This window comes from Alteromonas sp. MmMcT2-2 (assembly GCF_022348305.1).
In the GTDB taxonomy this organism is placed as follows: Bacteria; Pseudomonadota; Gammaproteobacteria; order Enterobacterales; family Alteromonadaceae; genus Alteromonas; species Alteromonas macleodii.
In genome coordinates, this window is the sequence record NZ_JAKRFA010000016.1 from 1 (window position 1) to 57671 (window position 57671).

At 44.4% G+C, this 57671-nt stretch carries 45 protein-coding genes and 1 pseudogene (1 of these 46 running past the window's edge); 22 read left to right on the top strand and 24 right to left on the bottom strand.

Translation table 11 applies throughout. From position 1 onward, the window contains the following. Positions 1-379: 379 nt before the first annotated feature. Positions 380-2257: an acyltransferase family protein gene (locus tag MHM99_RS11075; protein ID WP_239219328.1), complete on the bottom strand. Its 1878-nt coding sequence runs from the start codon at positions 2255-2257 to the stop codon at positions 380-382. Between the two features lie 240 nt (positions 2258-2497). On the opposite strand from MHM99_RS11075, the gene pheS reads away from it, so the two are divergent. The 5 genes from pheS to MHM99_RS11100 all read left to right on the top strand — a co-directional run bounded on the left by pheS (position 2498) and on the right by MHM99_RS11100 (position 7920). Next, entirely contained in the window at positions 2498-3478 is a 981-nt protein-coding gene (gene pheS / locus MHM99_RS11080; RefSeq protein ID WP_015066912.1) for a phenylalanine--tRNA ligase subunit alpha, read from the top strand. Positions 3479-3492: 14 nt separating this feature from the next. Further along, entirely contained in the window at positions 3493-5880 is a 2388-nt protein-coding gene (gene pheT, locus MHM99_RS11085) for a phenylalanine--tRNA ligase subunit beta (RefSeq protein WP_239219330.1), read from the top strand. Between the two features lie 3 nt (positions 5881-5883). Next, on the top strand, positions 5884-6183 hold the full coding sequence (gene ihfA / locus MHM99_RS11090) for an integration host factor subunit alpha (protein ID WP_012518129.1): 300 nt from the start codon (positions 5884-5886) through the stop codon (positions 6181-6183). A gap of 114 nt (positions 6184-6297) precedes the next feature. Next, entirely contained in the window at positions 6298-6843 is a 546-nt protein-coding gene (locus tag MHM99_RS11095; protein WP_239219332.1) for a hypothetical protein, read from the top strand. A 483-nt stretch (positions 6844-7326) separates the two neighbouring features. After that, positions 7327-7920, top strand: a complete 594-nt coding sequence (locus tag MHM99_RS11100; RefSeq protein WP_239219334.1) for a hypothetical protein — start codon at positions 7327-7329, stop codon at positions 7918-7920. Positions 7921-7980: 60 nt separating this feature from the next. On the opposite strand, the gene ybaK is transcribed toward MHM99_RS11100, so the two are convergent. Both ybaK and MHM99_RS11110 read right to left on the bottom strand, forming a co-directional pair. Continuing rightward, positions 7981-8451, bottom strand: coding sequence for a Cys-tRNA(Pro) deacylase (gene ybaK, locus MHM99_RS11105; RefSeq protein WP_049586485.1), 471 nt, complete (start codon positions 8449-8451; stop codon positions 7981-7983). Beyond that, a complete protein-coding gene (locus MHM99_RS11110; protein ID WP_239219336.1) occupies positions 8448-10850 on the bottom strand; it encodes a penicillin acylase family protein in 2403 nt (800 codons plus the stop codon). Before MHM99_RS11110 ends, ybaK begins: the two co-directional genes overlap by 4 nt. 98 nt (positions 10851-10948) lie before the next feature. On the opposite strand from MHM99_RS11110, the gene nagZ reads away from it, so the two are divergent. After that, entirely contained in the window at positions 10949-11959 is a 1011-nt protein-coding gene (nagZ, locus tag MHM99_RS11115) for a beta-N-acetylhexosaminidase (RefSeq protein WP_239219380.1), read from the top strand. Positions 11960-12006: 47 nt separating this feature from the next. Here nagZ and MHM99_RS11120 read toward each other — a convergent pair whose 3' ends face one another. From MHM99_RS11120 to MHM99_RS11135, 4 genes are all read right to left on the bottom strand, one after another. Further along, entirely contained in the window at positions 12007-12522 is a 516-nt protein-coding gene (locus tag MHM99_RS11120) for a cob(I)yrinic acid a,c-diamide adenosyltransferase (RefSeq protein WP_239219338.1), read from the bottom strand. 83 nt (positions 12523-12605) lie between these two features. Continuing rightward, positions 12606-14357: a CsiV family protein gene (locus MHM99_RS11125; protein ID WP_239219340.1), complete on the bottom strand. Its 1752-nt coding sequence runs from the start codon at positions 14355-14357 to the stop codon at positions 12606-12608. A gap of 1 nt (position 14358) precedes the next feature. Beyond that, entirely contained in the window at positions 14359-17856 is a 3498-nt protein-coding gene (gene mfd / locus MHM99_RS11130) for a transcription-repair coupling factor (RefSeq protein ID WP_239219342.1), read from the bottom strand. Between the two features lie 51 nt (positions 17857-17907). Continuing rightward, positions 17908-18516, bottom strand: a complete 609-nt coding sequence (locus tag MHM99_RS11135) for a PilZ domain-containing protein (protein WP_131136225.1) — start codon at positions 18514-18516, stop codon at positions 17908-17910. A 192-nt stretch (positions 18517-18708) separates the two neighbouring features. Between MHM99_RS11135 and MHM99_RS11140 the strand changes: the two genes are divergently transcribed. Together MHM99_RS11140 and MHM99_RS11145 are read left to right on the top strand one after the other, a co-directional pair. Next, the gene (locus MHM99_RS11140; RefSeq protein ID WP_239219344.1) at positions 18709-20019 is read left to right on the top strand and encodes a lipoprotein-releasing ABC transporter permease subunit; all 1311 of its coding nucleotides are present in this window, start codon (positions 18709-18711) and stop codon (positions 20017-20019) included. A 77-nt stretch (positions 20020-20096) separates the two neighbouring features. Further along, positions 20097-20660, top strand: a complete 564-nt coding sequence (locus MHM99_RS11145; RefSeq protein WP_014949139.1) for a phosphoribosyltransferase family protein — start codon at positions 20097-20099, stop codon at positions 20658-20660. 24 nt (positions 20661-20684) lie between these two features. Here MHM99_RS11145 and MHM99_RS21380 read toward each other — a convergent pair. From MHM99_RS21380 to MHM99_RS11170, 5 genes and pseudogenes are all read right to left on the bottom strand, one after another. Next, positions 20685-20858 (bottom strand): annotated as a pseudogene (locus MHM99_RS21380) (ATP-binding protein); the annotation flags it as partial. Beyond that, entirely contained in the window at positions 20849-21226 is a 378-nt protein-coding gene (locus MHM99_RS11155) for a hypothetical protein (protein WP_239219346.1), read from the bottom strand. The pseudogene MHM99_RS21380 and the gene MHM99_RS11155, both read right to left, overlap by 10 nt. A gap of 111 nt (positions 21227-21337) precedes the next feature. Further along, the gene (locus MHM99_RS11160) at positions 21338-21979 is read right to left on the bottom strand and encodes an energy-coupling factor ABC transporter permease (protein ID WP_110287957.1); all 642 of its coding nucleotides are present in this window, start codon (positions 21977-21979) and stop codon (positions 21338-21340) included. Between the two features lie 43 nt (positions 21980-22022). Beyond that, entirely contained in the window at positions 22023-22832 is an 810-nt protein-coding gene (xthA, locus tag MHM99_RS11165; RefSeq protein WP_187446438.1) for an exodeoxyribonuclease III, read from the bottom strand. Between the two features lie 181 nt (positions 22833-23013). Continuing rightward, the gene (locus tag MHM99_RS11170; RefSeq protein WP_061485629.1) at positions 23014-23733 is read right to left on the bottom strand and encodes a hypothetical protein; all 720 of its coding nucleotides are present in this window, start codon (positions 23731-23733) and stop codon (positions 23014-23016) included. Positions 23734-24051: 318 nt separating this feature from the next. On the opposite strand from MHM99_RS11170, the gene MHM99_RS11175 reads away from it, so the two are divergent. Then, positions 24052-24447 (top strand): DUF2750 domain-containing protein, encoded by a 396-nt coding sequence (locus tag MHM99_RS11175; protein ID WP_039227089.1) that lies wholly within the window; start codon positions 24052-24054, stop codon positions 24445-24447. A gap of 16 nt (positions 24448-24463) precedes the next feature. Then, positions 24464-24856 carry a SufE family protein gene (locus tag MHM99_RS11180; RefSeq protein ID WP_239219348.1) on the top strand — a complete coding sequence of 131 codons (393 nt, stop codon included), beginning with the start codon at positions 24464-24466 and terminating at the stop codon, positions 24854-24856. A 21-nt stretch (positions 24857-24877) separates the two neighbouring features. Here MHM99_RS11180 and MHM99_RS11185 read toward each other — a convergent pair whose 3' ends face one another. After that, complete coding sequence (locus tag MHM99_RS11185; protein WP_239219350.1) at positions 24878-26167, bottom strand: glycosyltransferase; 1290 nt, start codon at positions 26165-26167, stop codon at positions 24878-24880. A gap of 489 nt (positions 26168-26656) precedes the next feature. Between MHM99_RS11185 and MHM99_RS11190 the strand changes: the two genes are divergently transcribed. Further along, positions 26657-27502, top strand: a complete 846-nt coding sequence (locus MHM99_RS11190) for an HDOD domain-containing protein (protein ID WP_239219352.1) — start codon at positions 26657-26659, stop codon at positions 27500-27502. A 39-nt stretch (positions 27503-27541) separates the two neighbouring features. Here MHM99_RS11190 and MHM99_RS11195 read toward each other — a convergent pair whose 3' ends face one another. Further along, the gene (locus tag MHM99_RS11195; RefSeq protein WP_239219354.1) at positions 27542-28357 is read right to left on the bottom strand and encodes a thioesterase family protein; all 816 of its coding nucleotides are present in this window, start codon (positions 28355-28357) and stop codon (positions 27542-27544) included. Between the two features lie 169 nt (positions 28358-28526). Here MHM99_RS11195 and MHM99_RS11200 point away from each other — a divergent pair, with 169 nt between their 5' ends. Next, positions 28527-29849, top strand: a complete 1323-nt coding sequence (locus tag MHM99_RS11200; RefSeq protein WP_049586506.1) for an MFS transporter — start codon at positions 28527-28529, stop codon at positions 29847-29849. Positions 29850-29920: 71 nt separating this feature from the next. Then, positions 29921-30733, top strand: coding sequence for an alpha/beta hydrolase (locus MHM99_RS11205; RefSeq protein WP_239219356.1), 813 nt, complete (start codon positions 29921-29923; stop codon positions 30731-30733). 69 nt (positions 30734-30802) lie between these two features. On the opposite strand, the gene glgC is transcribed toward MHM99_RS11205, so the two are convergent. Further along, entirely contained in the window at positions 30803-32089 is a 1287-nt protein-coding gene (gene glgC, locus MHM99_RS11210; RefSeq protein ID WP_014976266.1) for a glucose-1-phosphate adenylyltransferase, read from the bottom strand. An 848-nt stretch (positions 32090-32937) separates the two neighbouring features. On the opposite strand from glgC, the gene MHM99_RS11215 reads away from it, so the two are divergent. Next, positions 32938-33471, top strand: coding sequence for an SRPBCC family protein (locus tag MHM99_RS11215; RefSeq protein WP_014976267.1), 534 nt, complete (start codon positions 32938-32940; stop codon positions 33469-33471). 76 nt (positions 33472-33547) lie between these two features. After that, entirely contained in the window at positions 33548-34702 is a 1155-nt protein-coding gene (locus MHM99_RS11220) for an MFS transporter (protein ID WP_061485637.1), read from the top strand. 6 nt (positions 34703-34708) lie between these two features. Here MHM99_RS11220 and MHM99_RS11225 read toward each other — a convergent pair whose 3' ends face one another. The 7 genes from MHM99_RS11225 to MHM99_RS11255 form a co-directional block, all read right to left on the bottom strand. Further along, entirely contained in the window at positions 34709-35395 is a 687-nt protein-coding gene (locus MHM99_RS11225; RefSeq protein WP_231514273.1) for a hypothetical protein, read from the bottom strand. 613 nt (positions 35396-36008) lie between these two features. Then, positions 36009-36905, bottom strand: a complete 897-nt coding sequence (locus tag MHM99_RS11230; RefSeq protein ID WP_080986391.1) for a hydroxymethylglutaryl-CoA lyase — start codon at positions 36903-36905, stop codon at positions 36009-36011. Positions 36906-36909: 4 nt separating this feature from the next. Continuing rightward, the gene (locus tag MHM99_RS11235; RefSeq protein ID WP_239219358.1) at positions 36910-38928 is read right to left on the bottom strand and encodes an acetyl/propionyl/methylcrotonyl-CoA carboxylase subunit alpha; all 2019 of its coding nucleotides are present in this window, start codon (positions 38926-38928) and stop codon (positions 36910-36912) included. After that, positions 38918-39718 (bottom strand): enoyl-CoA hydratase/isomerase family protein, encoded by an 801-nt coding sequence (locus MHM99_RS11240; RefSeq protein WP_014949158.1) that lies wholly within the window; start codon positions 39716-39718, stop codon positions 38918-38920. Before MHM99_RS11240 ends, MHM99_RS11235 begins: the two co-directional genes overlap by 11 nt. An 11-nt stretch (positions 39719-39729) precedes the next feature. Beyond that, complete coding sequence (locus MHM99_RS11245; RefSeq protein WP_014949159.1) at positions 39730-41337, bottom strand: carboxyl transferase domain-containing protein; 1608 nt, start codon at positions 41335-41337, stop codon at positions 39730-39732. 257 nt (positions 41338-41594) lie between these two features. Beyond that, positions 41595-42764 (bottom strand): isovaleryl-CoA dehydrogenase, encoded by a 1170-nt coding sequence (locus MHM99_RS11250; protein WP_014949160.1) that lies wholly within the window; start codon positions 42762-42764, stop codon positions 41595-41597. Further along, positions 42761-43168 (bottom strand): MerR family DNA-binding transcriptional regulator, encoded by a 408-nt coding sequence (locus tag MHM99_RS11255; RefSeq protein ID WP_014949161.1) that lies wholly within the window; start codon positions 43166-43168, stop codon positions 42761-42763. Before MHM99_RS11255 ends, MHM99_RS11250 begins: the two co-directional genes overlap by 4 nt. A 352-nt stretch (positions 43169-43520) precedes the next feature. Here MHM99_RS11255 and MHM99_RS11260 point away from each other — a divergent pair, with 352 nt between their 5' ends. The 5 genes from MHM99_RS11260 to MHM99_RS11280 all read left to right on the top strand — a co-directional run bounded on the left by MHM99_RS11260 (position 43521) and on the right by MHM99_RS11280 (position 49926). Continuing rightward, a complete protein-coding gene (locus tag MHM99_RS11260) occupies positions 43521-44696 on the top strand; it encodes an acetyl-CoA C-acyltransferase (RefSeq protein ID WP_014949162.1) in 1176 nt (391 codons plus the stop codon). Between the two features lie 101 nt (positions 44697-44797). Next, complete coding sequence (locus MHM99_RS11265; protein WP_156086277.1) at positions 44798-45925, top strand: alpha/beta hydrolase; 1128 nt, start codon at positions 44798-44800, stop codon at positions 45923-45925. Beyond that, the gene (gene kynU, locus MHM99_RS11270) at positions 45915-47150 is read left to right on the top strand and encodes a kynureninase (protein WP_156086278.1); all 1236 of its coding nucleotides are present in this window, start codon (positions 45915-45917) and stop codon (positions 47148-47150) included. Before MHM99_RS11265 ends, kynU begins: the two co-directional genes overlap by 11 nt. A gap of 120 nt (positions 47151-47270) precedes the next feature. Continuing rightward, complete coding sequence (locus MHM99_RS11275; RefSeq protein WP_239219360.1) at positions 47271-48371, top strand: ISAs1 family transposase; 1101 nt, start codon at positions 47271-47273, stop codon at positions 48369-48371. 151 nt (positions 48372-48522) lie between these two features. Then, the gene (locus MHM99_RS11280) at positions 48523-49926 is read left to right on the top strand and encodes a transporter substrate-binding domain-containing protein (RefSeq protein WP_156087332.1); all 1404 of its coding nucleotides are present in this window, start codon (positions 48523-48525) and stop codon (positions 49924-49926) included. 19 nt (positions 49927-49945) lie between these two features. Here the strand turns inward: MHM99_RS11280 and MHM99_RS11285 are convergent, their stop codons facing one another. After that, the gene (locus MHM99_RS11285; protein WP_014976276.1) at positions 49946-51601 is read right to left on the bottom strand and encodes a FapA family protein; all 1656 of its coding nucleotides are present in this window, start codon (positions 51599-51601) and stop codon (positions 49946-49948) included. Between the two features lie 127 nt (positions 51602-51728). Beyond that, positions 51729-53159 (bottom strand): exodeoxyribonuclease I, encoded by a 1431-nt coding sequence (sbcB, locus tag MHM99_RS11290; protein WP_239219362.1) that lies wholly within the window; start codon positions 53157-53159, stop codon positions 51729-51731. A 241-nt stretch (positions 53160-53400) separates the two neighbouring features. On the opposite strand from sbcB, the gene MHM99_RS11295 reads away from it, so the two are divergent. Together MHM99_RS11295 and MHM99_RS11300 are read left to right on the top strand one after the other, a co-directional pair. Continuing rightward, positions 53401-57183 carry an ATP-binding protein gene (locus tag MHM99_RS11295; RefSeq protein ID WP_239219364.1) on the top strand — a complete coding sequence of 1261 codons (3783 nt, stop codon included), beginning with the start codon at positions 53401-53403 and terminating at the stop codon, positions 57181-57183. Between the two features lie 148 nt (positions 57184-57331). After that, positions 57332-57671 carry the beginning of an isoaspartyl peptidase/L-asparaginase gene (locus MHM99_RS11300; RefSeq protein ID WP_239219366.1) on the top strand. 728 nt of this gene lie beyond the right edge of the window, so 340 of the gene's 1068 nt are visible here — the first part of the coding sequence; the start codon lies at positions 57332-57334; its stop codon lies beyond the right edge, outside the window.

Here is a 57671-nt window from a genome sequence, read left to right on the forward strand (position 1 = left end):
ATTTTTGATCGGATAACTCCGAAATAGGCGATCGGATTAGACCGAAATCAGTGATCGGATTGAACCGAAATGGGTGATCGGAATGGGCCGGAACATGCACGAATACTATGGAGTTGCTAGCTCATTAGTTCAAATTATTATTCAACGGAAGGACGGAAAGCTGCGTTTAAAAATTATCATGAAAAGGGATAAGTCACCGCTCATAAGACTAAATAAATTTTTCAATCACTTATTTCGCATCAAAGCTCAGTCTTTTAGATGGGAAGAGTGAATTGCTAATTGGCCGAGAGATAAGGTTACATTGCATTTATTTAAGCGGTATAAAAACGACCTTGATGAATAGTTTGATTTATTGACGCTAAGAGTAAGCAACTGCCTCTTAAATCTTTAATAAATATAGCGAGCCTTCGAACGTCAAATGACCATAGTCGAACTGAATCGGCACATTTTTAGCGAGCGTTTTGCATTGAGATGCATTAGTGCAGATACTTTTTAAAATTGATATATATTTTGCATTTCTACCCCTAAGCTCATTCTCAAACGCTGAATCAATCCTTGCGATAAATTCATATTTTCTCGTACGCACTAGCTTTTCTTCAAAATTAATATGAGCCAATATGCGTGGAAGGGGTTGCGTGTATTCAATAATTGGTCCAAGTATGACAACTTCCGTGTTAGTTGTAGCCAATCCGTCCAGTGTTTTCAGTAGCCAGGATAAGTCGTCGATTTTCCATCTAGCAGAAATTATGATCTTTTCATATTTTCCAGCCGGAATTATCTCCTCAAACGCAATGCGCATTAGCTGAGCACATCGCTTTTCACCCTGGTAGCTTATTGTAGGCTTACATCCACTAGCTGTTATTTGACTTATTGTTTGATTAGGCTTTTTATTCGCTTCTAAACCGGCATACCAGTGCGCTGCATGGCTATCACCTACCAATAGAATATTTTCTTTTTCTTCTTGAGCAATTAAGCAAGTGTCTTTTTTGAAGTAGGAAATATCAGAATATTTACTTGTTAAAAAGCATACGCCAGGCCTGAAGTAAGACGCATCATGATTGTCCATGAATTCCTCATAGCCTAATTGCTGTTCGTTGAAGCGCATGGGCAATACATAAGTTAAACCATAAACTACGGCGCATAGGATTGCGCTAGAAAAGGCAACTTGAATGTATGCTTTTTGTGCAACTCCTTTGCTATTTTTTGATTTTCTAAAACGTTGCTCAACAAAGTAATATGAAAGCACACCCAGTAAAATTGAACACACTAATACAATAACTTTATCTAGTGCTTTTAACTCTGTTTCAAAGTGAAGTTGATAGAAGATTATAACAGGCCAATGCCATAGGTAGAGAGAATACGAAATATTACCTATAAATTCTGCAGGCTTGATTGATAATAATCGGTAGATGAATAAACCCTTTCTTGAGAAGGTAAGCACGGCAACTGTAGCTAATGTAGGAATAACAGCTTTTATTCCAGGAAACTCATCGTGAGTAAGAAAAAAGCAGCTTGCGAGAAGGGTAATTACACCAATAGTTGTCAATAATTCGCAAAGAGTACGATGGTTTTTCAAGTGTAAGCCATAAATAGCTATAGCACCTCCTAAAATAAATTGCCAAAATCTCGTAAATGATGCGAAAAACGCAAGGCTAACATCACTATGAGTTAAATAAACACAGCCAATAAAACTTAATGCGCCAATGGTACTTAATATAGCAATAGAAAACCTTCTACATACCCCATACGCAAGTATCATAATTACTGGCATGAATGCATAAAACTGTTCTTCGACCGATAGCGACCAAGTATGTAGCAGAGGGGAACCTTGTAGTTCGCTATCGAAATACCCTGACTTCGTATAAAAGTAGAAATTTGAAACATAAAGACAAGAAGAAATTAAACTCCACGCATATTTACTGAATTCACCGGGAAGGAAGTACAAAAAAGCGAAGAAAGAAGATACTGAAACTGTCGCAAAAAAAGCGGGAAATAAGCGTTTAAAGCGTTTTACGTAAAAGTCTGAAATAGAAAACGCGTTTTGCTGAATTTTATTGTATATCTGCCCCATGATGAGATAACCAGATATAACGAAGAAAATATCTACGCCTATGAAGCCTCCAGGTAAATGGTGAGGGCTGATATGATATATGACTACACTCAATACAGCTAATGCTCGCAAGCCTTGAATGTCTTCCCTGAATGTCATTTTTTGTTTTACCTGTTGTGAGAATTTATTTTTCTTAATTTTATACACATAAAGGCTAGTGATGAACAGCCTTACAGTAATATTTAGGGATATTCACTATGCTAAGTTCAAAGAGTAGTAGCTTTAAAAGGGTACGCTCTTAGAAATTTCGCCATTATCAGCTATATAGGGTAGCGGTAATGTCTGTCACTCGTGTAAACTACCGCTTTTATTTCAGGCAAGCCTTAGCGCACAGAAAAATTCTTCCTATGCTTTGGCCATGCAGTCATCATGTAAATTGAGGAAAACATGGAGCTTGACGCTATTATCAATCAGGCACAAAGCCAGATTGACGCTGCACAAGATGCAGCCACATTAGACCAAGTTAGGGTCGAATTCATGGGTAAGAAAGGTAAACTTACCGACTTACTTAAAGGGCTTGGAAAGTTATCGAACGAAGAACGCCCAGCCGCAGGCCAAAAGATTAACCAAGCTAAGCAAGTTATTCAGCAAGCTATTTCTGCAAAAGGTGAGTTTTTACGCACTGAAGAGCTTAACAAAAAGCTAGCCGAAGAAGCCATTGATGTAACTTTACCTGGTCGTACTGAAAAGCCAGGTAACTTGCACCCGGTTAGCCGCACCATTGCGCGTATTGAATCTTTCTTTGGTGAGCTTGGTTTCTCGGTAAAAACCGGCCCTGAAATTGAAGATGGTTTTCACAACTTCGACGCACTGAACATTCCTGCGAATCACCCAGCGCGTGCCGACCACGATACCTTTTATTTTAACCCAGACATGATGCTTCGTACGCAAACCTCTGGTGTTCAAATTCGTACCATGGAAGCGGAAAAGCCGCCATTGCGTATTATTTCGCCAGGGCGCGTGTATCGTAACGACTACGATCAAACCCACACGCCAATGTTCCACCAGGTGGAAGGTTTGATGGTTGATAAGAACGTTAGCTTTACCGACCTTAAAGGTATTTTGCACGACTTCTTACATCACTTCTTTGAAGAGTCGCTAGAAATTCGCTTCCGTCCGTCTTACTTCCCGTTTACTGAGCCTTCAGCAGAAGTAGACGTTATGGGTAAAAACGGTCAGTGGCTTGAAGTACTAGGCTGCGGCATGGTGCACCCAAATGTACTTAAAGCTGTGGGTATCGACCCTGAAGAGTACACAGGTTTTGCCTTTGGTATGGGCGTAGAGCGCTTAACTATGCTTCGTTACGGTGTTAACGACTTGCGCGCGTTCTTTGAAAACGATCTTCGTTTCCTTAAGCAGTTCAACTAAGGCAGAGAGTACACATGAAATTCAGTGAAAAATGGTTAAGAGAGTGGGTTAACCCGTCGCTGTCGGCACATGAGCTGTCTGAACAGTTGAGCATGGCTGGCCTAGAAGTAGACGGCGTTGAACCAGTAGCAGGCGACTTTAAAGGCGTGCTAGTAGGTGAAGTGGTTGAGTGCGGTCAGCACCCGAACGCCGATAAACTGCGTGTAACGAAAATCAATGTAGGTGGCGATGAGCTGCTAGACATCGTTTGTGGTGCACCTAACTGCCGTCAGGGCATTAAAGTAGCGGTAGCGGTTGTTGGCGCTGTATTGCCAGGCGATTTTAAAATTAAGAAAGCGAAACTTCGCGGCGAGCCATCATTCGGCATGCTATGTAGCTTCTCTGAGCTAGGTATTAGCGACGACCACGACGGTATTATCGAGCTTCCAGCCGATGCACCTATTGGCGAAGACATTCGCGATTACCTTGGTCTTGATGACAACGCCATTGAAGTAGACCTTACACCAAACCGTGCAGATTGTTTGGGTATTCGCGGTATTGCCCGTGAAGTAGGCGTGCTTAACAACCTTGACGTGTGCGAGCCTGAAGTAGCTGCGGTAGACGCGACTATTGATGACAAGTTATCAATTACGCTAAGCGCTGATGACGCATGCCCGCGTTACTTAGGTCGTGTAGTTAAGGGCGTTAACGTTAAAGCAGCATCGCCCCTGTGGCTAGTTGAAAAGCTACGCCGCAGCGGTATTCGCAGCATCGACCCTATTGTAGATGTGACTAACTTTGTGTTGTTAGAGCTTGGCCAGCCAATGCACGCGTTTAACCTTGCCAGCATTGAAGGCAACATTAACGTGCGTATGGCGAACGAAGGCGAAGCCCTTACGTTGCTAGACGAAACCGAAGCGAAGCTACAAAGCAATACTTTGGTTATTGCTGATGATAACAAAGCGCTAGCAATGGCGGGTATTTTCGGCGGCCTACACTCAGGTGTAACTACTGAAACCCAAGACATTTTGCTTGAAAGTGCTTTCTTTAGCCGTGATGCCATTATGGGCCGCGCCCGTCAGTATGGTTTACATACCGATGCATCGCACCGCTATGAGCGTGGTGTAGACCCACAGCTACAGCGTAAAGCTATGGAGCGAGCAACAGCTCTGGTACTTGAAATTTGTGGTGGTGAAGCTGGCCCTGTGGTTGAAGCCGTGGCTGAAGATAAGCTACCTAAGCAGGCAACGGTTACGCTTCGTCGTGAACGTTTGTCTCGCGTACTAGGCATTAGCATTGACGATGAAAAAGTAACGGAAATGCTTAACCGCCTTGGTTTAGACGTTACTCAAACTGAAGCTGGCTGGGAAGCGGTTGCACCAAGCTATCGTTTCGATATTTCAATTGAAGAAGATTTGATTGAAGAAATTGCTCGCGTATACGGCTACAACAACATTCCAAACGTGGCGCCAAAAGCAACGTTGGCAATGTTGCCTTCGCAAGAAGCTAAGCTTCCGCTAAACACAATGAAGTCGTTGCTACTTAGCCGCGGCTACAATGAAGCGATTACTTATTCGTTTGTAGATCCTAAAATTCAAAACGCATTATTCCCAGACGTGAAAGGCATGGTGTTACCACACCCAATCTCTTCTGATATGTCGGTAATGCGCGTAAGTTTATGGCCGGGTTTGCTAGGTGCTACTGCTTATAATCAGAAGCGTCAGCAACAACGTGTTCGCATGTTTGAAACCGGATTACGCTTTATTCCTCAACAAGATGCGCCTAATGGTGTATTGCAACAACAAGTAATTGGTGGTGTAGTAGCAGGGCGTCGTAATGAAGAACATTGGGACTTGGGTGACAGCCCGGTTGATTTCTTCGATGCGAAAGCAGACGTTGAGGCGTTGTTGGCACTTACGGGTAAAACCGGTGAGTTCCAGTTCGTTACAGGGCAGCATAGTGCGTTACACCCTGGCATGACGGCAAAAATTTTGCTTAATGATGAAGAAGTTGGCTATATTGGTGCTATACACCCGCAGTTTACTAAATTGCTTGGTGTTAACGGCCGCGTATTTGTGTTCGAACTAGTGGTAGATGCCATTACCGATCGTAAATTACCGTCAGCCGTACCAGTATCGCGCTTCCCATCGAATCGCCGTGATATTGCTATTACGGTAAAAGATGAAGTGCGTGTAGGGAATGTTCTTTCTTACATAGAAAATATTGGCGTAAATCAACTAGTTGCTCTAAACTTGTTCGATGAGTACAAAGGCAAGGGAATTGAGCCTGGCTATAAGAGCCTTGCTTTGTCACTTCATTTACAAGATCCGGATAAAACCTTGGAAGAAGCTGAAATTCAGCAAGCTGTAGATACTGTGGTTAAAGGTCTGGAATCTGAGTTTGGGGCCGCGTTAAGAGAGTAAACTATGGCATTGACCAAAGCCGAGATGGCTGAACACCTATTCGAGAAACTAGGCATTAACAAGCGTGATGCGAAGGATCTGGTAGAGCTTTTTTTCGAAGAGATTAAAGGCGCTCTGGAATCTGGTGAGCAAGTAAAACTGTCGGGTTTTGGTAACTTTGACTTGCGAGATAAAAACGAACGTCCTGGCCGTAATCCTAAAACCGGTGAAGACATTCCAATTAAAGCGCGCCGTGTGGTTACATTCCGCCCGGGTCAAAAACTGAAAAGCCGAGTTGAAAACTCAGAGCCTGTCGACCAATAATCTTTAGGTCGTTACAATACTGAAAAAGAGCGGGGTCTCTCGCTCTTTTTGTATTGCCTCTTTTTTACAGTGCACTCGCACTGATTTTTATATGCAATGCCTTTGGAGGAAAGTGTGAAAAAAGCACTTGTCGTTCTTGCTATTATTGTTGCTGCTACGTTTTCATGGTTTGCTTATTTGTCGCTAGATGCAGACAAACGAGATCAAGATGCAGCGCAAGTTCCGCTAATCACAGTCATGGAAATTCTTCACGCTAGTGATTTGCAGGAAGGTGTTAAGCAGGCTGTGAAAGATGGGAATATCGAAATAGTAGATTCTTGGATGGTACAAGCCCGTGAAGTAGGGCAGGCTGCCAACTTGTCACCTGAAGATATGGAATATCTTAATTCCGAAACTGCGAAAGATTACGTTGTATTCAATGCTAAGCGCCAGCTGTACAACGAAGCGTTTGAAGCGCGTTATTATGCGTTGGAAGAGGTAGAAACGCTTAAAGAGCAGTATCCGGAAGCCAAGGACTTGTTTGCTCGTACTGATGCGCTAATTGAAAAGCGTGACGCTATCATTCAACAAATTGCTGTCGCTATTTCAGGAAGCGAGCAGCCTGACGTAGCCGCGCTTGAAGAAGCACGCAAACAGTGGTTAGCGCAGGCGGCCAATTAGATTATGATTTAAGTTATAACTTAGGCTATTGCTCGCGCTGCACTCAAACACTCACCAGAAACCTATACCACAGACCAGCTTCATACCCCTTCCTACTTTTCGTACTATAAATTTTTTGAAAGCTCAATTTGAAAATGTACGCAATTTGGCGTACATTTGTCGTTCGTGTGGAGTGCTGGGTGCGTTACAAGGAAATAAAGCGACAGGTCATTGACTGTCTAAATAAAGGATACGTTTCCCATGAGCAGAGAAACGATATTGACGTTAAAAATTTATTGGCAATTGGGCAAGTGTCGCTTGAGGAAGTTGCCGAAATTATAGGTCGAAGTCGAGGAAACGATTATTCTTCCAGCCTTCATCATTTTGATAGCAGCATTACAGTACACGTAATTAAGACAAGGCTAGCCGGTCACAATTGGTATGTTAAATGGTATTACGTAGAACCGAATAGCGTTTGTTAGCGTCCATCATTAAGGAAAAGATATGAAAATTTTCAAAGTCGGCGAGTCGCAGACAGCGGCATGCAGCACGTGCCAGTCATTTGAAAATGCGACATTTCAACTTAGAGATGTTCCTTTCAGTGATGGTACGGGAGTGGTTAAAAAGGTTTTGGTGGGGGTATGCGATAAGTGTGAAAGCGTAACCGTGTTACCTCATCAATCCACACCTGCGGTTAAACGTCAATATGAAGCAAAGCGAAAGCCAGTGGAAGGGCGTTTACCTGCGCATTTAATCGATATTCTAAATTTAGCGACAATGGAAATTGGTGCAACTACAGACTTTGTTCCAAGCATGATGAAGTACTACATTCACTCATTGTCTGAAGATGAAAAGTCAGCAAAAAAGATAGCGAGTTACCTTCAAAGTGACTTGGCAAAAGGTAGGTCAGAAAAGCGCCTATCGCTAAAAGGGCGTAAGATTTTCGAAGACATAGAGCACCTTAAATCACTCTCGCACATAGAAAACACCACTGATTTACTGAAAGGTATAATCCTTAAGATAAACGAAGATGTTCTTATTAAAAAAAGGCTCAAACCAATCGAAAACCTTAAGAATATAATGGCGGCAGTCGCATAACTAAAAGCTGCATTGTGAGTTTTCGCTAACGCAGCTAACGATATATTGGGTTGTAATAAGTTAATTTATCGAAATATCCGCAAATTTAGCGCTTGTTAGCAAAGCTAAATCGGCAGGAGAAAGCGCCACTTCTAACCCTCGCTTTCCCGCGCTTACGTGCATAGTGGCAAGGCCTTCAGCACTTTTATGAATTACGCTGGCTAAGCGCTTTTTTTGCCCTAATGGGCTTACACCACCAAGTACGTAGCCTGTTGCAACCATTACCGCGTTTGCTTGCGCCATTTCTACCTTTTTTACACCTAACGCTTTTGCCATTTTCTTCTCGCTTAGCTTGGTGTTTACGGGCACTACGGCAACGGCCAATTTATTGGTGTCTGTGCTAACTACTAAGGTTTTAAATACGGTATCGGCGTTAAGGTTTAGCTTTTCAACAGCTTCAAGCCCGTAAGACGCCGCATTTGCGTCGTGTTCATATTTTAAAACGCTGTGAGCGATACGCTTTTTAGTAAGCAAAGTGATTGCAGGTGTCATTCAACCTCTTTTTTGTAAAATGTTCGGCTATGTATCGGCTGGCTGGGTAGCAGAGGGGTAGCTGCGTGTGTTGCGTAGTCGTTAAAGCCAGTTGTAAAAAATTTTGACAGTGGGTGGCCGGATTGTCCGCCAGGTAGTGTTAGAATGGCATCCTCTAAATGGCCAGGGCTGACAAATAGTCGCTCAGAGGCACCAAAACTAGGTGCTTGTACAGCGGGCATGTATGTATCACCAAAACCTTCTACTTGTTGCATGTTTAACATATCACCAACTAGAGGAATTTGATCAGCAAATGGATGTTTAACAGAAAGTGCGTTCACCTTGCCCCAGGCTAATGTTTCCATGTTAGCCTCTACTGGTGAATACTTGTCTAACAGCTTGTGTTTGGCGCGCCTGTAGGCGTCTACAAGTAGCTCGTCGAAGCTTTCAGTATCGTTAGGTAGCCAAGAGTCAGGTTGGCTATGAATAAGTTGCCACACAGCAGGTTCAATACCACGTAAGAGTGTACGACTGTTTACGCCTTGTTGGTCTAACGATGAAAGTAGGCCTCCAAACAGGGTTTGTACCACCTCCTGCCTAAAGTGCTTAACTAACGTATAGCCAACCGAATGTTCACACGCGCATTCGCCCCATGTGTTTAAGTAAGCAAGGTCAGGCTTAAATTCAATGTCTCGCATATTAAGCAGCCCATACAAAAGGTGCTGCCAAGGAATAAGAAAGCGGGCGTGATTATCTAACTGAATGGCGTAAAAGTCAGTCTCAGTAAAGGTGTCTTTTTCAAATAAACGGTCTCTTATTTGTTGTCCGCGAGCACCTAGCGCGTAACCACCGTCGCCCCAGACTTTGAAGTCATCAGCTGAAATTACTCTGGCATTTGCAGTCCATATTCTTCCCATATCGGGGTTTAAAACCATGGGAAGCTTTGATGCGCGCTTTGGTAGTGTGTTTACTGCTTCTTGTTCTTTTATAGCAGTGAATGAAGCCTGCTGCCTTTCCATAACTGCGCCGCCAGGAAGCCAAGCCGCATTCCCGCTTTCATCAACAATCACGAGGTTTTGCGTGGGAATAGCAATGCGTTGGCCTATCTTTATCGCTGCTTGGACATTTTTTGCATTGCCGAAGTTTATTATTCCCAAGTTAGCAGCAAACGGATGATGCGCTACCCAATTAAGTGCATAGCGCTTGCCATTGAGTTCTTTCACTGGCCCATACGAGCTTATTTCAAACTCAAATGTATGTTCACCATCAGGTAAAGGAATACGCTCTGTTACCGTGCTTGTGGGCGTTGTTTCGTCTAACTCAATCCAATCTACATTATCTAAATTTGCATTGGTAAAACCCCAAGCGATATGGCCGTTGGTGCCTACAACAATGCCAGGAATGCCCGGCAGGGAAACCCCGGTTACTTGCACATCGCTGCCCGATTCTTGATAGTTTAGCTGGGCGCGATACCAGATGATGGGAACCCGCAATCCTAAATGCATGTCGTTTGCTAAAAGGCCTGCGCTTGTCGTGGTGTGACTTCCGGTCACCGCCCAGTTATTGCTACCAATATCAGGAAGCTCAGTACCGTTATATTGTGCACGGGCGATAGCAGTATTGTCGTTATCGTTTGAGTACTGGGTAGTCGCGTCTTCAGGCTCGTGTTTAAGACTCTCGTCATTACTATCTTCTGGTGAGTGAGTAATTGGGCGTAGCGATGCAGGGTACTCTGGAATAGGTGCTTCAAGCAATGGTATCTCGCTGGCATCTAGCGCTGCCTGATAATTACTCGGCTGAGTAATGAAGCTGTATACATCATTCCCAAATGTTGAAAGCAGTGCCTCTCTTGCTAAATCAAGTTCTACTTGGCTACTTTGTAAATCCAAATACATACTGTAAATCACAAGAATACTGTCGGTGGGGCGCCATTGTTTTATATCAACGCCTGCAGCTAGGTATTCAAAAGGTGGCAACGTATACTCAGACAATGCGTCATTTACGCCATGGGCGTAACGTACGAGTAGTTCTTGTTGTTTTGACGGAAGGTTATCGAATACGGCTTTTGCTCGTTTCTCAAATTGATGAAAGCGGGCTTTTTTATCGATATCTAGGGCAATGTCGCCCACCCATTGTGACAAACTGCCCGATGCGGCGCGGCGCTGTAAATCCATTTGAAAAAAGCGATCTTGAGCATGCGCAAAACCCAGTGCATAGGCTGCGTCGAAAATATCGTTGGCTTTAATAATAGCTTGGCCTAGTTCGTCACGGCTTAGCTCAGTAGGTGCGTTTACGTGATAGGTGGCGCTATTTCCGTCAAGTGCGGGCAAACTCATACGAAGCGAGATGTACAATCCCAGTACCGTTAAAAAAAGCAGTGCCAAAACACTTAAAACCAACCACTTGAACCAATTTATCACGTGTAAAACTCCCTATTTTTCTCTATCCTAACTACAGAAATTGCAAATTTGAAGTGATGTTTTATGACACATACTAAGGCGGTGCTGTGGGACCACTAATGTTGGACTGTCAGGCTGAAGAACTTTTGCCTGAAGAAAAGGAAAAATTAGCACACCCGGTGGTGGGAGGCGTAATCTTATTTAGCCGTAACTATCACGACAAGCGTCAGCTCTCGGCGCTGGTTCAAGATATAAGACGCTTTGCGAAGCAACCGGTGTTGATTGCCGTTGATCATGAAGGCGGCCGCGTTCAGCGTTTTCGTGAAGGCTTTACTGCCATACCTGCAATGGGCGATATTTTAAGGCAGTCAGAGCATCAAGATGAAAGTGCTGCATACGCAAAAGCGTGTGGATTAGTATTGGCTTATGAACTTAAAACCTTAGATATCGATTTTAGCTTTGCACCGGTGCTTGATATAAATGGTGTATCGCAAGTTATTGGTGACAGGGCATTTTCAGACAGTGCAGATGACGTTATTCGCCTTGCCGCTCATCTAATCCAAGGTCTAAAAGCCGTAAATATGCCAGCTATTGGAAAGCACTTTCCTGGGCATGGCAGTGTAGCGCCAGATTCTCATGTAGCGTTACCCATCGATGAACGCGAATTTGATGAGATACGCAGTACCGATATGGTGGTCTTTGAACGCTTAATTGAGCGTGCGTTGCTTGATGGCGTTATGCCTGCCCATGTTATTTATAATCAGGTGTGCGATAAGCCTGCGGGTTTCTCAACTAAATGGCTACAGGATATCCTTAAACAGGATCTAGGCTTTGGCGGCGCAGTATTTTCTGATGACTTGTCTATGCACGGCGCAAGTGTTGCGGGAAGTTACGTTGAGCGTGCTGAGGCAGCGCTGGAAGCAGGTTGCGATATGGTACTTGCCTGCAACAATCCGAAAGGGGCTGAGGCTATCCTTGATGGATTAGAAAAGCGCTTTGCTAACCCGTCTCACAACGATTTACAAAAGCGAGAGCGCGTTATGGCGCTTTATGACCGTGTCATGCCTGCGGGGCTTAATGATAAATACGACAGTGCGGTTGAGCTGGTGAAGCGTTTAAGCGAACGGTAGTTTCTATAACTACCGTTTTTCATTTTCTGTTTTTTAATGCCGTTTGCTTATACTGGTACTTCGTCTACGTCAGCTTCTACATTCATAAATCGCGCAAAAGTGAAGAGAAAATCGCTTAAGCGATTTAAATAAGCATGTACCACTTCCGGCACATCATAATGTTTAGATAGGCTAATGACAGCACGTTCAGCTCGGCGGCATACAGCACGACAAACATGAGCCTGGGCAGCAGCCTTACATCCGCCAGGCAGCACAAACGATGTATTAGGCGGCATTTGACGGGTAATATTGTCTATAAGGCTTTCTAGGTTCTCAATATCAGTTTGCGTCAGCGTTGAGCTTGCTGAAATAGCAAAGCCAGCTTGAAACAGGTTGCGCTGAATGTCCTGGAGCATTGGCTTATGTTTGTCAGTAACATGCGCTGCTAGTAGCCCGATGTGGCTATTAAGTTCGTCCATATCGCCGTAGCTTTGTACTACTAAATCATCCTTATCTACACGAACGGCTTTGTCAGCGTAAATTTGCGTGCTGCCCTTATCACCAGTGCGAGTGTAAATCTTCATTAAAACCTATATCTCTCTATCAATCGCAAACATTGTTTTTTTGCCTTTAAAACCAAAGCACTTACACTAAGTGTTTACTCAAATTACTCGCTAACGTCAGGGCGATTATAGCGACGAATTTGTACTACAAAACCAAACAGCGGGTGGTCGAAATAATGCAGTTGCGTACTGATTACACGTCTTTGCTCAGCTAACGGAACTGAAACCAGTTTGTACGCTGTTGATGTCGCCTGACGGGGCTTAGCAGCATTACCAGAGCTGTCATCTTCACTGCTGAAGTAGCTCATTGGCACCGGCTGGCGATAAAACATCTCGCCATCTACATGAAGGTAAGGTACGCGGTTAATATACTTAAGAAATACTTTGATAGTGCCGTCAATTTCCCAAATGGGGGTTCTTAACGAAGCGTCGGTAGTGTCATCTTCACCTTGCTCTACAATCATCGGCGTATCAAGCGCTTTAAATGCGCCATACTCTATAGCCTGTGGGTTTGACAAACGGCGGTCCAAATCGGCAAAAATATCTGAAACAGCAAGAAATTGATCAGTGCCATGCGCTGCAGTTTTATCAGCTTCAAAAGCAGTACTTACACCACTTAGGCTGTTTTCATCTGTGCTCGATGTGTTTTTATAAGCATCATTATCAGTAAGAGCGGCGGTGGAGCCGTAACCAAACTCTGGAGCGGAATCGTCAGTTTCACTGTTTACATTATCAACGTGTTTTGGAGCTCGCATATCACCGTTCAAGTCAAACTGCTGCGCGTAGTTTTGCCCACCATAAAGACGCACGTTGAAAGCTTTGTTCTTACCAAACATAACTGGCTGACGCCAGGTTGCATGAAACAAACGTTCTAGCTCGCGATTAGAACGTATTTGGCGAGAAATTGAAGACAGTGCTTGCTGATTACTGGTAAGCAGATGCGCTTTTGAAGCAAGCGGCCAGTCGTGTCCTTCAATGATAATAGGTAAACTTGCTGGAGCGGGTAGCCTATTATCCGGCTGATTCACCTTCCATACGATTACAGGTTGAAGCGCGCTGCTTCTAGACTTGCTCTCGCTTGTCGAAACGCCTGAGATTAGTTCGTTGTCGCTTGGAACAGCAACGTTAAGTGCATTGGTTACCTCAGCGCTAAGCCATGGCTTCGTTTCTTCACAGTATTTAAATACAGGCACCGTGACAGGTGAGGAATCTTTTACGCCGAAGAATGACGTCCAATAGCTGGCGATGGTTGCAGCATCAGGAGCGGGTGTAGCGTCGTCAGTGATGACCCCCTCATTCGAGTAGCTAAGGCTCTCGCTATAGTCTGAGTCTGTTGAAGAATAAGTAGCGCCAAACTCATCGCCATCAATGGTTTCGCTTTGTGCCTGACTCGCCACGTCTGGTGTAGGAGGTGGCTCATTGGCTGTTAAATCAGATGTTTCATTATATCCATAGCCCGCTTCTTCAGAGTAAGAGTTAGGAGACATGTCACCGTACTGCGAACTGTTATCTTTAGACAGCGACAAGAAATCTACATCTTTTGCGGGCACGCTCAATAGTCCGTTGCTAGGCCACTTAACCGATGTTTCAGCGCCGCAAACGGCTAATCCTTGTTTTAGATAGCTTATATCAGGCGAAATGATATCGCTAATGATGTCTGCCTGAGCGCGAGGGGCTGACAAGTTGTCAGCCAAAGAAAACTGCTCTTCTAACTCAGTTAGTGCCACGTTGCGCTTAAACGCAATAACTTCCACATCGAACCACCAGTTGTCATTGGCGTTGGCTGTAGTTGAAATTGTCGTTAAGAAAACGGCGCTTATTGATGCAACTAACGGGCACCAGCGAGATAACTTCATGTTACCGCGACTCCTTTGCAAAATCGGCAATAATATCGCTAATAAACGCGATGCGCTCTTTAGCTGTTTCGGTCTTTTTCACCAAACGCAGTTTTTGGCTTCCTTCAAACTTAAAGGTGTTTGGTTTGGTTTGCACCAAACTAATAATATAGCCTGGGTTAACCTTAGTGGTTTCTTTAAACTCTATGGTACCGCCTTGGGCCGACAAGTCTACTTTTAGAATGCCTAACGCCTGGGCTTTTAGTTTAATTTCAGCCACTTCTATCAAGTTTTTAGCAGGCTCTGGTAACAGACCAAAACGGTCGATACATTCTACCTGGAATTCGTCAATGTCGTCTTGCGTTGTGCAGCTTGCCAAGCGTTTGTATAGTGATAGGCGAGTGTTAACGTCGGCAATGTAGTCTTCAGGCAATAGGGCTGGAATACGTAATTCAACCTCGGTGTGGCCTGATGTTGCATCGTCTAATGACGGCTCTCTACCTTCTTTAAGCGCGTTAACGGCTTTATCGAGCATATCCATATACAAACTGAAACCAATACTCGCTATTTGCCCCGATTGATCGTCGCCTAACAGCTCACCGGCACCACGAATTTCTAAATCGTGGGTAGCAAGCGCAAAACCTGCACCTAAATCCTCAAGCTGCGATATTGCTTCTAAACGTTTTACTGCATCTTTGGTCATGCGCTTTGGATGCGGCGTTAATAAGTAGGCGTACGCTTGATGATGCGAACGACCCACACGACCACGAAGCTGGTGCAGCTGCGCTAAACCTAAATGGTCGGCTCTATCCATAATAATGGTATTCGCACTTGGTACGTCGATACCTGTTTCAATGATGGTAGTACACACAAGTACGTTGTAGCGCTGGTGGTAGAAGTCGCTCATTACGCCTTCAAGTTCACGCTCGCGCATTTGGCCGTGACCCACTGCAATACGGGCTTCGGGAACGATTTCAGCGATTTCTTCGGCCGTTCGCGCAATGCTATCCACTTCGTTGTGAAGGAAGTAAACCTGACCGCCGCGCAGTATCTCACGCATAATGGCTTCGCGAATAACGGCTTTATTACGCTGCTGCACAAAAGTCTTAATTGATAAACGACGAGCCGGGGCTGTGGCAATAATCGATAAGTCGCGCATGCCTGATAACGCCATGTTAAGCGTACGAGGAATAGGCGTTGCCGTAAGGGTAAGGATATCAACATCGGCACGTAATGACTTAAGTTTCTCTTTTTGACGCACGCCAAAGCGATGTTCTTCGTCGATGATCACAAGGCCCAAATCTTTGTATTTAATATCGCTAGACAATAGTTTGTGTGTGCCTACTACAATATCTACTTTCCCTTCGCCGATACGCTCAACCACAGATTTTTGCGCTTTACCACTCACAAAGCGGCTCATTACTTCAATTTCAAATGGCCACGCAGCAAAGCGGTCTTTGAAGTTCTCGTAATGTTGCTGAGCCAATAGGGTAGTGGGCACCAAAATAGCCACCTGTTTACCAGCATTAGCTGCAAGGAATGCCGCGCGCATGGCAACTTCGGTTTTACCGAAACCTACGTCACCGCAAACGAGGCGATCCATAGCCGATGGACTGCCCATGTCGTGCATAACCGCAGCAATGGCTTGGGCTTGGTCAGGCGTTTCTTCAAAGGGAAAACTGTCTGAGAACGCTTGGTAGTCGTCCCAGTTAATTTTATACGCAAAACCTGGCTTAGCTGCGCGGCGGGCATACACATCTAATAGTTCAGCGGCTACGTCACGTACTTTTTCGGCGGCTTTTTGCTTGGCTTTTGTCCATGCGTCAGAGCCAAGGGCGCTAACTGGCGCACTGTCGGCATCACCACCAGTGTAGCGTGAAATTAAGTGAAGCGATGCCACAGGCACGTAAAGCTTAGATTGCTTGGCATACTCAATGCACAAATATTCGGTTGCTACGCCGCCCGCGTCCAATGTTTGAAGGCCTAAATAACGGCCAACACCGTGGTCGAGATGTACCACAGGCTGACCAATAGAAAGTTCCGCCAGGTTGCGGATAATGGCGCTTTCGTCGGTGGCGGTGCGTTTATCGCGAAGGCGGCGCTGGCTTACCTTTTGCCCTAATAGTTCGGTTTCGGTAATGAATAACAGCTCGCCTTCCTGAGTTTGCCAGCGGAAACTGTTATCAACCATACCCACGGTAATGCCAATGGCGTCGTGGCTTGCGATAAAATCGCTAAAGCTATCAACAATCTTTGGCTTGATGCCCGCTTTGGCAAGTACGGTTAGCAAACCCTCTCGGCGACCTTGGGTTTCAGCACAAAACAGTACTTTAGCCCCGTTGTCAGTGGCTTGATTTACCGTTTTAATGAGTCTTTCAGCAGGTACTTTTTTCTGCGAGTTAATCGCAATATCATCAAGCTTTTCGCACTGAAGGTTGCTAGTACTTGATTTTTCTTCAAGTACCTTGCTGGAAAGGGATGCACGTGGCCACTGTTTTATGGCACCAAATAGCTCATTTATAGGTAAAAACAGCTCGTCTGGTGCAAGCAGTGGACGGGCTAAGTTATAACGATACTGCTCGTAACGTTCTTGTACGTCGGCCCAGAAAAATTCGCTGGCGTCTTGCACATCACCGTGAAGTAATAGCAGGCTTTTAGGGTGGAGATAGTCAAAAAGCGTAGCGGTTTTTTCAAAGAAGAGGGGAAGATAATATTCCACACCGCTCGGCATGGTGCCCTTGCTTACCTGAGAAAATACGCTTTCAGATGCATTGTTTGCGTCGAACTTTTCTAAAAACTGCTGGCGGAAAAGCGTGATTGCCTCTTTGTCTGTAGGAAATTCTCGTGCTGGTAGCAAGCGAATTTCGTTAACAGCCTCGCCAGAGCGTTGGGTTTCAGTATCGAAATAGCGAATGGAGTCGATTTCGTCATCAAACAAGTCTATTCGAAATGGCTGGTCGCTTCCCATCGGAAAAAGGTCGATGATGCTGCCGCGCACCGAGAATTCGCTGTGGCTCATTACCTGACTAACATGCAGGTAGCCGGCTTGCTCGAGATTGCGTCTGAACTGATCTCTATCTAAGGTGTCGCCCTTATTTAGCATAAGCAAATACTTTGCTAAATAATCGGTAGGGGCTAAACGCTGCATTAACGTGTTAACAGGCACTATGAATATGCCTTCGCCTTGCTGTGTAAAGCGGAATAGGGTTTCTAATCGCTGAGAAACAATGTCTTGATGGGGCGAAAACGAATCGTAGGGCAGTGTTTCCCAATCTGGGAACAAAGTAATAGGTGTATGCTTTATATTATCGCTTAAGAAGAAGGCTATTTCTTTTTCGAGCTTCATTGCCGAGGGTGTATCGGCGGTAATCAGTACAATAGGGCCTTTGTATTGGCTGAGTGCTTGGCTGATACATAGTGCGGCACTGCTGCCTTGAAGTTGGCCCCAGTGTTTGTGATCTTGTGATGAGGCTTCTTTTTTAGGCCCAGGTAATGGAAGCGATAATAAAGTGGCTGTCATGACGTCCTGTTTTTTTAGTGCAAGATGAGTTTTACGGCTTATATACTGATGTTAGGGTCTATTCAGATCCCGCTTTTTTTCTTTTGCCCGCTTTCTTAGCTGTTGCGTTTGAATATGCAAGCTAGCGCGAACTAAAAGCTCCTGATCTTGCTCTCGAATGGTGTTAAAAATAAAGGCGATATGGTAACGGTCTTCTACTTGCTCGCAAGTAATTACTTCGCCAAAACAAAATATTGCTGCTGCTTCGGCATCCAAGAAAAGTTTAAGTTCCGCTTTGGCGCCCACATCCAATGCTTCTTTTGACTCGATGACCACACCGCCACCACCGAGCTTTACGGTTTTGAAGCGAAACTCTGGCTCGTCTTGCTGGTGCAAAACGAACGACATCATCAAGTCAATTTTTCGAGACTGATGGTTTAAGTAGTCAGCCAGCGACTCAGCGTGGTCACTTAAGTTGCGAAGCGGACGAATTGCTTGCGCTTCAATAGCGGCCATTTCGCTGGCAATGCGAAATGCATACGGCATCGACTCCTCTAAGTTTTCTTCATCAGGCACTACTTCGTCTTCACCTAACGGGCGCATATTGGCGTTTATGCGATGTGCGATTGAAAAATATTCATCGAATTGGGCTTTTTTTTGTTCTAGGCTAAGTTCGCTCACATCATTCCTCTGCCACTAATTCTTGTGCAGTTAGTAACTTATAAGTAGTATACCGATCACACGTAGTATACCCACTTTACTATTTTGGGGTTAACCCGTCATCTCGTCTTTGGGCTACTTATCTGAATTTCTCATTCATTAAGCATAGCTAAACATAAGGCAGATTACCGTATTACTGAAAAGCAAGGCGCTATGTTTTATCCTCTTTCTGCATTCATTGCTTATCGTTATGCCAAGTCTAACAAAGCAAGCCAAACCAGTTTTGTTTCATTTATTAATCGATTTTCAGTGGCCGGTATTGCACTGGGATTGATGGCGCTCATTATCGTTGTGTCTGTTATGAACGGCCTAGAAGGTCAACTAAAACAGCGCATATTAGGCATTGTCCCTCATATTGAAATTACAAAGACACCCATCATAAGCGAGAGTCTTAGCAGGACATCCAACGAAAATGAAGTTTCAGAGACACCCACGCAAACTGCAGAAAAAACGCAGACAGTTACTTTGAAAGAAATTAGCAAGACACCCATCGAAGGCGTTGTTGCCACTATGGCTTACAGGGAAGCTGAAGCAGTAGTGCAGTCTCGCTCGGACTTGCGTGGTGTTCAGGTTCACGGTGTTCTGCCTGAAGTAATGATTGAGCATACTTTGGTAGCAAACCACATGGAACAGGGGCGATTTAGCGATTTAACTGAGGGGAGTTTTGCTGCCATTATTGGGCGCTCACTTGCCATTAAACTTGAAGCGCGAGTTGGAGACAGATTGCGGGTTATGGTGGCAGGCGCAAGTGTGTATACACCTTTTGGAAGAATGCCAAGTCAACGGCTTGTAACCGTGGTGGGTGTCTTCGATATGGGCTCGCAGATGGATGACAAAGTGATATATATGAACCTTAAGGATGTGAACCGCTTAATGCGAGATCCTAAAGGTAGCGAACAATCGCTTCGACTCTTTTTAAATGACGCTTTTAATTATCAAGCAGTTGTTAGCGCGCTCACCGATAGGGTGGGTGTCTCTGTAAATAATATGAAGACTTGGCGTGAGCGTCAGGGGCCGCTATTTGATGCCGTCAAGATGGAGAAGAACATGATGACGCTCATGTTGCTGCTTATTATCGCGGTAGCGGCATTTAATATCGTTTCGGCACTGGTAATGGTGGTAACGGAAAAACAAGGCGATATCGCAGTACTCCAAACTCAAGGTATGTTACCCAGTTCAGTAATGTGGATTTTTGTGTTAAACGGTTTGTTTAACGGCATTAAAGGCGCTGGTATTGGTCTAGTATTAGGCGTGGTAATTACACTCCAATTAAATAACATTTTGGATCTTATCGGGTCGCCGTTAGCCTTAGCGGCAGACGGTAGAGGGCTGCCAATTGAAATGGACGTTGTACAAATTGCAGGCATTGCTTTGCTGTCTTTGCTACTGTGTGTTTTAGCCAGCGTTTATCCAGCGCGCAAAGCGATGAAAATTGCACCGTCGCAAGCGCTCCAAAACGAATAAATCGCTGAATTTACCGTGCAAGTTAGTGCAAAATTCACTATACTCGCGGTCTTTTAAATTTTGCCCAGTGAGACGTCATGAACAAGAATTTTATCACCTCGCAATCGCTTCTACAGGATTCCTTTCGCCTAGCGGCAAAGGTGTATGAAGACGGCTTTCGCCCTGACTTTATTATTGGTATCTGGCGTGGTGGTGCTCCCATTGGTATCGCGGTTCAAGAATTCTTTGAATTTAAGAATACGTCAACCGACCATATCGCAGTACGTACATCGTCTTACTACGGAATAAACAAACAATCGAAAGAGATCCGTGTGCACGGATTACACTACTTGGTAGAAAACGCGAATGCTGATGACAAGTTGTTGATTGTTGATGATGTTTTCGATTCAGGCCGCAGCGTAGATGCACTTATTAAGCAAATTAATAAACTAATGCGTTTGAACATGCCTAAAGATATTCGCATTGCATGTCCGTGGTACAAGCCGCAAAACAACACAACAGACATCGTGCCAGATTATTACGTTAACGAAAGTGATGAATGGCTAGTTTTCCCTCATGAAATTGCGGGTTTGTCGGAAGAAGAAATTCGTGAAGGCAAAGGCGAGCTGGCTGACGTTATGGACATTTTGTTCAAAAAGTAGTGAGTAAATGCTTGATATAAGCGACTAAGAGTTGCTGTTAAACGTATCAAAACCGCACGCTTGTGCGGTTTTTTTATCTTCCAACTTCGTTGGAAAAGATAGGGTAAATGTGGTGCCTACGTTTACTTCACTTTCTACGCTAATGGTTCCCCCCATCGCTTCAACGATGGAGAACGAGATATAAAGTCCTAATCCAGTATCTTAGGTCTTCCCGCATTGTTTAGCGCATTTTGTAATGCGATGGCGCCAGCTTCAAAGGCGCTGTAGCAGGAGGCGTCTGCACTTCCAACGCCGTAGGCTCCACCATCGTCATTCACACAAAAAAGCGCTAACTGGCAACCCGCGTCAACGGTACTGCCGTCGCAAAGTAGCGCTCCTAAACAAGAGCTGGAAATGAAATAAGGCGCGGTAAACGCGCTAAGGCCATGTTGAAGCTCGTTAAAAGGTAAGTCTGCATTGCCGTAGCCAATAACGAGTGAAGGTGTATTTTCACTAAATAACCTATCTATTTCGGACGCCATACTAGGTGCGTCGTTACACTCCAACGAAAATGTTTGTATATACATTCGGCCTTTACCACTCAACCATACTCTTTAATAATAGATTGAAATTAGGAAAAGCTTATTAAACATTAGTTGAAGAGTTACACGAGTTACAGTAACTGTGTTGAAGAGAACTTAATTATCGAGGTAAAACTTGTCGTGAAAGGTATAAACCCACGTTGGCTGGTAGATCACTAAAAGCGTTATCGCCATACCGTTTAACAGAGCTTCAGGAAAGACCAAAAGTGGTATAAGCAAAACGTAGTTGTCAAAAATGATGTCCCAAGTATATGTACCTTCAATGTAATAAAATGCGCCGAGCGTTAGCGTCTTTAATGCAATAGAAAGAGCGGCAGGGAAAAAGGCACAAACAAAAATGTACACAAAAAGTTGTCGAGGGATACGGTGAAAAGAAAGCATATAAAATAGATAGGTTATGCCAATAGGTACAACGGTGCCGAGTAGCCCGTTAACGCCAAAGTTTTCCCAACTTCCGTAGCCGACTGCGTTTGCGCCTAGTAGCGCGATAAACGATGCAATAATAGCGTTTCTAAAGCCGAGCATTAATGTCAAAACTGAAAGGCCTAAAAAATGAACATCTAGGCCCTCGAAGATGCCTGCTTTAAACAACCAGAGAACGAAAAGCGAAGCAGCAGTACCAAAAATAAGGTGTTGCTGCTGCTTGTTACTCGCAAAATGAGTAAAGTCCACATGCCTGACCGCACCGAGTAAAAATACACCGTAAATCAGTAATGCTAACAGTTGTAGTGAACTCACTTTTACTCCTTAGTTAATGGCGGGGAGCAGTATTTAGTACTGTTTACCCTTTATACTCAGCCCAAATAGGCGCGTGATCAGACGGCTTTTCGATGCCTCTCAGCTCATAATCAATACCGGCGTCATGTAGTTTTGCATGAAGCGGTTTTGTTGCCAAAATCAAATCTATGCGAAGGCCACGATTATCGTTGAATCCTTTTGAGCGGTAATCGAACCATGAGAACCTGTCGTTTGTCTCTGGGTTGAGTGTTCGAAAACTATCTTCAAAGCCCCAATCGATCACTGTGTTCAACCACTCACGCTCTTCCGGCAAGAAGCTGCATTTTCCAGTTTTCAGCCAACGTTTGCGGTTGTCTTCACCAATGCCAATGTCCAAGTCTGTATGAGAGATGTTGACATCGCCCATAACAATTACGTTGTCATCTGGTGTGTGGTTATCATCTAAATAAGTCATTAAGTCTTTGTAGAACTTACGCTTAGCTGGGTACTTGGTTTCATGTTTTTCGTTTTCGCCCTGAGGGAAGTAACCATTTAGAACGGTAACGGGCTCGCCAGCATCATCGGTGGTTTTTAAAATAATCATGCGACGTTGGGCGTCTTCGTCATCTGTTGGGAAACCCATCGACACAGAAAGCGGCTCTTTCTTCGCCAAAAAAGCAACGCCGTAATGGCTTTTTTGTCCGTGGAAATAAACGTGATAGCCCATGGCCTCAACGGCTTCTACCGGAAACTGTTCGTTGTGAACTTTAATTTCCTGTAAGCCAATAATATCGGGTTGGTGTGCGTCGATAACCGCCTGAAGTTGATGTAGACGAGCGCGAATACCGTTTATATTAAATGAGATTACTTTCATGCTTTTTAGTGGTTGCTTCGAATTTGGCTAGAGTTTACCAGAAACTGCACGGCCGCTTAACGACGTTTTGCCACTATATTAATGCATTCAGTCGATTGGCTAGATTAAGTTTATTTATAGCTAATGGTGAAATCGCTGTGTATAAAGGCTCGTCATTAGCATAAATTTAGTCATCCCTTAATCACACGTTTGCCTCATGGTAGGGAGTGTCATTTGGTGCCGTGCGCTTGCCGAGTGAAATCAAAAACTCAAACCAAGCATTTGCGTCTTGCACCGCGTTCTTAACAAAGCTTTCATTATCTAGGCCGAGCTCGGGTAAGAGTGTTTCTACGTCTTGTTTGAAAGACACCCATGCTTTAGCACACCCTGCCATCGCTTGATAATACTCGGTAGGAATATCTAACGTCATGGCTTCTAACCGCCTAACAATAATGTTGGCGCCCATTGATGAGCCCAACCATACATAGATGGCTGCGATGGCATGGCTGGTGGTTGAATTAGAGCAAGGAGTTAACTGTGCGATAGCCTGGGCGTTTAAGACAGGCTCATCTTTGTTTTTTATTCTTGTAGTAGGTTCGAGCTTGGCATGGGTGTCATCGTAACGTTGTTGAGCAGAAAGTGTTGCGGACGACAACGCGTGGGTGTCATTGTTAAGCGCTAGTAGAACAACTTCGCTATCGAGCATTGAGGCGATGCGGCTAAGGGAAGGGGTCTGGAGTGCAGCCTGTTTTACGGTTGCTGCTGTTGTTTGGTGAAACACCCTCATGATGTTAAGGATGGCAAGATAGGCCTCATGGCTAAACTCACTATCTTTGTGGTACATCGAGAAGGGAAAGGTATTTTCCAAAATAGCGTGGTTGGCATGGGTGTCTTGCTTAAGAGCAGTAAATAGATTGCGCATGAGGTAAAGGTCTTTGCGTTTAAGCTTTCACAGCGTTGGATGATTTGCTCTAACTTTATCATGGGTGTCTTCGTAACGGGCGAAAAATGTCAATGTTAATAATGTAATGGCTGATCGAGTTACAATCGGGGGATGATTCCCGTAATTTCAGGGGTAAACCTGGGTGTCTTCTTTATATTGTTTTTGATGATGAAGAAGAGCTATGGATGGGTGTCTTTGTAAGTGGGTTAGCCGAGGGGGCTTTTTTAACGCTTATTGCATTGCGCCTATTACTGGGGCAGGTATACTTGCCGCAAAATTTGAGATAGGTGAAATAACGTGTTTCCAGAAACAGTTGCAGACAAATTAAGTGATGCGGTTATCGAGCAAGCGATGAAGCTAAGTGCAGAAGACCGACAAGAGCTTGTAGTGAGCTATATTGCAAAAGCAAATGAAATTTGGATGGTGCAAGGTAGTGAAGGTTTTGTGATGTTTGAAGGTGGTGAAAGCGTTCAGCTACCAGTATTCCCGCATCACGATTTAGCTCAAAAGTTTGTAGATATAAACGAAATTGAAGGCCAATGCGTGAATATTACACTCGATGAATTTATGCAAACTTGGTTGCCAGGCCTTGATAAGAATGGCGTTGAGCTAGTAATGTTCCCCACCACGAGTGATGTTGAAAACCTAGTTATGACTGCAGATGACTTAGCCTCAGAGCTTAGCGGAAATTAAGCAAGGTATAGAGATCATGAGTTCTCTCGAAACTTTGCTTCCTCTGGCTTCATCTTTGGCTAACGCGAAAGGATGGGACGATTTTACTCGTACACTGATGCTTGCGGGTAAATCGCTTGTCCCGCTTCCAGCGGAAAAACGTTCGGCTGAAACAGAAGTAGAAGGGTGTGAAAGCCCGGTATGGCTCGCCACTTTTGACGAACAAGGCAGTTTGATGGCTTACTCGCCTAGCAAAGTGATTCGCGGCGTGCTTGCAGTATTGTTAGAAAAAGCAAACGAGTTAACCCCGCAGCAGCGCAGTGAATTCGACTTTGAGAGATATTTGTCTCGCTGTCAGCTGGAACGCTACTTAAGTCAGTCCCGTGGAAACGGGATTAAATCTGTAATAGCTAAATTAAAGGGCATCTAGCCGTTAAACTAGTGACTGCCGTTATTTGTTTTTTGCTTCAATCCACTGGCTCATGTACTTGCTCGCTGTCAGTGTTTGATGCCACAACAAGCTTTGCATAAATAAACCGTTTCTATGCGTGTTAAGCGACTGTTTTAAACCAATGATTCTTTCAATTAACGGCACATCGGGCTGTTCGCTTTCAAATGAGCTAAGTATTGATGCCGTTAAGCTACTAGCGCTATCCCACGTAGACTTATCATTGTGAAGTGCCACAGCTTGTCTGACGTAGTCTTGAATAACCGCTGCGTCAGTTGTATTCGCGCTACAAAGCGCACCAGGCCATTGCGCTAGCTGCTTTGGATCATCGATTTCCTGTATATTGCTATTAGCAGTGATTGAACCGGTTGAGGTGATACCTTCTGCGCCTATCCACGTGGTGATACTAGGAGTAGCGCAGCGCATCGCATCAATTAGTTTGCCTTTAATGCCTGCGCCAAATCGTAAAGGAGCGATCAGCGCCTTTGCACTCAACATTATAGACTCCACATTTTCGGCCCAACCTTTTACCAAAAAGCCTTGTTTTTCGTTGTGCAGTTGGGTGGCCTTTTTAGGCGGGTAAGCGCCGTATATGTGCAATTCTGCTTTAGGTAGCGCTTTTCTTATCTCAGGCCATATGCTTTGCTTAAGTTGCAGGACCGCGTCCCAATTAGGCGCATGGCGAAAGTTCCCAATATGAACAAAGTGCGCTCTTTCCTCAAAAGAAAGCGTGACGAGGGGCGTTTTTCCTACCACAAGAGGGTGGTATTGGAGCTGCGCTCTAGGTACACCGTAATGTTCCGTCAAAAGCGCCATTTCTCGTTTTGAAATTACTAATGTAAGGTCGCTTCTTAGTATTGCTGCAACTTCTCTTTGCGCCAATTCGCTATTTAACTGAGCAAGGCGAGCATCATTGTCCTGTTTTACCGCTTCGTGCCTAGCCTGACGCAGGCTGTGCAAATCTTCAGTGTTTAAAACTCGAAGTGCATCTGGGCACGCTTCTTTTACTCGCCAAGAAAATTGCTCTTCTGTCATGTAGCGGTCGAATATAACAACGTCAGGCTTTATATGCGCTATTTGGCTATTAAAAGAACTACAATTCAATGCCACAGAATGCACATCAACGCCTAATGCTGTAAGGTCTTCTTTATGGTCGCTATCGGTGGCAGCGGTCAGAAATGTCACATTGAAATCGGCAGATAAGCAACGCTTAATAATAGCTAACATATTTTGGCCCGCGGCCGAAGAATTTGGCTCAGGCCACACATAACCGATAACAGCGACATTTAACATGGATGGATTACAACTTTTGCTTTAAGAATTATGCCATCAAGGGCATAGTGAATAGTATGCAAATACTACCATAAATTTGAATTGGTCATTACAAAAGCAAGTGTTCCTTAGAAAATCTAATTCTTATAGGTAATTACCCTAAGTTTTTCTGTGTATTAGAATTATTTGTATGTAAAAAGGGGCAAAAAGCTATAATACAGGCCTTCCAGAGATGCGCTGAATACACGAGGGCAGTGCGTATCAGCGGCGTTGCGTGAATTGTTGATGTTCAGCGTAAAGCAAGATTTTCAAATTGAAAATGAGCCCCGCGGTATCACGGCTTATGAAGGATTCAGGTTAACTTAATGATTAGTAAAGAAATCATACTTTTTTACTAGTTGATACTTATTGACCAACTACATTTTTGTGCCTATACCTTAATGGACACAAGGCGAATGGAGGTGCCTTCAACGCTATATTGACAAAGGCGGCATGAAAGAGAGTGCACGAATGAATTTAGATGAATTAGTTTCGAAAGCGGAAAACCTCTTTGTTTTACCTGATTCGGTAACTCGACTTAAAGCTTGTATGGATGATGAAGCTTCAAGCATTGACGACATCGGCGATATTATTGCTTTCGATCCGTCATTGGCAACGCAATTGCTAAGAGTAGCAAACTCAGCGCTCTATCGTTTTCCTAATAAAATAGACACCGTCACAAGAGCCATCCAGGTAGTGGGGACTCGCTCCACTTACGACTTGGCACTGGCTTATGGCGTAAGCCAAGCATTCAGTGATGTAGACGGTCAACGTATCGATCTCGACAAGTTTTGGGAGCAAAGTGTATCGTGCGGTCTCTTGGCAAAATACTTTGCCGATATGCGCAATATTCGTGAGCCTGAGCGACTCTTTGTTTCGGGGCTGCTTCACAACATAGGCGAGCTGGTAACCGTTTCGGTTTTGCCTGAGTCGGCAACCCGTTGTCAGGCATTCAACACCAGAGTAAGTCCTGCTGAACTTCAATTTGGAGTGCTAGGGTTCACGTACGCGGAATTATCGGCAAGATTAATTGAAAAGTGGGGTATTCCAAGCTCTATTTATACGCCAATTGCCAGTATCCACAAAGAAGAAGAGGAGTCTGCTTCAACAGATGAGAAGATTCTACAACTCTCATATGTGTTGGCACTCGATAACGTTAACCCTGAGATCTACCCGAGTTATCACAACTTAAAGCCAGAATTGCATGAGGCATTGTCGCTTAATCGCGAAGATTTAGAAGACGCGCTAGATATAACCAACCTGCAGTGTATTTCGGTAATTTCCCTGTTTAACCCTAACGCGTTTATGCTGTATTAACGTAACGTTTTTAACGTGCTTTTCGAAATGCCGTAGCGATCAGTCGAAAATCGCTACGGTTTGCCTACTGATGGCAATCACTTCATTATCCTTATCCCAAATCGTCGCTTCAGTATGGCCATAACCATCTGCAGCTTGTCTTGTGTGAGCTTTATAAGCAAACCAGTCTGTCGGGCTTACCGGCTTGTGAGGATGGATAAATTCCAAGTTCCAACTTACAGTACTGGCTGGTGCCGGAAGCTTCATCATTTGTAAAAGTGTAGGTGGCCATGCGTCGATCATAGTAATGATATGTGCATCAGTGATGGCTTCGGGGGGCTGCTTGAAGCGCATAAAGCCGTGATAATGGCTGGTTTTTCTGCGCGTAAATGGAATGCCGCCATCTTCAATTGCCAAATCAAAATAGCGTAAGAATTTAGGCGTAACTTTAGGTATTTGCGGGATGAACTTTGCTTTATTCGGCTGAGACATGTCGTGTGTATCTGTATTCTCAACTTGAATACCTGACTGACGCGCAACACCAAAACAGGCTTGCGAAAAAACACAGCTTTTGCCGTCTTGAATAGCATGAGCAGTGAACTGAGAGACATTTTTCCCTGTTCTAAGTAGCGTTACTTCGATAGAAAAAGGCATTTCAAGAGATAGGGGACCAACAAAGTTAGTGGTAAAAGAGCGCAGCACGCGATTATCAGTGACTTGCTGCTTTACTGCGGTGTAAAGCATACCGGCAGAAATTCCTCCAAACGCAGTTCGTCCCTGTCCCCACGTCTTAGGGATAACTAGTCCATCAACTTTCCATGTGTTTTCCGAAGTTTGAGATAATTGAGGAATATTGAGCAATTCATCTACTGTCATATTTGCTTGTCTGGTCTGATGAGTTAAGTGTTTGTCATCGTACCTTAAGCGCTATAGAACGAAAAGCCTCAGTTAGAAATTTTCGTTATGTTAACAAATAAGTAACAATTAGTTGTTTATTTTTTTGCCTAATGCATAGACTGGGCTATTGTCACTTAAAAGGACTGTTATGGCCCATACTCACGTTGAAGGTATTCCCGCTGCAGAAGCAGGAGCATCTAGAAGTTACCGGAATTACGTTCTATTCATATTAACCTTGGTGTATGCCTTTAACTTTATAGACAGGCAAATCATTGGGATTCTATCTCCTTTTATTAAAGCCGATTTGGGGTTAGATGACGCCCAACTTGGGTGGCTTAAAGGCATCTACTTTGCGCTACTTTATACCGTGATGGGGATCCCAATTGCATGGCTTGCCGACAGGTACAGCCGCGTTAATATCATTGCGATCTCTCTAACGCTTTGGAGTGGTTTTACCGCTGCATCTGGGTTAGCAGCCAATTACATGCAGCTTGCCATAGCACGTATTGGTGTCGGCATTGGTGAAGCGGGTGGTAGTCCTCCGTCCCACAGTATTATTTCTGACTTATTCCCTAAAGAAAAACGCGCGGGCGCGCTCGCAATATACTCTTTAGGTATTCCTTTTGGCGTCATGCTTGCGTTCTTTGCATCAGCGTTCTTTTTACAGGGCGGCTCTGCCGACTGGCGAACGGTAATGTACAGCGTAGGTATTCCAGGGGTGTTACTGGCTATTTTGCTTAAGCTCACGATCAAGGAACCTGCCAGAACGGTCTCTTTACCAAGCGCAGATGATGCGAATAAGCCGAGTGTAAAGTCGTCGCTCAAGATGTTACTGAAAATTCCGACGTGGTGGGGAATGGCACTGGGTATTTCCTTTGGATCATTCGGTAACTATGCCATATCGACATGGGTAATTGATTACTACGTTCGCGCCTTTGCGGGTTTAGATATTACACAGTTGCTAATCGTTTTTGGCATTATCAATGGCACCGCCTATGCGCTCGGTGTATGGCTAGGAGGCTACATTGCTGATAGATGGGGTAAGCACAATAAAAAAGCTTATGCGTTATTGCCCGCTATCGCACTTATTATTGGTGTGCCGGCATTTTATGCATCGTTACAAGTGCAAGATTTGTGGCTATCAGTAGGGCTCATGGCGCTGTTGTTATTCACCAGTGGTTCATACCTAGGGCCAAGTTTTGCGATGGCACAGACACTAGCTCCAATAAACGTAAGAGCCATGTCGACAGCGTTGTTCTTCTTCGTATTGAACATCATTGCGCTGGGCGGTGGCCCAACGCTGACGGGTATTATTAGCCAAGCATTGGTGCCATCTTTAGGCGAGACGGAGGCATTGAGACAGGCACTCATCTACCTGGTAGTTCCTTACGCGCTTTCTATTGCCGTGTTCTTATGGACGAGCACGAAGATTGTAAAAGATTGGGAAATGGCAGAAGCCAGAGGCTTATAGTATTATCGAACTTTCATGCTAAAGGGCTGATTTAAAGCCCCTTTGTTGTTTGAGTATAAAGGAGTGTTTTGGTGACGTCGTCAGAGTTGAGTTTTCATTTTGCCCATGCAAATGGATTTCCCGCAGGTAGTTATAGTGCGATGTTTTCAGCGTTACCTGATCACTTTCATCGTCTTCATGTTGAGCGCTTTGGACACGATCCTCAGCTTCCAGTGAATGGTAACTGGCGCAATCAAGTTCAAGAACTCATCAAGCATATAAAAAAAGAGAACAAGGATCCGCGAGGCGTGTATGGTATTGGGCATTCATTTGGTGCTGTAATTACCTACATGGCGGCATGCGAGGCGCCAGAGCTGTTCAGAGGCATTATTTTATTCGATCCGCCACTTGTTGTTGGCCCGTTAAGTTACTTTTTTAAATTCGCGAAACACACGCCGTTAATTAACAAGCTAACGCCAGCGAAACTTGCGCAAACACGCAAGACCAGCTGGCCAAGCAATACTGATATGGTGGCGTACTTTCACAGCAAAGCATTGTTTAGGGATATGGATAAACGATGCGTGCGCGATTATGTAAAATCTGTAACCGCCTTGAAGGGGGACAATATTTCACTCACATTTCGTGCAGAAGTAGAAGCAGATTTGTTTCGCAATGTTCCGCACAATTTGGGTAAATATAAAGGAAAGCTTAAGTGTCCGGCCGTATTGGCGACTGGAAGCAAAAGTAACGTGTGTAAGCCAGAAATGTACTCGCGGCTTCTGACGCATAATGCTATTGAGCATAGCGTGCTCGATGGTGGGCATATGTTTCCACTAGAACACCCTGAGCAGGTAGCGAGCTTTATTGAGCGTACATTAACGCATTGGAATAATGAGGCGAATTAAATATTACAGAGATTGATTTAAGCGTTTTAACGCCAAAATCAATCTCGCCATAGCATTAGGATAAATGAGTTAGTCGTGCTTTCTAGGCTTGCTAAGACCACCCACGGGCTGACCTAGCATTTCTCGCGTCACCAGTACCACGCCTTTTTCAGATACGCGGAATCCACGTGCCTTGTCTTGCTCGTGATCGTAACCAATTGTAGTACCTTCAGGAATGACACAACCTCGATCGATAATTACCTTTTTCAGCTTACAATGGCGTTTAATTTCCACATCAGGAAGAATAACGGCGTCTTCAATAAGGCCATAGGAATGTACGCGTACATTGGAAAAGCAAATAGATGAACGAAGTGTAGAGCCTGAAATTATACAACCCCCAGAAACTACGGAGTTAATCGCTTCACCACGTCTGTCGTGGTCTTCCCAAACAAATTTTGCTGGTGGCAGTTGCTCTTGGTATGTCCATATGGGCCATTTTCTATCGTAGAGGTTCAATTGAGGTACAGGAGCAACCATTTCCATATTGGCTTCCCAAAATGAGTCGATTGTACCTACATCGCGCCAATAGGCGTTGTCTCCGCCACTTTTCTCAAAAGGATAGGCGTATACTGGGTGGTCGGCGATGATTGATGGAATGATGTCTTTACCAAAGTCTCGCTGAGAGCCCATATTTTCAGCATCAACACGTAATTGCTCGAATAGAAACTCTGTATCAAACACGTAATTGCCCATAGATGCTAAGCAGCGCGTTGGGTCATTAGGAAGTGGAGTCGGGTTAGCTGGCTTCTCTTCAAATCCGTTAATACGATAGTTTTCATCAACCGACATAACGCCAAACGCACCCGCGGCTTCTTCCAAGGGCACTGACATACATGAAACCGTCATTTTTGCACCAGACTCTTTGTGCTTGGCCAACATATCACCGTAGTCCATACGGTAGATGTGGTCGCCTGAAAGGATCATGACATATTTTGGCAGCTCATCACGAATGATATCTATGTTTTGGAAGACCGCGTCTGCGGTTCCTTCATACCAACTGTCGGAGAAACGTTGAGAAGCGGGTAGGATTTCTACAGATTCGCCAAGTTCTTTTTTGAAATGACCCCAACCGCGAACCAAGTGACGAATAAGAGAATGTGACTTGTATTGAGTAACCACGCCTATTCGACGGATACCTGAATTAACACAATTTGATAGCGGGAAATCGATAATTCTAAATTTACCGCCGAAATAAAGTGCCGGTTTGGCTCGCCAATTAGTGAGCTCGTGTAGTCTAGAACCTTTACCACCCGCGAGGATGAGCGCATATGTATCGCGAGTAAGGTTACTAATGTAACGAGAACTTTGATCTGCCATTTCCTATAAACTCCTGTAATAAAGCGACAACGGTGTATCGATAGAAATATAAAAAGAAAACGAAGTGTTGCGATTGACTGCGCTATGCATGATAGGCCTGATTGAACAGGCATTCTTGATAACCTAAATCCATATTACACAAGATAATTTAGAATGACAGCGCGATTTTCATGCTTTGTGATGAAATGGTAAATGTTTTTAAAAAATTGTAGGTTGGGGGGCTCTCGCCCTTACAGAGACACCCATCCTAATTCCCTTAATCTCATCCAATGGCATTCAACTGTTGCTCTTACAAAGACACCCACCCCTATCTTTTATTCTTAAGCTGGAATAGGCTTCTAGAATTAAAGTATTAGCATGACACCCATTGCTCTTACAAAGACACCCACCCCTATCTCTTATTCTTAAACTGGAATAGGCTTCTTGAATTAAAATTTTAGCATGATACCCATCGCTACTATGAGTTAGTTACTTAGTAAATTTGACGATAAAAAAGTTAGCGAGACACGCAACTCAATTTCATCATGCGCATCCAGAAGAGACCCTCGATCAAAGCAAATCACTGTGTAGACACCCATTTTTAAACTGTAGAAAGTTAGTCTACACTTTGCTCGATAAACGAAGTGGTTACTTCATGCATCATAAGGTTTTATTGCTGAGTGTCCTTTCTCGGTAACGCGAAAGAGAAGGCTCATAATAGTTATTTTGAGTATAAATTTGCTTTCAACTGCGTTAAACATGAGGGGATGGGTGTCTATCTAACAGTAAAATGAGCAAGAAAGATCTTTAAGTGACAAATGTTAATTAAATGTTATATTTGAAGGGGCAATTCTTTTATGGAGTCTCAGATGGGAGCGTTAAAAAAACTCTTAATGGTCGTAGGTGTTGTTATCGTATTATTTGTCGCAACAAGCTTTTTTATTCCTAAAGATTACAGCGTTGAAAGAACAATTAATATTGATGCTCAGCCATCAGAAATATATCCCTATGTCGTTGATTTGAAAGAGTGGAAGAAATGGGGCGTATGGTTCAAGCGTGATCCTGATATGAAACTTGATTATTCAGGGCCTGATAGGGCTATTGGGATGCGTTCCGAGTGGTTAAGTGAAACCGAGGGAAATGGAGAAATGGAGATTACGCAACTAGAGCATAACAGACGTGTGATGTACCGATTATATTTTCCCGATTTTGACATGGGTTCATCGGGCGTCGTAGAAATTGAGCCCACAGAAAATGGTTCTCTTGTAACCTGGAGAGATGAAGGCTCGGTAGACAATAACCCTATAAACAAATATTTTGCTTTGATGATGGACAGCATGATTGGTCCGGATTTCGAAATGGGCCTAGAAAATCTTAAAATACTCGCTGAAAACGCTGGGTAGGGCATATAACTTTCTGATCTGACTGGATAAGTGCACCGTATATGTTCAATCGAATTGCGGTGCATGCTTACCTTCCATGAAACAAAAAAAATTACTTATTACAGGCCTTTCGCTTAATAAACTAGCCGACCTACTGATCTCTGCTAAAACAACCTTGACCGCACTTCTTATTAGCATTGGCGCACCAGTTTGGATGATAGGCTGGCTGGTTCCAATTAGAGAGTCGGGCGCGCTTCTGCCTCAAGTACTTATTAGCATTTATCTTCGAAAACATACTCAGCGGCACTTGGTTTGGCGTGTCGGTATGCTCACACAAACGCTTTCAGTTTTCTGTATGCTGATCGCGGCCATTTCATTTTCGGGGGGCTTGGCGGGTACCTTGATACTTATTTCGCTTGTCTTCCTGAGCCTGGGTCGCTCTGCCTGTTCTCTTACCGTGAAAGATATGGAGGCTGATGTAGCTACGAAAGGTGAGCGGGGTAACCTAATCGGAATTGCATCTACCGTTTCAGGCATGGTCACCCTTGTTATCGCTATACCTTTGACAATTTACGACGGCTCTCTTTCTTCGAACGTGCTGCTGATAGTCTTGTTCGGGAGTCTTTTATCATTTGTTTTGACCCTTATATGTGTATGGCCTGTTAAAACGACGGTAGATGTGGGTGATAAAGAGGAGAAAGCGTTTAGTATTGACTTCGACGCCACGGTTTACAAATTCATTTTGGTAAGAGGGCTTTTCGTTCACTCAGCCTTGGTTGCGCCTTATTTTATGATAGAAAAAAATGGAGATGTAAAAGAGCTGCTTCCTATTTATATAGGAGCCGAAGCAACTGCTGCTCTTTTATCATCAATAATTTGGGGAAAGATTGCAGACAAAAGCGCAAAGTTAACACTCCAAATTTCAGGGGTACTCGCAATAATTTCATGCATTGGTTTGCTTACATTGCAAACGACGCCGATTGTAACCTCTGCACTGTTGTTTTTCTTGTTATCGGTATCCCATGCTGGCGTAAGAACCGGACGGAAAACATATAGTTTAGATGTTAAAGAAGGCCATGAAAGAACAGAGCTGGTTGGCTTCTCAAACACGGCTATAGGTATGATTTTATTAGCATTCGGTGCACTTTACGCTGCATTAACCCCTGTTTTAACCTTTTCAGTGGTTTATATTATGGCTGGTATGCTGTTACTGGCAATTATCACTACTGTTATCTTACCTGACGAGAAGTAGAATGGTTTAGTCAAAGCATATCGCTGCCGAAGATATTTTGGCCATTCGTTTTCTTTTAGTATTTGCTTGGAACTTCCGCATAGATGAACCGTCTCCTGCCGCGACTGAAAACACGTTTTCGAAATCACTGATAATGTGATGCCAATGATGTTGGCATACACCAAGAGGTTTTACATGTTGAATGGGTCTCGTTTGAGCGGCTATCGAATCGGTGTTGCGCAACAGTTGGATTGACTGGTTAAGAAGATCGCAATAGTCATTCAATGTGAAATCTAAGCCGCGAGTGTTTCTGCATCGTTGGTGGCTCTTTAATGGCATTAACCCTTTTATTGTCTTGTTTTGTGAAATACTCGTGTTCAATCTTTTATTAATGCTTGTGTGATATGAGTCTTGTAAGCCCGTTGCGACCTTTGCGCGTATAGGGTTTAAGTCAACATATGCCATACATGAAAGTAGAGCTTTTTCTGTTAGCAATGCTTGTGAACGGAAGCGACCTTCCCAAAATCTGCCAGTACAATCGTCCTCTTCGTTTGCTTTTCTCGCAATATACTCGTTTAAATTTCTCATGAACCAGCTTATGTCGTAGAGCCTTTTTCTATACACATCAGCAGTACTTTTAACTGTCTCATACTCACTTTCGCTCAAGATCTCGCCCTTCATAAACTTTTGAGTAAGTACGGTTCCTTTGTGCATTTTATGCCATTGATGTAACACAGTTTGTAATGACCATGAGAGCGCTGCCTCTTTATTCACGCATAAAACGATATGGACATGGTTACTCATAACAGCGTAAGCACAAATATCTATCGCGAATACCCGGCTCAAAAATAACAGCCGTTGTTCTACCCACGATTTTCGATGCTCGTAACTAACTCTATTGTTTCGGTCGTACCCGCAGAGGTAGCTACGGCGCACGCAGCGAGATATACAATGATAGTAGGGTGTATCTTTTAAACTAATGAGGGATTTTCTGCTTTGAGCCATGTTAGATAAATGCAAGGTAATTAGTCATTGTGTGACCTTAGCATTGTGAATATTCAGTTGTGACCTGACCGATGGACTTGTTTTGTTCTAGAAGAGACACCCAACGTAAGACTTTTCGCTGAAAAGTAATGAATATTTGAAGAGACATCCAATGCAAAGCTAACTTGCTGAGCGTGAAAGAATGTATTTATGAGTTTGTGCCGATAAACTTATAAAGACATCCATTACATAAACGGTGATTTTACGTGAAACTTCACAATTAGGGTGGGTGTCTTTCTTAGAGGGTAGAGGGGGCGCATTGCCGCATCCCCCCATCAGTTTTTTATTTTGCTAGAAGCGCATTAGCTGCTTTCGACACGGGAGAGCGGCCTAAAAGTTCTGAAATGTAAGAAGACGCTTTTAACAATTTCGTCATTTCTATACCTGTTGATATACCCATACCGTTCAACATATATAGGACGTCTTCCGTTGCAACATTTCCACTTGCTCCTTTGGCATACGGGCAGCCTCCAAGTCCTGCAACAGCTGAATCAATTGATGAGATGCCGTATCCAAGGGCAGTGTATAAATTCACTAGCGCTTGTCCATAAGTATCATGAAAATGGGCGGCAACTTTGCTGACATTAATCTCTTTCAATACTTCATCTAATAGTAGTCTTGTAGACATTGGTGTGCCTACGCCGATAGTATCGCCAAGGGATACTTCGTAACACCCCATGTCAATAAGTTCCTTACTCACCTGTGTAACGGCACTAGGTGAAATTTCACCTTCATAAGGACACCCCATTACACATGAAACGTAGCCCCTCACTTTGATTTTGCTTTCGCTTGCCAGGTCAAACACAGCCTCGAAACGCTTTAAGCTCTCGCTTATAGAGCAGTTAATGTTCTTTTGTGAAAAGGACTCAGAGGCAGCACCGAATACTGCAACCTCTTTCGCACCCGCTTCAATGGCTGTTTCCAAGCCCTTAAGGTTGGGTGTCAATGCAGAATAATGAATCTTGTCTTCGGGGCTAAGCGCCTTAAAAACCGCATCCGAGTTTGCCATTTGGGGCACCCATTTGGGTGATACAAAGCTTCCTGCTTCGATACGGTTAAGGCCAGTTTTAGAAAGAAGTTGAATAAGTTCAATCTTTTGTTCGGCGCTTAAGGCCTGCTTTTCATTCTGAAGGCCATCTCGAGGACCTACTTCAACAATACTCACTTCTTTAGGAAACATCACATCAAACCTCGGCAGCTTCTTTAGTGGAGAACGCCAACAGTGTTGCGCCACCGTCAACTAGTTCACCGGGATTGAAAAAGAACTCTTCCACTGCACCATCGTGCGGGGCAATGATGCTGTGCTCCATTTTCATCGCTTCCATAACTAGTATAGGCTCCCCTTTTTTGACCAACACACCCTTTTCGACCAAATGCGCCACTATGGTTCCGTTCATCGGGGCACTGAAATTAGCGTCGCCATTATCATCGTTATCATCACCAAGAGATGCTGAGATTAGGCTGAACTTAGCATGGGTGTCTTTGTTGAAGAGTGTAAACACGCCATCATTATCTGAATACGTAAATGTTGATTTGTACCCATTAATTGTTGCATGCAAAGCACTATCTACCAGCTTGCCTTTAACGTTATAGGAATTGTCTCCAACAGATAGCTCCCAAGCATCTTCAGTTCCGTGACGCTGGTGTTTGACCCCAACATGCACTTCTTCTTGGTTGCAAAGCAAGGTGAGAATTTCTGTATGATTTGCGTTAGCGCGCCACGCACCGACGGTTGACCAAACAGATGGGGTTTTATCGCTTCTAGAAACTTTTCTATTTAAAAGTGAAAGCAATGCCATCACAGGAATATTTACTTGGGTGTCATCGCTAGCTGCATCCTCACTTGTCGCGCTAAACAACGAATCATGGTGTTTCTCCACAAACGTAGTTGTAAGCTCAGCGGCAACGAACGCAGGGTGTGTTGCGACACGCTTTAAGAAGTCGATGTTTGTGCTTACACCGTCAATATAGTAGTCACCCAATGCACTAATTAAGCGTTTGAGCGCTATCTCACGGTTCTCTCCCCAAACCACAAGCTTGGCAATCATTGGGTCGTAAAAAACGCTTACCTCATCACCTTCAACGACACCTGTGTCAACGCGAACTACGTCATTTTCTTTTGGTGTGCGTAACAGGCGCAGCGTGCCGGTAGAAGGTAGAAACTCGTTGTTTGGATCTTCAGCATAAATGCGCGCTTCGAATGCGTGTCCTGTTAAGGTGAGTTCATTTTGTTGTTTAGGAAGGGGCTTTCCTTCGGCAATAGTTAATTGCCAGTGAACCAAATCCTCACGGGTGATCATTTCTGTCACAGGATGCTCTACTTGCAAGCGTGTATTCATTTCCATGAAGTAAAATGAATCGTCTTCATCAAGTAAAAACTCAACCGTTCCCGCACCTACGTAGTTAATGGCTTTCGCCGCGAGTATCGCCGCTTCACCCATTTTTTCTCTCACTGACTGAGACATATTGGGGGCAGGGGCTTCTTCAATAATCTTTTGGTGTCGGCGTTGAACCGAACAATCACGTTCAAAAAGGTATACGCCGTTACCATGGGTGTCACAGAAAACTTGAATTTCAACATGACGAGGGCGCGTCAGGTACTTTTCAACCAGCATATGGTCGTCACCAAAGCTCGCCATAGATTCACGTTTGGCTGCATTTAATGCTTGAGAAAACTCTTTTTCACTCCACACTTGGCGCATGCCCTTACCGCCACCGCCAGCAGCGGCTTTTAATAGAACTGGGTATCCCATTTCATCGGCAGCGCCTTTTAATACCGCTTCACTTTGATCGTCGCCGTGATAGCCTGGAACCAAAGGAACACCAGCTTTTTCCATAATGTGTTTGGCGGCAGACTTAGAACCCATCGCTTCAATTGCAGATGCTGGTGGGCCTACAAAGATAATATTGTTTTTGGCGCATAGATTCGCAAACTCAGCATTTTCTGAGAGAAAGCCGTAGCCTGGGTGGATAGCGTCTACACCAAGCTCCTTTGCTTTTTCAATGATCAACTCGCCTCGTAAATAACTTTTCTTCGACGGAGATGGCCCTAGATAAACAGCTTCATCAGCCATTTGTACATGAAGGGCATTTTTGTCGGCGTCAGAGTAAACGGCGACTGTCTTTATACCTTGAGTGTTGGCTGTCTTTATAACGCGGCAAGCAATTTCACCACGGTTTGCAATTAGTAATTTATTTATCATTCTTAACCTCCACCCATGAAGCACTGCGCTTTTCTAAAAAGGCTGACAGACCTTCTTGACCTTCTTCAGATGTCCTAACTTGTGCGATAAGTTTGCTCGTCTTTGTGAGAAGCGCATCGTTAATCTCTTGCGTAGACACCCATTGCACTAAGTCTTTTGCTTTCGCCACTGCTTGGGGGCCGTTTTTCAGTATGTTTGATAAAATATTGTCGATAGTGCTATCGAGTTCGTCTTCTGTTACTGATTCGCTCAAAAGTCCGAGTCGTCTTGCTCTGCGCGCAGAAAATACTTCAGCGGTCTGGAAGTAGCGTCGGCATACTCGTGCGCCCATAGCTTCAACCACGTAAGGGCTGATGGTTGCTGGAATAAGGCCAATTTTAACTTCACTTAAGCAAAATTTACTGAGCTTGCTTCCAATAGCAATATCGCAACATGCAATTAAACCAACAGCACCGCCAAAAGCTGCACCTTGTACTCTTGCTATCGTGGGCTTCGGCATTTTATAAAGCGTCTGCAGCATGGTTGCTAATGCAAGTGCATCACTTTCATTTTGCGCTTCGGTATAACTGGCCATTTTTTTCATCCAGTTAAGATCGGCTCCTGCACTGAAACTTTTGCCTTCAGCTCTCAGGATTAGTGCCCTAACGCTTTTATCTTCCCCCGCTTTTTTAAAAACGCGAGTAAGCTCGTTTATCATTTCGTCGTCAAAGGCATTATGTTTTTCAGCTCTGTTTAAAGTAACAGTGGCAATGTTTCTTTCATCTACGCTGTAAATTACTGATTGTTCCATTACCTGCACTCCTACATTCTAAATATGCCAAATTGGGTGTCTTCGATAGGCTTGTTAAGCGCCGCTGAAAGCGATAGGCCAAGCACTAATCGAGTATCCGCTGGGTCAATAACGCCATCATCCCAAAGCCTTGCAGACGCATAGTATGGATGCCCTTGTTTTTCGTACGTATCGATAACAGGTTGTTTAAATGCCTTTTCTTCTTCTGCAGACCATGATTCGCCTGAGCGCTCTTTTTGGTCGCGCTTAACTTGAGCGAGAACGCCAGCAGCTTGTTCACCACCCATTACAGAAATTCGAGCGTTTGGCCACATGAAAAGGAAGCGTGGATCATAGGCTCTGCCGCACATGCCGTAGTTACCTGCACCGAAACTTCCGCCGATAAGCACTGTGAGCTTTGGTACATTCGCACATGCAACGGCGGTTACCATTTTTGCGCCGTGTTTTGCGATACCGCCATGCTCGTATTGCTTACCGACCATAAAGCCTGTGATGTTTTGCAAAAACACGAGAGGGATTTTTCGCATGGCGCATAGTTCGACAAAATGAGCACCTTTAAGCGCGCTTTCACCGAAAAGTATGCCGTTGTTAGCCACAATGCCTACGGGGAAACCGAAAATGCGCGCAAAACCACAAACCAAGGTTGTGCCGTAAAGCGGTTTGAACTCATCAAAGTCTGAGTCATCCACAACACGCGCAATGATTTCTCTTACATCGTATGTATGACGACTATCAGCAGGCACAATGCCGTAGATTTCTTTGGTGTCGTAGCGTGGAGGTTTTACCTCGGCCACATCTAGGCATTCTGGCTTCTTTCGGTTTAGTCTGGAGACAGCATTACGCGCTAATGAGAGTGCGTGGTGGTCGTTGTTGGCGAGATGGTCGGCAACGCCCGAAATTCGAGTATGAACGTCACCACCGCCAAGCTCTTCTGCGGTAACAACTTCACCTGTTGCAGCTTTAACAAGCGGTGGGCCGCCCAGAAAAATAGTCGCTTGTTCTTTAACGATAATGCTTTCATCAGCCATGGCGGGAACATAAGCACCACCAGCTGTACAGGAACCCATTACTACCGCAATTTGAGGAATATTCTTAGCAGACATATTCGCTTGATTAAAAAAGATGCGACCAAAGTGCTCTCTATCTGGGAATACATCATCTTGGCGAGGTAAGTTAGCGCCACCTGAATCTACTAAGTAAATACAAGGTAGGTTATTTTGCTCTGCGATAGTCTGAGCACGAAGGTGCTTTTTCACGGTAAGGGGGTAGTACGTCCCGCCTTTTACAGTAGCATCGTTAGCTACAATCATACACTCGATACCTGCAACGATACCGATACCGGCAACGACTCCGGCACAAGGTACATAGTCTTCGTAGACTTCCCATGCAGCCAGCTGGCCTATTTCTAGGAAAGGCGTGTCTGGGTCAATCAGTGCGTTGATTCGGTCGCGAGGTAGAAGTTTTCCTCGAGACACGTGGCGCTCCGCCGCTTTTTCACCGCCACCTTGGCAAATTTGTTCGATTTTTTCGAGGAGATCATTTACCTGAGCCTGCATGTGCTCGGCATTTGCGATAAATGTTTCAGATTTCGTATTTATACTTGAGCGAAGAACGGGCATAACCCCTCCTTGTGTTGGGCCTATGCGACCGGCTGTCGCGTTAGCCACTAGTTAGCAAGATGATTAGCGAGACACCCATGCTAAGCGCTTTCGCTGCGGTGGGTGTCTTTGCAATTCATTAGCCTATTAATAAAGTTCAGCTTTTCTAAATCTACTTAAAATGGAGTAGGGCGGGTGTCTTTCTAACTTCTATAACACAGGGAATGCCTAAGCTTTCCCTGTTTCAAACGAAGTTTGTTTCCACCCAGAACTCCGTATTACTTCGATTCGTTAAAAAGCTCGCGGCCTATAAGCATTCGGCGAATTTCAGACGTTCCTGCGCCAATTTCATAAAGCTTGGCATCACGTAATAATCGTCCCGTCGGGTATTCGTTGATGTAGCCATTACCGCCAAGTAGCTGAATAGCATCCAGCGCCATTTTGGTTGCTAGTTCCGCTGAATAAAGGATAGCGCCAGCGGCATCTTTTCGCGTTGTTTCACCGCGATCGCATGACTGTGCAACGGTGTAGACATACGCGCGTGCGGCATTCATTTGCGTGTACATGTCAGCTACTTTGCCTTGTACTAGCTGGAATTGACCAATTGATTGGCCAAACTGCTGACGGTCGTGAATGTAAGGTACTACGATATCCATGCACGATTGCATAATGCCTAGCGGGCCACCTGATAAAACAAGGCGCTCGTAATCTAGGCCGCTCATAAGTACGCGAACACCTTCGCCTTCTTTGCCAAGAATGTTCTCAGCTGGTACTTCGCAATCTTCGAAAACTAATTCACAGGTATTAGAAGAGCGCATACCTAGTTTGTCGAGTTTCTGTGCGCGGCTAAAGCCAGGGAAATCGCGCTCTACGATAAACGCTGTGATCCCTCTTGGCCCTGCGTTAGGGTCGGTCTTAGCGTAGATAACAAATGTATGTGCATCAGGACCGTTTGTGATCCACATCTTGTTGCCGTTAAGGATGTATTTGTCGCCGCGTTTTTCAGCCTTCAATTTCATGCTAACAACGTCCGAACCTGCATTAGGTTCACTCATTGCCAGTGCACCAATATGCTCACCGCTTACTAACTTAGGTAGGTACTTTTCACGCTGGGCATCATTACCGTTTTTAAAGATCTGGTTAACACAAAGATTCGAATGTGCGCCATAGCTCAAACCGATACCACCTGACGCGCGGCTAACTTCTTCCATTGCGATAGTATGCGCAAGGTAGCCCATATCAGAGCCACCATATTGCTCTGAAACTGTAACGCCCAATAGGCCCATATCGCCAAGTTTTGTCCACAATTGGTTTGGGAATTGGTTGTCTGCGTCTGCTTGTTCAGCAAGAGGAGCAATCTCATTTTGTGCAAATTGATAGACCTGATCACGTAACATCTCGATGTCTTCGCCAAGTCCAAAATTTAAAGTAGGGTAGGAGGTGTTCATGCGATATTTCCTCGTTTGAGTTCTGCGAGTTCTTCACGGCAACGTGCTTCAACATCATCCAGTTCAGTCATTAACATCTGGATGTCTTCTAGCTGCTGTTTAAGCACCGCTCTTTTCTGTTCAGTCATTTCGAGCATGGCTTCTAACTGAATAGCCGAATTGGGGTTGGTGTCGTACATGTCGAACAGTGTTTTGACTTCAGCAAGGGAAAATCCTAGTCGTTTTCCTCGCAAGATCAGCTTTAAGCGCACTCTATCTTTGTTCAGATAGACGCGATTTTGTCCCGTTCTTGACGGTGACATTAGGCCTTGTTCTTCGTAAAAACGAATTGAACGAGGAGTAATGTCAAACTCTCGAGCGAGTTCGCCTATTGCATATGTTGTTTCGTCGTCGTACTTGCTCATTACACGTACCTTGTATTTCAGCGCTGATTAACACCCTTGTTTTGACGTGGGTGTCATTGTAATTAAATTCTCTGTAGTAGGTTGGATGTCATTGCAATAGCACTATCGTTTTAAGGTAGATGGTTTTATATACCGCTATATTAAAACGTAGTGTTTGGTTGACACATACTTAGTACAGGTTTACGTTAACGTTAATTACATTTTACGTTAAGGTAAAGTAACATTTTGCTAACGTCAATTTTTCATGGTGAAGGCAAGACGTTGTAGCTGTTAGGGGTGTTTACTTTTGTATACATCTACGTAGCTTTCTTCACTTAACTCTATAATTTTAATGAATTTTAAGGGCACGGTTATGAGTAACGAATCAGTAGTTATTGTCGCGGCTAAGCGCACACCAATGGGTGGTTTCAACGGTAATTTATCTTCGCTTGCTGCGACCAAACTTGGAGAAGTTGCGATTAAAGCAGCCTGTGAAGAGATGGATGTCTCTGTAATTGATGAAGTCATCATGGGGTGTGTATTACCTGCTGGTCTTGGTCAATCTCCGGCGAGACAAGCGTCACTGGGGGCGGGGCTTCCGCTAAGTGCAGGTGTGACAACTATCAACAAAGTATGCGGGTCGGGCTTAAAAGCGGTAATGATGGCCCACGACTTAATTAAAGCAGGCAGTGCGACAGCAGTCGTGGCAGGCGGGATGGAAAGCATGAGTAATGCGCCATATATGTTGCCTAAAGCTAGAACGGGATATCGTATGGGTCATGGTCAAGTACTTGATCATATGATGTTAGACGGTCTGGAAAATGCCTATGACGGCAAAGCAATGGGCTGCTTCGCACAGGATACTGCTGATGAAGAAAATATTTCTCGCGGTGAAATGGATGAGTTTGCTCTAAGCTCGCTTTCCAAGGCACATGAAGCAATAAACAGCGGAACTTTCGTCGATGAAATAGTACCCGTGACAGTCTCTTCTCGTAAGGGCGATACCGTTGTTGATACCGATGAAGGCCCAGGTTCCGCTCGCCCAGAAAAAATTCCAACACTAAGACCGGCTTTCAAAAAAGACGGTACAGTCACGGCTGCTAACTCAAGCTCAATCTCTGATGGTGCAGCGGCACTGGTTGTAATGAGCGAAAGCAAAGCAAATGAACTTGGTCTAGCACCGCTTGCGCGCGTGGTTGCTCACGCTACAAATTCTATTGAACCTGAAAACTTCACCGTTGCGCCTGTTGGCGCTATGGAAAAAGTGCTGGATAAAGCAGGTTGGACGAAAGAAGAAGTCGATCTTTTCGAAATTAACGAAGCCTTCGCCATGGTAACCATGTTGGCTGTCAAGAAGCTTGGACTAGATGAAAGTAAAGTAAACGTAAAAGGCGGCGCTTGTGCATTGGGTCACCCCATTGGCGCCTCTGGTGCGCGCATTTTGGTAACACTACTTCACGCGCTAAAGCAACGCGGTGGTCGCAAAGGTATCGCATCTTTATGTATTGGTGGTGGTGAGGGTGTAGCGCTTGCCGTTGAAATGCTCTAAGCCGCTATAGCTATAGATGGCAAATATGTAAAATATTTAATCACGGAGCCTAATCACATTGATTTCGCTCTGTGGTTCAATATAAAGAAAAATACAAAAGCATGAAGACAGTGACTTACGTTATCAATTCTATAACCCTTGCGGTTGCGCTATCCACTTTAACGCTTGTTGCGAAAGTCCAAGCTGACTCATCGTTTTCAGTAAACTCGACTTACGCAGACACCCACGGTAACAATGGCACTCACTACGAGGAATCACGTTCTTTATCGAGTAATGAAGACAACCACGATGACTTAACTCTGTCTGCGCTTCACGAAATTCAATCAACCGTTGATGGTTCTGACGACGCTGTTTCGGAAGACACCCACACTAACGAAGAAAAAAAGACTTCGGATAACACCCATGCCAACAGTGAATCGTCAGCTATCTACCCCAAGAAAATAAGCCAGGTACCTTATTCAGCGTTGGGTGTCTTGCCAACAAGCGAAGCTGATGAACAATTCAGCTACGGCGATGACCTACTACAAACTATTTATACTTGGCATGGACGTTCGTCTACGAACGAAATGTACGCTGATAAAGCGTTAATATTTATTCACGGTGGGTGTTGGCTTAATGCCTACGGTTACGAACACGCGAAAGGGATGTACCATGCTTTAGCAGAGCTTGGGATGGGTGTCTACGTAACAGAGTATCGGCGCGTAGGTGATGAAGGTGGTGGCTGGCCCGGTAGTTTAGACGACGTGACACAAGCAATAAGTACAGCCTTAAAACGAATAGAGAACGAAGGGCGCTACACTAACATTTACATTGCGGGGCATTCTGCTGGTGGGCACTTAGCTTTGCTTGCTGCGCAACGCCTTTCTTCGTCATCCTTGAACTTATCGCGCGCAGACATAAAACGGATTATCGGGTTAGCGGCAATTACGGACATCCAGTCCTATGCCAAGGGCCATAACAGCTGCCAGTCGGCTACAGCGAAATTCATGAATGGAACGCCTGAAGATGTTCCAACCGCATATCAAAGGGCTACACCACGGCCAACCCATGGCAGTTTGCCAATTACACTACTCCAAGGCGATGCTGATAGTATTGTGCCAGCGCGCCACGCTGTATTATCTGGAACCAACCAAAAAATAATTAAAAATGGTGGCCATTTCGATTGGCTTCACCCTGAATCAACATCCTTTGATGCTTTACTTGAGGTTATTAGTGAACATGATGAATAAGGTTTTTTCAGCTGAACAACTTGATATTAAAGATCCACTCCGTGACAAGGCGCAGGCATTTTCGCTTCCCGCTAATACGGTCTATTTAGACGGCAATTCGCTAGGGCCTCTGCCTAAGGCAGCGAAACAGCGAGCTGACGAAGTTGTCAATGAACAGTGGGGAAAGGGGCTCATTACAAGCTGGAACAAGCATCAGTGGATCCATCTACCTCAAATAGTGGGTGATAAGATTGGCGGCCTGATTGGCGCTAAAAGTGGCCAAGTTATTTGTTGTGACTCCATTTCTATTAATCTGTTTAAAGTATTAAGTGCGGCGTTAAAAATGCACCCAAGTCGCAAGGTAATAGCGACTACCCGCGATAATTTTCCTACCGACATATACATGGTGCAAGGCCTGCTTGACTTACTCGGCAGCGATTACAGTATTCGCTATGTTGACGAAGCATGCATTGGGTCGCAGCTAACTGACGATATTGCCGTACTGATGCTGACACAGGTAAATTTCAGAAGTGGCAATAAACTCGATATGCAAATCATTACCGAGCAAGCCCACCAAAAGGGCATTTTAACTTTGTGGGATTTAGCGCACAGTGCTGGAGCATTTCCTGTCAGCTTAGACGCATGTAATGTGGACTTTGCAGTCGGCTGTACCTACAAATATCTAAATGGCGGCCCTGGTGCGCCAGCGTTTATCTATGTCGCTAAACGACATCAAGCACAGTATCAACAACCTTTGTCTGGTTGGATGGGGCACAGCTCGCCTTTCTCATTTTCTCCTGATTACGCTGGCGACAATTCCGTGAAGCAAAACTTGTGCGGTACGCCAGGAATTGTTGGAATGAGCATTTTAGATGCGGCATTAGACGTATTTGAAGATGTATCACTTAAAGCTATTGATGAAAAATCCAAAAAGCTACAGGCATTTTTCATCGCTGAAGCCAAGCGCGCAGGCCTTCTGGACAAGTTTTCCATTGTAAGCCCCAGCATCGATAATCGAGGTAGTCAGCTTGCTTTCGCGCACGACCACGCTTACGCCATTTGCCAAGCTTGGATCGCTGAGGGGGTGATTGCAGATTTCCGTGCACCAAATATTCTGCGAATAGGTTTTGCGCCACTGTATTTAAGCTTCGTCGATATTGAAAAAGCGGTGGCAAGCCTTACCGAAATTATGAATGAAAAGCGCTATGAAAACGATGAGTTTCAGCAAAGACAGAGCGTTACCTAGCTGAAAAGCCAGGGCAAGATCGTACTTTTGTTAAATTACTCTGATATCTGATCGATTTAATTCGTTATATTTATCATCATTAGTGTGATCAAATAGTTTTTTTGATGACACGAGTTAATTATGAGTTTTCTAAGCCATTTTTCAGAAGTTACCGATCCCCGCACGCAAATTAATGTTCAACATGACTTTATTGATGTGATATTTCTGACTGTGAGTGCAGTCCTTTCTGGAGCAGAGGGTTGGAGCGATATAGAAGTGTTTGGTCGAGATAAACTTGATTGGTTGCGCCAATACCGTCCCTTTGAAAACGGCATTCCTGTTGACGATACCATTGCCCGAATTGTCCGAGTAATATGCCCTGAACAATTAAATAAAGCCTTTATGAATTGGGTGAATGAAGTGCGTGTTGAAACGGGTAAGCCTCAAATTGCCATCGACGGTAAGACACTTCGTCATTCCTACGATGGCGATAAGCAAACGGCATTACATAGCATTACCGCCTGGAGCAAAGATGCAGGTTTAGTGCTTGCGCAACTGAAGTCATCGGGCAAGAAAAATGAGAATGCTTCGGTATTGGATCTACTCGACACGCTTAATATTAAAGGCGCTCTTATCAGTGCAGATGCCATGAACTCTCAGAAAAAGATAGTCGAGAAAATCTGCTCGGAGAACGCAGATTATGTGCTCTGCATCAAAAACAACCACAAACAACTACGCGATGAAATTGCCGCCTATTTCCATAAGGTAGAGAGGGATAATCCCGCTTGGATTGCCTGTAATGAACAGACTGATTCTGGCCATGGACGAATTGAAGTACGCAGGTGCCAGCAACTAAGAGTCAGTGAGTGGATAAGTGAAGCACAGCACTGGAAAGGTATACGCAGTGTTATCAAAATAGAGCGAGAGCGCCACCTTAAAGACAAAGAGGTGAGCACTGAAACGCAATATTACATCAGTTCACTGGATATTGACCCCGCTGCGGTCAACCAGGCTATCCGAGCACACTGGGAAGTCGAAAATAAAGTCCACTGGGTGTTAGACGTGACGTTTAAAGAAGATGATAGCCGAATACGCAAAGAGGACGGAGCGGAAAATGTCGGAGTGATTAGGCGGTTTTGTTTGAATATAGCTCGTTTACACCCCAAGAAAGCCAGCATGAGAAGCAAACTCAAAATGGCTGGCTGGGCCGATGAATTCAGAGCAGAGCTTATTTTTGGGTAAAAGTATGCGGTTGCCCTGGCTGAAAAGCGAGATTATCAGCTAAATAATTGCAATTTTTGAATTTACGCTTAATACTTCGCGGTTGTCATCGATATCTTCACATGTTTTGGGTGTGCAGTTGAAAAAAATAAGAAAATATCTGCTTTGTACCATGTTGTTTGTAGGAGCGAGTTGTTTTAGCGCGCTCCTACAAGCAGAAGCTGGTCAAAAGGCGGCATCTGAACAATCTAATAATGTAACGTACTGTATAGATCCTAACTGGGCGCCTTACGAAGCAATCAGAAACGGCATCCATGTGGGGATTTCTGCCCAATATATGCAGCTTATTGCTGAAATATCTGAGTTAACGTTTACCCTAGTGCCCACTGAGAGCTGGCAACAGAGCCTAGAGTACGTTCAGCAGGGGAAGTGCCAAGTTATCCCCATGCTAAATACTTCCGACTATCGAAAGCAGTTCCTCGACTTTAGTGTGCCGTATTTTGAAGCGCCCAATGTGCTGGTGGCTAAGTCTGGAATGCCAATGATACAAGGCTACGCTGGAGTGGGAAATCGAGTAGTAGGGATTGTTCAGGGTTATCGCCAAGTTGAATATATTTCACGACACTATCCGGGGTTACGTTTAAAGCTTATTCCGTCTGAAGAAGAAGGGCTAAAGCAGCTGGCGAATGATGAGTTTGATGTAATGGTGGGCTCATTAATGAGCGTGAATATGCACATCAATAATTTGAAGCTGAAAGACCTCAATATTGTTGGTTACGCCGAGCCCTTCGACTCATTAGCTTTTGGTGTGAACAAAACCTATGGCCACCTGGTGGACAAGCTTAACTTTGCCATTGAGCGTATTCCAGAAACGCGAAAGGTAGAAATTTATAAGCAGTGGAATAATGTCCAAGTTCGCTATAGTCGTAACTATGTCGTTATGGTTTTGAGCACCGCAATTGTCATTTTAGTTTTCTTGCTTTTTATTTTTAGAAATAGAAACGTTAGCGGCTACAAGCGTATTATTAACCAGAAAAACGAGGAAATAGGTGCGTTACAAGCAACCTTGTTAGAAAAGAACAAGACCCTTGCTTTTTTGTCTGCTCACGACACGGTAACGGGGCTATATAACCGCAATCATATGATCCAGCGAGCGGAAGAAGAAATCTCACGTTTCCATCGATTTCACACTACGGCTTCGTTAATTGTTATCGAACTAACCCCTGTAAGCGATGACAGAGATTCAATTGAGCCCTCGGCTAAAGAAGAGGCGCTAAAAGCCGTGGCAACGAATTGTCTAAATACCGTTCGAGAAGTCGATGTTGTTTCGCGTTTTAGCGGTGAACAGTTTATTATCTTGTGCCCTCAAACCGAGTTAAACGCAGCTAAAAATCTTGCAGACAGATTGTTAGACTGCATTTCTACCCATCACTCGCTTGTCGAGAGCTTTAAAACGGCCATGGGTTTATCTGAGCTCAGGGAGTCTGAGGAATTCACAGAGTGGTTTGAACGCACCATGAAGGCACTGTACCAGTCAAAGCGCCAAGGGTATGGCAACGTAACTGTAGCACAGTAACTTCAGTGAACTAGTTAGGTCAAATTAAAGGGTCGTAGTGCCATTGGTGCGAATCGTAACGAATTTGCGCCCTGTCGTATTCTCGCTCAGAACGCCAGTTACGGTTATTAAGCTTCGCCGATACTCCGGGATAAAGACGTTTGTTTGCGATAAGTTTTATATCTGACTGGTAGTTTTCTTTTGCTGCTTTGACGTCGTTGGCTTTGTTTTCAAGCCACTCCAGCAATGCGCTCTCATTGTTAAAAAGCTCTAACGCTTCAGCTACTTTACGTTGAAGCTCTTTAGGCACTTTCTTACCTTGAATAAGGTTAATCTTTTCTTTGTGTTTTAGATTGTTTTCGCGAATTTGCTTCAACAATTCATCTAAAGAGTCTTTGCGCTCTAACAATTGGTTAAAGCCTGGGCTAAAATCAACTTTCAACGTACTGCCAGATACAGCGCCTAAAGTGCCAGCTTCAACGCGATCTTGGCTGATAATGTCACAAGCAAATAGATTTCCCATGGGCTTATCAATTTGTCCAACTATGACTGCGCCGCCGCAACGCAGGCGGCTATACGCCAACTGACGACCAACAGTAATATTACCGCTACATTGAATATCAATGCCTTGACCGTGTTGAACGTGGATACTGCCGGCTGCGACTAGTTGGCATTGGAATTCACCTTGAGTATCGTTAACTTTACCCATCGCGCCTTCGGTAATGATGATGTCGCCGCCAGACTCGATATACGCCGACTCCACAAAGCCGTTAATGGTTACATCTCCAGCGGCCTTGATTTGCATTTTCTCTGTAACATCGCCGTTTACCAATACTGCACCTTCGTAATTCACGTGCCCAGAGCCAACGTTCACGCCGCTACAAATGAAGGTATCGTCAATGTTCATTATCTGGTCTCGGTATTTCGGCATACCAGAAATTGCAGACATTAATAAATTGGCGTCGCTGTCGGACACCACGGTGCCGCTGCCCATTTTAAAGTTAACCCATTCGCCCGCAACGGCTGGAATTTTATTCCCTTTGATATCGAAGCCAGAACGGCCCTGAGTTGGCTCGGTTCTTCTCAGCACAGGCGTGTTCACTTTAACGCAAATTACTTCGCCTAAATTACGCATGTCCACGCGCTCGCCATCACCCGTCTGGGGTTTTAACACCCTTTCAAGTGCGTTTGGTACCAGGGGAATAAACTTTGAGTTTTTGCCATTTCTAGCTGGTAGGCCCTTCGCGACAATTTGTTCTAGTACTGTGCCTGGAGGAGACTGCCTTGCTTGGGTAAGCATAGATTCAATGGTTTTGGTGCTTAAGCCACGAATGATTCTGTTTTTTACTGCTAGAGATTTAACGGTACTTAATGAGGGAAGTTTACCGCCATAGGGTGTGGTCAGCACAAGGTTCGCCTGCATCCCATCCTCGGGAATGCGAAATTCAATTTCAGCATTTTTGCGCTCGCCAATGCGTTCCTGAACGACAGTGCTATCACCCGTCTTGAAATAATGATTAGCTGTATCACAGGCCGACTTTAACGCTTTTTCAGAAACATACAGTCGCTTAGTTTCTCCGCTCTCTAGTTGCTTTCTTATTTCCCTACTATCAACTTCTGACGTGAAATCAGAAGGATTTAACTGTAAGTTAATGTAGGTTCTTGATTTGTCGAAGCTTATTGTTACGCCATTCATAACTTCTTTATTCCCTTGCGCACGTGTATTCTTTTTATCGGCGGCATCTATCGATTACTTGACGTTGACTTGTTCTCGGCCTGTCTATTTTTTTCATTTACTAATTTAAGGCGTTCTAAAACGCCCGTCAAAGGTTTTCGGCATATTGGTAAAGTGCGCGTAAAATGGCCTGCTTCTCAGGATTGTCGCTGTGTTCATGCGCCAGTGATTCCAACCGCATCATATAGTTTTCTAATGTGATTGAGCCGTGAAAAGCTGAATCAGTCAAGCGAGCTTGGCGATGATGCTGCCACCTGGTCATTTCATCTGCAGTCAGTGTATTAGGATAATTTCTAGCGCGGTATCGAAATAGCTGCTTTCTGAGCCCTTCGTGCTGTGTTTTTTCACTCAGAGTGGCTAAATCATCGGGCTGTGCTTCAATTACACGCTCACACCACCTTCTGTCTTCGTCATTAAGAAACCCACCACTATATAGCGCGTGATCTATATCCAGTTCACCACTTTGAATGTCGTCATCATAGACATCTACGATTTTAGTGGCCAGTTCGGGCATACTGGCAAGTACTTTGTAATTGTCTAAGCAGCGCTCGCGATCCAGTCCTAGTCGTGCGGCATTGTCTTCTGTCATTGCTTTAGCTGTGGTAATAAATGGCGAGCGGTTGACGTGAATGAGCTTAAGCCCTGGTCTTTCTAACGCATCGTCAAATGTATCTGACGGGGCATAAAGCGCCTGTCTAATCTCTTCTGGTGTGTCATTCACTAAACTGTCAATGTCATGCGATAAATCAATAGCGATAAATGCATTGTTGTTGGTTGGGTGCTTTGCCACAGGCATAACCCAAGTACAACAGCCTTGAGAGGCTGGGAGTTTAGACGAGATATGAAGCAATACCGATGGTTTAGTGAGATCAATTTGCTGCATAACTGTGTGTTTACTGCGTAACGACAGCGCATAATCGAAAAGGCGAGGCTGCTTTTCTTTTATCAGTTTAGCAAGGGCTATTGTGGCGTAGACGTCACTCAAAGCATCGTGAGCGTTTTCGTGGCCAATGTTATTAGCAGCAGTTAACGCCTCAAGTTTAAAGCTTGGTGCACCATCTTCTCGGCGTGGCCAATTAATACCATCGGGTCTCAGTGCATAGCACGCTCGCGCTAAATCGATTATATCCCAACGGCTATTGCCATTTCGCCATTCACGTGAATATGGGTCGTAAAAGTTTCTATAAAACAGGTAGCGGGAAACCTCATCGTCGAATCGGATACTATTAAAGCCCACACTACAGGTATTTGGCGTCGACATTTCCTGATAAATTCGCGCGGCGAAATCAGCTTCGTTAGAACCGTCGCGAATGGTTTGCTGCGGTGTTATGCCGGTCACCAAACACGCTTCTGGATGTGGTAAATAATCATTCGCAATGGCGCTCATGATATTTATGGGTTTACCAATCACATTTAAATCCATATCAGTTCTTACTGCAGCGAATTGGCAGGGGAGATCTTTTTGTGGGCTGGTGCCAAAGGTTTCAAAATCGTGCCACAAAAATGTAGGTGCGTGCATAACCACTATTGCGATGTTAGAGAAATATTGATGGCAGTGTACACCGCGAGAAATTGAATACCAAATGCTGGCGTTAATATGAACAGTGATTTATTTGTTAGCCATCGGCAAGACTTAAAAAAACGCGTTAATTATTGTCTTTTTTTGAGTATTTTGCGTTTTGATGTATCGCGCGAAACTTGCGCATTAACAAAATGATGACTAGCTTTAAGTTATCAAAATTTATACGGATATTGCCTGTTTGTCGTTCCTCAAATCCAGTTCATCCATCAGTGAAGCTAAGAGTACTTTAGGCTTAGCGTTAGTACTTGCAACAGTGCTTGTTGTACTTGTTGTTGGTTTGTTCGAAAGTAATATCAAAGCGACGGCTGAATCTCAAACTTTCACGGCATTAGAAGAGAGTGCCGCCAGTGCTGAAAATGCTGCAAACTCTCAGGTGAGAAAGTATATCAATGCGCTTAACTTTCTACATCAGACACCACCCATAAGCGGCATCGTCCGCGCGACTGAAAATGAAAATCTAGACCCCAAAGACGGTACGACGTTGGAACAGTGGAAGCAGCGACTAGAAACGATTTTCGTTGCTTTTATCGAAAATAACGAAGAAGTCGATCAATTAAGGATCATTCAAGCCAATGAGGATGGAAGTGAGTTTATTCGGGTGGAAAGAAACGGGGGAAGTGTTTTAGTAGTTAAGGACAACGATTTACAACCTAAAGCAGCGAGAAGTTACTTCATAGAGAGTGTTAAGCGCAATAAGGGCGAGTTTTATATTTCAGATATCAATTTGAATCGTGAATATGGGAAGCTCGAGTTTCCTTATAAAAGCGTTATTCGCCTTTCTCTTCCAATCTTCAGCAGCTCTGGTGAGCGTTATGGTTTTATAATCATGAACGTAAACGCCCAGTTTCTACTGTCGCAAATGGAACAAACGCTTGTCGGCAATCAATTGCTATTTGTTACCGACAGTGAAGGCTTTTTTGTAAGTCATCCAGACAGTGATAAGTCCTTCTCCAGAGATTTAAATCCTACGGTGAATTGGGCGAGCGAATTCGAAAGCCCTTCGAAAATAGGTAGGGCTAAAATTAAACAGACCGCACAGACAAACTCATCTTTGTATACGGTCACTCGTGCTTTTACGATAAATGGAAATCAGCAAACCGCCCCGTTTTTTCTTCATACGGCATTGTCTCAGTCAGAAGTGGCAGCCCTTATCAATGAGAAGAGGATTAGCGTTTACAGTGTAATTGGGGTAGTTACGCTAATTTTTGTAAGCGTTTTACTATTCGTACACCGAAGTAACAGTAAAAACATTGAGCTGGCTAAGGTGCGCGGTGAGTCCGTTGCTATTATCGCTATATCTAAAGATGCGATTTTTAGCGTAGATTCTGCTGGCGTGGTGAAAAGTTGGAATATGGCAGCGGAGTCACTTTTTGGGATCCCAAGCCAGCTTATTTTAAATCATCACTATTCGTCATTTGAGCAGCTTTCTCTATTAGGGCTTGAATCGGTTCTCACCAAAGGCGGAAAGCAAAGTACCTTTACAACCCCTTACACCGATGACGAAAAAGAAGAGCACACGCTACTTATAACCGCATCTACCATTTGGGGTGAACAATCACAGTTTTCAGGTGTTGCTGTTGTAATTAGAGATGTGACTGACGAACGAAAGGCAAAAGACGCGATAGAAAGGGTAAACCTGAAGCTTGAAGAAAAAGTGGTAAGCAGGACGAAAGAACTTGTTGAAGCGACGCAAGAGGCGCGAAAAGCGAGCAAAGTGAAAAGCTCTTTTATTTCCAATATTAGCCATGAAATGAGAACACCGTTAAACGGGGTAGTTGGCTCCTTGGCGCTACTTAAGCGTCAGCCCCTTAATGAAAAAGCTGAACAGCTTGTTTCCATGATGGAAATAAGCTGCAACAATCTCAGTGTGCTGATTAACGACGTTCTCGACTTGTCTAAAATTGAAGCGGGCAAGCTTGATATTAATAATCAATATTTTGATCCGCTTGCACTTATCGAGTCTATCGCCAAGGTCTTTGCCGTTAAGGCAGCTTCTAAAGGACTACAGCTTCTTGTTGATACAACAGGTCTTCCCCCGGTGGAAATAAACTCAGATCCACACAGAATCAACCAAATTCTTAGTAATTTATTGAACAATGCTATTAAATTCACTGAAGAAGGGCATATAAAGCTACAAGCATCGTTAAGTGATGTAGATGCGGGGACACAACAGCTTCATTTCAGCGTATGTGACACGGGCGTAGGGATAGCACAAGAAAATCAGCCCAAACTGTTTACCGCGTTTACGCAGGCTGATGCATCTGTTGCTACCCAATACGGAGGTACCGGACTTGGCTTGTCTATCTGCAAGCAATTGAGCCAGCTTATGGGAGGAGACATTACGTTCAATTCTGAAGTTGACATAGGCAGCACCTTCTCATTTTTCGTTACGCTTCCTGAAACAACGTACGACAGCGCGTTCGAGCATAAAATGGCGGTGGAAAACGAAAGTATGCTGCTTAATGGGATCACAATTGGTGTTTCTGCAAGTTATCCACCTTTAGAGGAAAACATCTGTTGTTTAGCCTTACACGTCGGTGCAGAGCCGCAAGTATTAGGTAAGCATTCTGAGTTAGGAACAGTACCTTGGACGCAATTAAATGCCATTATTGTGGACGAGGCCAGTTCACTCATTCGTGAGCTAGATGATATATGGCAGGCACAAGCTGCAACTAAAGACGCTGGTACGTTACCTGTGGTTTATATTCTTCAAAAACTAGAAGGGACACCTTTCCACTTTAATCACCTTGTGCCGCTTTACTTGCCAAAGCCATTATTCAGGTCGAGTTTTGCAATTGTCCAACAAGGGTTAGACGCTGCGCTGTCGGGATATACATTAAACCAGTCAGATATCTCATCAGGTAAAGGGAAAGCTGAGGACATCTCAAACGATGAAGGGGCAGCAGACGATACTGAGCAGCAATTGTCTATTGAGAATGCCAACTTATTGATAGTTGATGACAATATGATCAATCGCGAGGTGGCGAAGGGAGTGCTGGAAAGTTTACCTGTTAAATTCTTTACCTGCAGCGATGGTGAGGAAGTTGTGGCGTTCTTGACGAAATGTGAAAGCAAAGGCCGCAGAATTCACAGCATATTGATGGATTGTCAGATGCCTAATATGAATGGTTATGACGCTACCCGAGCCATACGAGAAGGTAAGGCAGGAGCGATGCACAAAGATGTACCTATAATTGCCATGACAGCCAATGCCATGCTCGGCGAAAAAGAGAAATGTTTAGAGGCAGGTATGGACGACTTTGCGACAAAGCCTGTCATGGCCGATGTACTTATTCCTAAAGTGAAACAATGGTTAGTGCATCAAATAACGGCATTAGCAAGTGCAGAGCTTAACGATACTGATACGAGGTCAGGTACCGGAATCACTGCCAGCGAACCCCCACTGGTTGACAGTTTGTTGAGTGCCATCTCAAAAGAAATGGACTGCGACACGCTATCGCATTCAAGAACAGAGGCTCAGTCAAGTAAAGAGTCTGAAGTAGAAATAGCCCCCACGATAAAAAACGCGAAAATAGCTAATGATATCGCCGCTCGCGAGGGCTCGGAGAAGGGGGCTGAAATTGATAACGTCAGTAAAACCCAAGCTTATGAAGACAATTCAGAGGGGCTTGATGGATGTTGGGAAAAAGACGATGCCATTGCTCGGATAATGGGCGATAAAGCGCTATTTTCCCGTGTGTGCGAGCTGTATTCCAGAAGCGCGCCTGACAAGCTTAAATTACTGCAGCAGGCTGTTGATAGTCGAGACTTCGAAAAGGTTCAGGTACTTTCATTGAAGCTCAAAGGTATGTCTGCAGATATTGGTGCCGTACAGTTACAACGAGACTTTGAGAGCTTATGGGAATTGTCAAAGGCGAAAAAGTGGGAAGACGCTGAAGCGCTACTCCCTTCCATCACCGATGATCTTAATACTTTCTTAGAGATCCTCGAGGTAGCCTAGCCTACCTAAGCTAATTGTGTCATCTTACGTCTAAGGTCGCGTAAAAATCGCATCAACAGAGCGCGTTGAATTGATTCTAGAAATCTGTAGTCAAACCATCTCACAGATTATGCGCGCACGTAAAACGTAGCTATTAGGAGTAAAGCTTTTGAACCCATCTCGTATTTTTCGCCAGCCGAATAAAATTCGACATGCACTGTATGCAATAGGCGCGCTTGCTGCATCGTTTGCCATTACGAGTGTTCCGGCATTAGCGGATGATTCCAAACAATTAGGAAAAACACCCGTAGCTATCGCTATTCATGGCGGTGCAGGAACCATTTTAAAATCATCGATGACGCCAGAAAAAGAAGCGGACTACAAAAGAGTATTAACCCAAGCGGTGCAGCATGGCTACGCCTTGTTGCAGAAAGGCGAAAAAGGTGAAGTGGCGGTAGTAGAAACCATCAAAATTCTTGAAAGCTCGCCGTTATTTAATGCTGGCATCG

What these genes read in the sequence shown, in the direction of transcription:
- MHM99_RS11255 (WP_014949161.1), bottom strand. Translation starts at nt 43,168, where the DNA reads ATGAGCAAGTACGACGACGAAACAACATATGCAATAGGCGAACTCGCT.
- sbcB (WP_239219362.1), bottom strand. Translation starts at nt 53,159, where the DNA reads ATGCACGCACCTACATTTTTGTGGCACGATTTTGAAACCTTTGGCACC.
- MHM99_RS11240 (WP_014949158.1), bottom strand. Translation starts at nt 39,718, where the DNA reads ATGGAACAATCAGTAATTTACAGCGTAGATGAAAGAAACATTGCCACT.
- MHM99_RS11275 (WP_239219360.1), top strand. Translation starts at nt 47,271, where the DNA reads ATGAGTTTTCTAAGCCATTTTTCAGAAGTTACCGATCCCCGCACGCAA.
- MHM99_RS11120 (WP_239219338.1), bottom strand. Translation starts at nt 12,522, where the DNA reads ATGAAGATTTACACTCGCACTGGTGATAAGGGCAGCACGCAAATTTAC.
- MHM99_RS11190 (WP_239219352.1), top strand. Translation starts at nt 26,657, where the DNA reads ATGAATTTAGATGAATTAGTTTCGAAAGCGGAAAACCTCTTTGTTTTA.
- MHM99_RS11200 (WP_049586506.1), top strand. Translation starts at nt 28,527, where the DNA reads ATGGCCCATACTCACGTTGAAGGTATTCCCGCTGCAGAAGCAGGAGCA.
- ybaK (WP_049586485.1), bottom strand. Translation starts at nt 8,451, where the DNA reads ATGACACCTGCAATCACTTTGCTTACTAAAAAGCGTATCGCTCACAGC.
- MHM99_RS11155 (WP_239219346.1), bottom strand. Translation starts at nt 21,226, where the DNA reads ATGTATATACAAACATTTTCGTTGGAGTGTAACGACGCACCTAGTATG.
- nagZ (WP_239219380.1), top strand. Translation starts at nt 10,949, where the DNA reads ATGTTGGACTGTCAGGCTGAAGAACTTTTGCCTGAAGAAAAGGAAAAA.
- pheT (WP_239219330.1), top strand. Translation starts at nt 3,493, where the DNA reads ATGAAATTCAGTGAAAAATGGTTAAGAGAGTGGGTTAACCCGTCGCTG.
- MHM99_RS11145 (WP_014949139.1), top strand. Translation starts at nt 20,097, where the DNA reads ATGAACAAGAATTTTATCACCTCGCAATCGCTTCTACAGGATTCCTTT.
- MHM99_RS11265 (WP_156086277.1), top strand. Translation starts at nt 44,798, where the DNA reads ATGAAGACAGTGACTTACGTTATCAATTCTATAACCCTTGCGGTTGCG.
- MHM99_RS11285 (WP_014976276.1), bottom strand. Translation starts at nt 51,601, where the DNA reads ATGAATGGCGTAACAATAAGCTTCGACAAATCAAGAACCTACATTAAC.
- MHM99_RS11195 (WP_239219354.1), bottom strand. Translation starts at nt 28,357, where the DNA reads ATGACAGTAGATGAATTGCTCAATATTCCTCAATTATCTCAAACTTCG.
- mfd (WP_239219342.1), bottom strand. Translation starts at nt 17,856, where the DNA reads ATGACAGCCACTTTATTATCGCTTCCATTACCTGGGCCTAAAAAAGAA.
- MHM99_RS11250 (WP_014949160.1), bottom strand. Translation starts at nt 42,764, where the DNA reads ATGAACACCTCCTACCCTACTTTAAATTTTGGACTTGGCGAAGACATC.
- MHM99_RS11185 (WP_239219350.1), bottom strand. Translation starts at nt 26,167, where the DNA reads ATGTTAAATGTCGCTGTTATCGGTTATGTGTGGCCTGAGCCAAATTCT.
- MHM99_RS11260 (WP_014949162.1), top strand. Translation starts at nt 43,521, where the DNA reads ATGAGTAACGAATCAGTAGTTATTGTCGCGGCTAAGCGCACACCAATG.
- MHM99_RS11140 (WP_239219344.1), top strand. Translation starts at nt 18,709, where the DNA reads ATGTTTTATCCTCTTTCTGCATTCATTGCTTATCGTTATGCCAAGTCT.
- MHM99_RS11215 (WP_014976267.1), top strand. Translation starts at nt 32,938, where the DNA reads ATGGGAGCGTTAAAAAAACTCTTAATGGTCGTAGGTGTTGTTATCGTA.
- MHM99_RS11245 (WP_014949159.1), bottom strand. Translation starts at nt 41,337, where the DNA reads ATGCCCGTTCTTCGCTCAAGTATAAATACGAAATCTGAAACATTTATC.
- MHM99_RS11170 (WP_061485629.1), bottom strand. Translation starts at nt 23,733, where the DNA reads ATGCGCAATCTATTTACTGCTCTTAAGCAAGACACCCATGCCAACCAC.
- MHM99_RS11280 (WP_156087332.1), top strand. Translation starts at nt 48,523, where the DNA reads ATGTTGTTTGTAGGAGCGAGTTGTTTTAGCGCGCTCCTACAAGCAGAA.
- glgC (WP_014976266.1), bottom strand. Translation starts at nt 32,089, where the DNA reads ATGGCAGATCAAAGTTCTCGTTACATTAGTAACCTTACTCGCGATACA.
- MHM99_RS11230 (WP_080986391.1), bottom strand. Translation starts at nt 36,905, where the DNA reads ATGTTTCCTAAAGAAGTGAGTATTGTTGAAGTAGGTCCTCGAGATGGC.
- kynU (WP_156086278.1), top strand. Translation starts at nt 45,915, where the DNA reads ATGATGAATAAGGTTTTTTCAGCTGAACAACTTGATATTAAAGATCCA.
- pheS (WP_015066912.1), top strand. Translation starts at nt 2,498, where the DNA reads ATGGAGCTTGACGCTATTATCAATCAGGCACAAAGCCAGATTGACGCT.
- MHM99_RS11125 (WP_239219340.1), bottom strand. Translation starts at nt 14,357, where the DNA reads ATGAAGTTATCTCGCTGGTGCCCGTTAGTTGCATCAATAAGCGCCGTT.
- MHM99_RS11235 (WP_239219358.1), bottom strand. Translation starts at nt 38,928, where the DNA reads ATGATAAATAAATTACTAATTGCAAACCGTGGTGAAATTGCTTGCCGC.
- ihfA (WP_012518129.1), top strand. Translation starts at nt 5,884, where the DNA reads ATGGCATTGACCAAAGCCGAGATGGCTGAACACCTATTCGAGAAACTA.
- MHM99_RS11225 (WP_231514273.1), bottom strand. Translation starts at nt 35,395, where the DNA reads ATGCACAAAGGAACCGTACTTACTCAAAAGTTTATGAAGGGCGAGATC.
- MHM99_RS11100 (WP_239219334.1), top strand. Translation starts at nt 7,327, where the DNA reads ATGAAAATTTTCAAAGTCGGCGAGTCGCAGACAGCGGCATGCAGCACG.
- xthA (WP_187446438.1), bottom strand. Translation starts at nt 22,832, where the DNA reads ATGAAAGTAATCTCATTTAATATAAACGGTATTCGCGCTCGTCTACAT.
- MHM99_RS11220 (WP_061485637.1), top strand. Translation starts at nt 33,548, where the DNA reads ATGAAACAAAAAAAATTACTTATTACAGGCCTTTCGCTTAATAAACTA.
- MHM99_RS11180 (WP_239219348.1), top strand. Translation starts at nt 24,464, where the DNA reads ATGAGTTCTCTCGAAACTTTGCTTCCTCTGGCTTCATCTTTGGCTAAC.